The sequence below is a fragment of the Stenotrophomonas sp. STEN038 genome, assembly GCF_056759895.1.
The window spans coordinates 57,672-114,534 of sequence record NZ_JBRRDW010000006.1 but is presented as its reverse complement, the minus strand read 5'-3'; the positions used below and the strand labels follow the sequence as shown (position 1 = coordinate 114,534).

Below are 56,863 nucleotides of genomic sequence, written 5' to 3'. Positions count from 1 at the left end.
CGGGAAACGGACAGATCCAAAGCGCGGCACGCTCCAGCACCTCCCTTGCCGACCGCACAGGGAGGCAACAAAGGCGCGATGATCGCGCCTCTGCGAGCAGCCCGCTATCGGCTCCGCAGCTGATGCCAGCCGCAAACGAAAAACACCTGCCGTGCCAGCGAACAATAAAAAAACCCGGGGAAACCCGGGTTTTTTTCAAACGACCATCGCCTTGATTACTTGATCAGGCGCAGCGTCATTGGATAGCGATACGCTTCGCCCTTGTTGGCAGCAATCGCCGCCAGGATGGTGAGCACCAGCCATGCAATGCCAACCACAGCCAGCAGCAGCAGGCCGATCAGAACCAGGGTCAGGATGCCCGACACCACCAACGCGATGAACACAGTGATGTTGAAATTCAGTGCTTCCTTGCCCTGATCAGACACGAACGGCATCGTGTCTTTCTTCACGAGCCAGACGATCAGCGGCCCCAGCAGGGTGCCAAACGGAATGATGATGCCGCTCAGCGAAGCCAGATGGGCAAACATGCCCCATTGACGTTCTTCGGCATTCGGCGAACCGGTCGGTGCCGGCGGCGGAGTGTTCTGGTAATCGCTCATTGTTTCCCCAAGATCCTTGTAAAGGGCTTATCCATGAAGGTAGGCAGCTATAGGAAGTACTTCAACTTCCACGTGGGAATAGTCCGCTGTTTGGCAAGACTGCGTCAATCATTACCTGCCACGGTCATCTTCCCCACCAGGATGGAGCCGGTCGAAACATGCGAGCGCAGGTCCACGTCGGTGCCTACCGCCTCGATGCCGGCAAACATCTGCTTGAGGTTGCCGGCGATGGTGATGCCGTCCACGGGGTAAGCGATCTGTCCGTTCTCCACCCAGAAGCCACCCGCACCGCGTGAGTAATCACCGGTGATGCCATTCACGCCCTGCCCCATCAATTCGGTCACCAGCAGACCGGTGCCCATACCCGACAGCATGGATGCCCGGTCGCCTGCACTGGCCTTCACTTTCAGGTTGTGCACACCACCGGCATTGGCCGTGGTCTGCAGGCCCAGCTTGCGCGCCGAGTAACTGCCCAGGATGTAGCGCTGCAGAACGCCATCGGTAATCAACGCCGAGTTGCGGGTTGCAACACCTTCCCCGTCGTAGGAGCTGGAGCGCAGGCCGCGACGCAGCAGCGGCAGCTCATCGATGGCAAACCAGTCCGGGAACAGCTGGGTGTCCACACTGTCGAGCAGGAAGCTGGCACGGCGATACAGAGCGCCGCCGGAAACCGCACTGAGCAAATGACCGATCAAGGAACGCGCCATTTCGGCCGCGAACAGCACCTGCACCTCGCCGGTCGGCAGTGAGCGCGGTTGCAACCGGGCCACGGTTCGCTCGGCTGCGCGCAGGCCGACCGCCGCCGGATCCTGCAGGTCTTCGCGGGCAATCGCGCTGGTGTACCAGCCATCGCGCTGCATGCCGTCGCCCTGCCCGGCGATCAGCGCGCAGCCAATAGAATGGTGGCTGCTGCGGTCGCGGCCAATGAAGCCATGCGAATTGGCATACACCGAGACACTTTGCGCGGTGGAGGCCGAGGCGCCGTCGGAGTTGCTGATGCGGCTGTCGCTGTCGCGGCCGGCCGATTCACAGGCCAGCGCAAGGTCCAGCGCCTGCTCGGCGCTCAGCTCCCAGGGGTGCCAGCCGTCCAGATCCGGGAACTCGGTGGCCATCAGCGCCGGGTCGGCCAGGCCGGAGGCCGCGTCGTCCTCGGTATGGCGGGCGATCGCGCAGGCCTGCGCCACGGTGGCCTCCAGGCTGGCTTCCTGCAGGTCGGCGGTGCTGGCACTGCCCTTGCGCTGGCCGAAGTACACGGTCACCGCGATGCCGCGGTCATGGGTGGCTTCCACCGTCTCCACCTCTCCCAGGCGAACATTCACATCCAACCCACGGTCCTCGCTGCAGCTGACCTCGGCCTGGCTGGCGCCCATCGCGCGGGCTCGTTCCAGCAGCCGCTGGGAGATACCGGTCAGGCGTTCCAGGCGCTGCAGGCTGTCGTCGGCGGCAGGCTTATCGGTGCTAATGGCGTTCAATGCTTTATCCTTGGTGGCCAAATCCCTTCACATCTGCCCGGTCTTGCATGACTGGCGGCGGCGTGACGTGGATTTTTCGTGGAGCCCGGCGAGCGCCAGGCTTTCCTGTCATGAAGTTTAGTAGGTAGCAGTGCGATGCGCGGACGCGATCAAGAAACCGGTGAATTTTTGGGCGAAAGCCGTAGCCAGAACCGGCGCGAAGCGCTGGAAGTGCTGGCGCTGGGCGAAACCCTGGTGGAGCTGACCCCCGCCCAGCTGGCGCGCCTGCCGATCCCGGAAGGCTTGCTGGAACACATCGAATACACCAAGCGCATCACCTCGCACGGTGCACGCAAGCGTCAGCTGGCGTTCCTGGCCAAGCAGATGCGCCGCGAGGAAGACGAGACGCTGGACGCGATCCGCAACGCACTGGACGCCAACAGCGAGACCTCGCGCCGTGAAGTGGCGATCATGCACCGCATGGAGCGCTGGCGTGAGCGCCTGCTCGCCGAGGGCGATGTGGCGCTGGGTGAACTGCTGGACGAGCATCCGGAAGCCGACCGTCAGGGCCTGCGCACGCTGGTGCGTAATGCGCTGGCCGAGAAAGCCAAGAACAAGCCGCCGCGCGCCTACCGCGAGATCTACCAGGTACTGCGCGAGCTGATGCTGGTGCCGGTATTGAGCGCAGCTGCGGAAGTTGGCGGCGGTGATGACGATGCTGATGATGTGGATGGCGACGACGAGCAGGATTGATCTGGGTTGAGGGGATTTGCTGTGGATTTGGTTCTGTAGCGAAAAGCTCCCCTCATCCGCCCCCTTGCGGGGCATCATCTCCCGCATGCGGGAGATGGGATTGCAGAGCTGCAGTTCGAGCTGACTCCGCCAAACTCCAAATGCCAGCCATCCCTTCTCCCGTTTACGGGAGAAGGTGCCCGGAGGGCGGATGAGGGGGGCTCTTCAGCTTCAGCCTTAGCCTCAACCTCAAGCCTGCGTACCACCCACCGTCAGCCCATCAATCAGCAACGACGGCTGGCCGACACCCACCGGCACGCTCTGCCCGTCCTTGCCGCAGATACCCACGCCTTCATCCAGTGCCAGATCGTTGCCGATCATGCGCACCTTCTGCATGGTCTCCGGGCCGTTGCCAATCAAGGTCGCACCCTTCACCGGCGCAGTGATCTTGCCGTCTTCGATCAGGTAGGCCTCGGTCGCCGAGAACACGTACTTGCCGCTGGTGATATCGACCTGGCCGCCACCGAAGTTGACCGCGTACAAGCCTTTCTTCACCGAGCGGATCATCTCCTCCGGATCATGGTTGCCTGCACGCATGTACGTATTGGTCATGCGCGGCATGGTCATGTGCGCGAAGGATTCGCGACGGCCATTACCGGTCGGCGCAACGCCCATCAGGCGCGCATTGAGCGTGTCCTGCATGTAGCCGACCAGGATGCCGTCTTCGATCAGCGTGGTGCATTGGGTCGGGGTGCCTTCATCGTCGATGTTCAAGGAGCCGCGGCGGCCATCGAGGGTGCCGTCATCGACGATGGTCACGCCCGGCGAAGCCACACGCTCGCCGATGCGGCCGGCATAGACGCTGGTGCCCTTGCGGTTGAAGTCGCCTTCCAGACCGTGGCCCACCGCCTCGTGCAACAGCACGCCGGGCCAGCCCGGGCCGAGCACCACCGGCATCACACCAGCAGGCGCCGGAATGGCTTCCAGGTTGACCAATGCCTGCCGCAGCGCTTCGCGGGCGAAGGCTTCCGGTCGCTCACCGGCAAACAATTCTTCATAGCTGTAACGGCCACCACCGCCGGCATAGCCGGATTCGCGGCGGCCGTTGTGCTCGACAATGACCTGTACGTTCAAGCGCACCAGCGGGCGCACGTCAGCGGCCAGTACACCGTCGCTACGGGCGATCAACACCGTATCGACGCCACCGGACAGACTCACCATCACCTGCTGCACGCGGGTATCGGCGGCACGCAGGTAGCGGTCCAGCCGCTTGAGCACTTCCACCTTGGTTTCGTTGCCGATGCTGTCCACCGGGTCCAGCGCCGGGTACAGCGCGCGACCACTGCCGCGCACCAGCGAGCGCACGTTCTGCTCGCCGCCTTCGCGGGAGATGGCGCGTGCCGACTGCGCGGCGGCCAGCAGGGCTGCCGGCTGGATATCGTCCGAGTACGCAAAGCCGGTCTTTTCGCCGGCAATCGCACGCACGCCCACGCCCTGCTCGATGGAGTGCGCGCCGTCCTTGACGATGCCGTCCTCCACGCTCCAGCTCTCGCGGCGCGAATGCTGGAAGTACAGATCGCCAAAATCGACCCCCGGCCCCAGCAAGGTGCCAAAGGTGCGTTCCAGGCGATTGGCATCCAGTCCTGCGGGCAGCAGCAGGCGGGTTTCAGCGAGCATGAGAGCGTTTTCGGTCATGATTATCCAGATGGGGGGCAGGCCTGCCTCTTGCAAGCCTGCACTGATTCAGGGGTTGCTGGCCGCGCCGGGCGTAACCAGCGGGGGCGGCAGACGGGCGGCGTCACGGTCCAGCACTTCAACCTTGGGATCTTTCCATGGCCCGGTCACCTTATAGTTCTTGGAGCCGATCTCGCCCAGTGGCTTGCCCAGCACCGCGTTGGCCGCAGCGCCCACTGCCGCACCCACCGGACCACCGGCCACCGCGCCCACCACGGTAAGCAGGTTGCCCGAGCGCGGGTTCACATCAATGGTCTGGTTGAATTGCTGCGCGACCAGGTCAGCCTGGCCGCGGATGGTGATTTCCGCCGCTGGCGCCTCGATGGCGATCTTGTCGGTACTGGCCTGGCCGTTGCCGAAGCGCATCGCACCCTCGACATGATTGAACGCCAAACCCTTGGAAAACAGGTCACGGAAATCAAACAGCAGGCGCCGTGGCAGCTGCGCCACGCTGAGCAGACCGAGCACGCGGCCGGCGCCTGGGTCCACTTCCAACAGCTGGCCATTGCGCAGATTCATGTCCATGCCGCCTTCGAGCGTGGCCAGGTTGAAGGCCATCGGACCGCCTTGCCAGCCAGCCTGCAGATTCACCTTGCCCTGGCCGCCACGCAGCTGCCCGGCATAGCCAAGACGCTGCAAGAGGTCGCCCAGATCCTCGCTCTGTACCTGCGCCGTTGCCTGGGTTCGTGCCTGCGCGCCCATGCCGCGCCATTCGCCGTGCACATCGATGGCCTGCTTGGGCGCGCGGATTGCCAGCTCCTGGACCTGCAGGCCGTCACCGGTCGGGCGCGTGCGCAGACGGGTCTGGCCGAGCTTGATCGTGGCGAACTGCAGGTCGTCGATATCCAGTGCCAGCGGCGGGATATTGGCCGGGTTGATCGGATCAGCCGGGGTATCGCTGGACTCGGCCGTCGCCGCCTTTGCCGCCTGCCAATAGACCCGCGAAAGCTGCCCACTCACCGTGCCGCCATCGGCGGTAGGTACGCGCAGGTTGCCCGCCAGTGCAGGCCCATCAAGCTGCACGGCAACCGCATCGGCACCGGGTCGCAGCTGCAGCCGGGTCTGCGCGAAGCGCCCGCCCACCATCAACAGCTGATCAGCCAATACATCAACCTGCTTGAGTGCCACGCCACCTTCGCCACCGTCGCTATCGCCGCCGCGTGCCAAGGTGATCCATTCCAACGCGTCCAGCGAGGGGGTGCGGCCGTTGACCACCAGACCATCGGCCGGCGGCTCGTGATCGACGGTGTCGCTGCCCATCGTGACCTGCACGCCCGTCTTGCCGTTCTGGCTGCGCGCAGCCAAGGCCATCAGCTTGCCGAAGGAGACATCAATGCGCCCGGCTCCCATCGGCAAGGCCGCCTGTACCGTGGTTGCCAAGGCATCGGCGGCCGGCTTGTTCAACGGTGCCGGCAATTGCAGGCGGGTGCCCTGCAGGTCCGAACGCAGGGTCAGCAGGGTTGGCGGGCCCGTGCGTGCACCGACCTGCTCCTTGGGCAGGCTGACCCCGACCGTCCATGCCGAAGTGCCATGCACGTAGGGCTTGAGCCACGCCAGCTCCGGCGCGCGGTCCAACAGCTTACCGGCGTCCAGATCCGCACTCAGCTCGGCCTCGAAGGCATGCGCGGGGTCCTTGACCGGCTTGCCGGCGCGCAGCGCCAGCACGCCATCGCGTTCCTGATGGCGTACCTGCAAAGCCGGCGCGTCGAAGCCTTCGCTGCTGTACTGGGCCTTGCCGCGCACCCCCTCGAACTGCAGGTCCCAGCGCTTGTCGGCCATGCGCACGTCGCGCAGATCGACGTCGCCCAGCAGATGCCCACCACCATCGTGGTGCAGCGGCAACAAAAGATCGAAATTGACCGCCGCCGGCCCAGCCACCGTCAGGTTGTCCAGGGTGTCGCCATAACTGGCCTGCAATGGGCTCTGCCGCAGCATCGCCAGCAGGCGCGCGCTTTCGTCGACGGTACTGGCCTGCACCACCAGTTTGGAGTCGGCAAAGCTGGCGATACCCGCACGCAGGCGATCCACCTTGACCCCCGCCAGATCCCCGCGGCCAGCCAAATCGAAACCACCACCGATGAAGTTGATATCGGCATTGACGTGCTGCATCAACGGCCACTCCTGCTGGAAGCGGATCGAGCCGTCATCGATATGCCCACCCGCCTCGAAGCGACCGTTGTTGCCGGTGAACGGCCAGTCGTCCAGGTCACCAACCGCCAGACCGGTGCCGCCACGCAGGGTGCCATCCACCAGTGCCGCATCCAGCCACTCGATCGCCGCATCGCTCATGCTTGAGCGCACCCAGAACTGCTTGGCAGCCGTCATCGGCACATCATCGATCTTGGCAGCCAGGCTGATCCATGGCCGGGTGCCGTCGCCCTGGAACCACAGGCCGCCACGCACATCGGCGGCGTAGTTCTGACCCTGCACCCGCAAAGCCGGCGTCCCTATCTGCCAACCGGCGCCTTCACGCCAGCCGACCAGATCACCGGAAAGCTGCAGCTCATGCAGCACCCCGAAGCCTGTCGGCCAATCAAAACGCACAACGTGGTCCGGCTTCAGACCCAACGAAAACGCCTGTGCATCGCCTTCGAAATGCCCGCGTAGACCAGTGACGCCGGGACTGCCGCCAACCGGCGCAAAGCTGGCGTCCAGAAGTTCGCCACTGGCGCGCACGGGGCCGTCGGCAGTACCTAGCAGACTGATATCGGCAAACTTCAACGACGGCTTGGACCGATGCAACCAGTTCCGCAAGCTGGGCTCCAGGCGGTCGCTGAGCGCAAGCACCTGCAGCATTGGACCGGCATCGAGCTGCTTGCCCTGCACCACAGAGTGTTTGCCGCCGGCCAGCAGCAAGCCATCCAATGACTGGGTGTTGCTGTCAACGGCGATCCGCAACCTTGGCGCGTCCAGCCGCCAGCCGCCGTCAATCGCTTTCCAGCGCGCGCGCAGCTGCAGCTTGTTGAAGGCAACGCTCGGTGCGGCAGCACCCTGCAACGGCGCACCGGCAAGCTGCACATCGTCCAGTTCGCCCTCGGCACTGACCGCTACCACACGGTTGTCCTGCAGCTGCACCCAGCTCTGCAGTTCACCCTTGCCTTGGCGCAGCTGCACTCCGGCAAATTTCAACAACGAGGACCATGCACCCAGTTCGGCCGGATCGGCGGAGAACCAGGCCTGACCATCACCGCGTTGGCGCTGGAAATCCAATACCACGGTAACCGGCGCGGCCTTGGTATCGATCCAGCCCTTTGCACCTACCCGCAGGCGCTCACCATCCACACGCAGGCGCAGGTCGATGCGCGGAATGCGGGTCTGCAGGCCGATCGACGGTGCCTGCACCTGAAGTTGACCGCCAATCACCTGCAGTTCGCCGAGCCTGCGCAGGGCGTCCAGCGGATCGCCGCCTGTCCTGGACTCGGGCAGACCACGCACCGACCAGCGGCCGTCATCAGCCCGCTGCAGGGTCAACGCCAGCCCGCGCAGGCGCAGCTCGGTCAGGGGCGCGCCGGGCAGCAGGCCCGAATACACCGCTACCAGTACTTCGGCCTGGCCAATGCGTACACCCCCGCCCTGCCCAACCCGCAAACCATCAAGCTGCAGCAGCGGGCCACGTCGGGTCCAGCGCGTGTCCAGACGATCAAAGGCGACAGGTTGCCCCGCACGCTCACTCAACCAGGCAGCAACCTTGTCCGGATGCGCCTCCACCATCGGCAGAAGCTGGCTGACAGTACCGACCAGCAAGGCCACGCACACCAACGCAATCGCCAATGCCATCAAGGCATAGCGACGGAAGCGGCGCAGGCGGTGGCGCAACAACGTGGTCATCAGCTCACTTCGCGCTTCCGTGCAGCGAAGTGAGCGTGCTCAGAGCAGCACCACATCGAACTGCTCCTGCAGGTACTGGTCGTCGGCCTGGAAGCGGATGCTCTTGCCGAGGAATTCCTCCAGCTCGGCCACCGCCGCCGACTCTTCATCGGTGATGCGCGCAACAACCTTGCTGGATGCAATCACCAGCAGGCGTGCCGCCTCGAACTGGCGCACGGCGCGGGTGATCTCACGGAAGATTTCGTAGGTGACGGTTTCGGCGGTCTTGATGCTGCCACGGCCGCTGCATTGCGGGCAGGTTTCCGACAGTTGCCGTTCCAGGCTTTCGACAGTGCGCTTGCGGGTCATTTCCACCAGACCCAGCGGCGAGAAGTCGTACACCGTGGTCTTGGCATGGTCACGCGCAAGCGCCTTTTCCAGCGTGCGCAATACCTGACGGCGATGCTCGGCGTCATCCATGTCGATGAAGTCGATGATGATGATCCCGCCCAGGTTGCGCAGCCGCAGCTGCCGCGCCACCGTCTGCGCCGCCTCCAGGTTGGTGCGGAATACGGTTTCTTCCAGATTGCGTTGGCCGACGAAGGAACCGGTGTTGACGTCGATGGTGGTCATCGCCTCGGTCTGGTCGATGACCAGGTAGCCACCGGACTTGAGCGGCACCTGCTTGTTCAAGGCGCGGACGATCTCGTCCTCGACCCCGAACATGTCGAAGATGGGCCGGTCGCCGGTATACAGCTCCAGCTTCTCGCCCAGCACCGGCATGTACTTGGCGACGAAGGCCTGCAACTGGGTGAAGGTCTCCTTGGAGTCGACCTTGACCTTGTCCACGTCCTTGCGGATCAGATCGCGCACCGAGCGCAACGGCAGGCTCAGGTCTTCATAGATGATGCTGCACGGCGGCGCTTCGCGGCCGCGCCGCTCCACCACCGCCCAGACCCGCGACAGGTAGGAGATGTCTTCGGCCAAGGCCTCGGCCGGCTGGCCTTCGGCATTGGTGCGCACGATGTAGCCGTAGCCGCCGTGCTGGGCCGAGATCTCGGTGACCAGCGACTTCAAACGGGCGCGCTCGCCCTCGTCCTCGATGCGGGCCGAAACCCCGACCATCTTGGACTGCGGCAGCAGCACCAGGTAACGCGAGGGAATGCTGATCTGTGTGGTCAGGCGTGCCCCCTTGGTGCTGATCGGGTCCTTGACCACCTGCACCACCACGTCCTGGCCATCGCGCAGCAGCTCCACGATCGGCACCGAGGAGGGCAGTGGCAGGCTCGGCGCGGTTTCGTCGGTATCGGCCGCCACCGGCGCCGGGCGCACCACGTCGTTGGCGTGCAGGAACGCAGCACGGTCCAGGCCGACCTCGACGAAGGCCGCCTGCATGCCCGGCATCACCCGCTGCACCTTGCCTTTGTAGATGTTGCCGACCACACCGCGGCGCCAACCGCGCTCGATGTGCAGCTCCTGCAACATGCCGTTTTCAATCACCGCCACGCGGGTTTCGCGCGGGGTGACGTTGACCAGAATTTCTTCAGACACGTCCTTCATTCCCCCTTGTCCATGGAATTGTCGTCCGCGCCCGCGGCAAATGCCGCCAGCAGCGCGGCGGTCTGTTGCAACGGCAGCCCCATCACCCCGGAGTAGCTGCCGGCCAAATGACTGATGAAACGCTCCGCCCCACCCTGGATGGCATAGCCGCCAGCCTTGCCCATCGGCTCGCCGGTGGCGACGTAGGCCTGGATCTGCGCCGCGCTCATCGACGCAAAAGTCACTTCCGAAACTACCGCCTCCAATGCATGCCGCCCTGCCGCAGCCAAGGCCACCACGGTGACCACCCGGTGCGTCCGCCCGGCCAGTGACGCCAGCATGGCCGCTGCATCTTCGGCATCAGCCGGCTTGCCATAGACCCGGTCATCCAGCACAACCTCGGTATCGGAGCCCAGCACCACGGCCTGCGGGTCATCGGCGACCAGCACCAGCCCCGCACGGGCCTTGTCCAGCGCAACCCTGCGCACATAGGCATCGGCCGCTTCACCCGGCGCACGCTGCTCCGGCACCTCCAGATCGAGGACGCGGAAGGGCACATCAAGGCGGGACAGCAGGTCGTTACGACGCGGGGAGCGGGAGGCGAGATAAAGCATCGTGAAAGCATAACCCGGGCCAGCAACCTGAATGATGAGCATTGCTGGCAAAGTGACGGCGACCCCATCATGGCTCACCACCCGTTCATCGCCCTGTGTTCATTTTCACGATCCAGCCAAGGAGGATCACCATGCGCCGTACCGCCCTCGCCCCACTGCTGCTGTCCCTGTCTCTCGCTCTTGGAGTCTCGATGACCGCCAATGCCCAAACCGTCCCGGCCGTGGTTGCCAGCGACGCGACCTTGTTGAATGTCTCCACCCAGGCCGAAGCCCACCGGGTGCCCGACGTGGCCACGCTGTCTGCCGGGGTGGTCACCCAGGCGGCCGATGGCAACGCCGCCATGCGCGACAACGCCGTGCAGATGGACAAGGTGATGGCCGCGATCAAGGCCGCAGGCATTGCCGAGCGCGACATCCAGACCAGCGGCATCAACCTCAGCCCGCAGTACCGCTACGCCGAGAACGAAGCGCCGAAGATCACTGGCTACCAGGCCAGCAACACCGTCAGCCTGAAGGTGCGCGACATCAGCAAGCTGGGCAAGGTGCTGGACAGCCTGGCCGCACAGGGCGCAAACCAGATCAACGGCCCCAGCTTCGAGATCGACCAGCCGGAACCGGTCTATGACGAAGCCCGCCTGGCCGCGCTGAAGAAGGCCCAGGCCCGCGCCGAAACCTATGCCAAGTCACTGGGTCTGCGCGTGCGCCGCATCGTCAGCATTTCCGAAGGCAGCCAGGGCGGCTTCCGGCCGATGCCGATGATGGCCATGGCCGCCGGCCGCGCCAACAAGATGGAGATGGATACCGCGGTGTCGCCGGGCGAAACCACCGTCTCGGTCAACCTGGACGTGGTGTTCGAACTGGGCCGCTGAGCAACGCGGCAGCTGCAATCGGAACGGCGCCTGCGGGCGCCGTTTTTGTTTCGCGCAATCGCGCCGCCTGTAGGAGCGGCGTGAGCCGCGAAGCTGACGTTGCTGAAATCATTGGCGACTATGCCCACCGATCGTGCGCTTGCTTCGCGGCTCACGCCGCTCCTACAAAGGCCAGCCGACGTGCCTTCAAACTGTCCGCCAGCTGACCAGAAACAACCTCCCCGCTTGCCGAACGCCTGAATAACAGGCGCACTGCAGCCACGGGACGCAAATCAGCAACCCCGTCCCGTGTCATCGCGCGTTGTTCTCTGTCACACGCCCACGCATGGAGGTGGTAAATGGTCCGCACGCAGCAACGCAGTCCGTCCCTGCACGTAGAACCCTCGCGCATTCTCGCCTACAGCACGGCCCTGGCCCTGCACGCGTTTGCCTTGGGCCTATTGTTGATTCCGCTGTCACAGGTACCGATCCACAACGAAGCGGTGCGGGAGCGTTGGCAGGTCCGCGACGTCAAACCCATCATCCCGAACCCGCCCACACCGCCAGTCGATGTACCGGTGACCCGCACGCCGTCAACGCCGCGGCAACCGGCGCTGGCAGCGCCGGTGGACAACGCACCGATGCCGATCTTCGCTACCGAGGCGGTCGTCACCGCACCGGTGGATGTTGCACCGACGATCGACAACAGCCCATCCATCGATCCAACCAGTGCATCCACACCGCTGCAGGGCGTGCAGCTGCGCTACCGCAACGCTCCAGCGCCCGGCTATCCGCGTGATGCACTGATCGCCGGTGCACAGGGCACGGTGACGCTGCGGGTCCTGGTGGATGTGGATGGCTCGCCGCTGGAAGTCAGCATCGAACGCAGCAGCGGCAACCGCAGTCTGGACAACGCCGCCCGCAGCCAAGTGCTGCGTCGCTGGAAGTTCCAGCCCGCTACCGACGGCGGCCGTCCGGTACAGGCTTATGGCCTGATCCCGGTTGACTTCAAACTTGGCTGAACAGGGCAATTGTTCGCTTATGGCAGCGTTTTCTAAACGCTGCCATAAGCAGCGCCAAACTGTCTGTGGCCATTAATGATTATTTCACTACCTCGTCACCCATGGGAAACCTAGATTCGCGGCCGTCGATGTTCTTGGCCGCGTGTTGGCGGCCTTCTTGCCGCTGTTCCCTGGAGAGAGACTGTGAAACATCTGACCTACCCACGCAGCAACCGTCTTAGCGACGCCATCACCGGCAACCTTGGCCGCCTGCTCCTGGTTCCATTGACGTTGGCAGCGGGCGCACCGCTGGCCATGGCACAGGAACAACAAGCCACCAACCTGGACCGGGTAACGGTCACCGGTTCCAACATTCCACGCGCCACAACTGAAACCGCGTCACCGGTGCAGGTCATCACCCGGCAGGAGATCGACCGTACCGGCAAGGCCACCATCGCCGAATACCTGCAGACCCTGACCAGCGACGGCGCCGGCTCGATCCCCAAGAGCTTTGGTACCGGCTTCGCCGGCGGCGGCTCCGGCATTTCGCTACGCGGCCTCGGTGCAGCTTCAACCCTGGTCCTGCTCAACGGCCGGCGCATGGCACCTTACGGCCTGGCCGATGACGGCCAGAAGGTGTTCACCGACCTCAGCGTCATCCCGATGGATGCGGTCGAGCGCGTCGAGGTACTGAAGGATGGTGCTTCAGCCATCTATGGCTCCGACGCCATCGCCGGCGTGGTCAACATCATCCTGCGCAGGGACTTCACCGGTGCCATGCTCAAGGCCTCCTACGGCACTTCCGGCGACAGTGATGGCAACGCGCGCAAGGCCTCACTCACCGCCGGCGTGGGCGATCTGGATACCGATGGCTACAACGCTTTCATCAGCATCGACCTCAGCAAGACCGACGACATCCGTATCTCCGACCGCCGCAACCGCAAGTGGATCGGCAATGGCGACCTGAGCCCCTATGGCTTCGATCGCGTATCCGGCGGACAGTTCTTCCCGCTCAACGGCGCCATCACCTCCAACGGCACCGTCGCCGGCAGTTCGCCAGCAGGCAGCATCCGTGACCCTGCGACCGGCATCTACCAGTCCCTGCCCGGCTGCTCGCAGTTCTCCAATATCAGTCCAGTCGATGCTGGTGGCGGCTGCCTGTGGCAGACCCAGGACTTCCGCAGCCTGAGCCCGAGCGAAGAGTTCGGCAACCTGTTCGCGCGCGGCACCTTCGTGCTGTCGGACAACTTCGAGATGTACGGCGAGTTCGGCTACTCAAAGAAAAAGAACGTGTTCTACAACACCCCCAGTGGCGTTTCCGGCTCCTGGGGCTATCCGGGCGGCCCGGTCAATGCCAGCAGCGGCGCCGGCGCCACGGTGCTGGGCGCTGCGCACCCGGACAACCCCTTGGACGTGGACGCCCGCCTGCGCTACGCCGCCTTTGATGTAGGCCCGCGCGTCACCACCAACACCAACGAGTTCACCCGCTTCCTGGTTGGCGTGAAGGGCACCGCAGGCGATTGGGATATCGATACCGCCTACCTGCACTCGGCAACCCAATTGGTCAACGAACGCACCGGTTTCCTGCGTTACAGCCACGTACGTACCGCACTGACCGACCCGAACAGCCCTGTGGGCTGGTGGCGTATCGGCGCCAATGCAGGACAGAACTCGCAGGCGCTTTACGACTACATCTCGCCGACCATCCACGCCAACGCGTCCACCACGTTGGACATGATCGACTTCAAGGCCTCGCGCAGCCTCGCCGATCTGGCCGGCGGTCCGCTGGGCTTTGCAATCGGTGCCGAGTACCGTCGCCAGAAAGCCAACCTCGACCCACAGACCTACACCGATCTGGGCGACATCATCGGCCTGGGATATTCGGCCTACAAGGGCACCCAGGAAGTTGGCGTGCTGTATACGGAAATGGTCGCGCCGGTACTGGACTCGCTGGAGCTGTCCGGTGCCCTGCGCGTGGACAAATACAAGGGCGGCGACACTGCCACCACACCAAAAGTTGGCCTGAAATGGACGCCTGCGGAATGGATCGCCTTGCGTGCCACCTATGCCGAAGGCTTCCGCGCGCCAGGTCCGGCTGAAGCCGGTGACGGCGGCCTGGCCGCCTTCAGCACCGCTCGTGATCCGGTGCGCTGTCCGGGTGGCACCCCGGCCCCCGGTGCCACCGCAGTGGACTGTGCCGTCAGCCTGGCCATCATCACCTCGGCCAATCCCGACCTGAAGCCGGAGAAGTCCAAGAGCTATACCGTCGGCCTGGTGCTGGACCCGACCTCCAGCACGACGATGACCTTCGACGCCTGGCAGATCAAACGCACCAATGAGATCAACCAGGGCGATACCGACCTGGCCCTGGCCGCTGGCCGCGGCATCCGCTCGGACAATGATCTTGCCGGAATTCCAAACAGCGGCAGCCTGCTGGCGGTGAGCGTTGACTACATCAACTCCGCCTCCACCACCATCCGCGGTTTCGACTTCGACATCCGCCAGCGGGTGGCGCTGGGCAACTACGGCAAGCTGCTGATGGATCTGCAGTGGACCCGGATCAACTCGTTCGAGCGCGATGACGGTACTGGCACCGTGTACCAGTACGCCGGCACGCACGGCAATTGCGATGTCACCAACTGCATCGGCACGCCGAAGGACCGTCTCAACTTCGGCCTGACCTGGGACATGGATCGTTTCAGTATCAGCAGCATCGCCAACTACATCGGCAGCATGGACAACGTCGCTTTTGAAGGTGACAGCTGTGCCAATCACTATGTCGATGGTTCCGATGCACCGCGTGGCTGCAAGCTGCGCGCGTTCTACACCATCGACCTGTCCGGTCGCTGGCGCGCCACCGATGCGTTCGAGATCTTCGGTTCGGTACAGAACCTCACCGACCGCATCGCACCGCTGGATCCGCTGACCTACGGCGCGGTCAACTACAACCCGCTGCACTACAGCGGTGCGGTTGGCCGCTACTACACGATTGGCGCCAAGTACACGTTCAAGTGATGTCGCCCGCCCCGGCGCCAACCGCGCCGGGGCAGCTTGCACCGCACCGGAGAAAAGCCGCGATCACTCGCGGCTTTTCTTTGCCCGCTACGCAAGGAAGCCCCCGTAGCCGTTCCTGTTTCAGCGATCAACACGCCCTGCCATGCCTTGATTGCTGTAGCGCCGCAACGCTGCTGCGGATGATGGCAAACTGCCGCATCTACACCGTGCAGTAGCGACCAATGTCTTCGCCACCCCCATCCAATGCGGCGTTCCTGCAGGCGGCGAGGCATTTTCTTGCTGCATCGAACGCGACAGCAAGCGAACAAGCCTTCACCCCCGTAGCACAGGCATCGACTGCAATGCCCCTGAGCAACCTGGATGCGCTGGAGAAACAGGTCCGTCATGAGCTTTGGGCGCGTGCACAGCAAACACGCAATTGGTGGCAGCCATGGACGCGTGCACATCGGCACCTGTCCTGGTTGGATCTATGCAACGCCGATGGCTATGTGCGCGAACGGACCCTACGTTGCCTGCAAGCAGCGCCCAGCGCGCTCTTTCTGGCGTTGGCATTGCGCCGACTGAACGACTGGGTCCCCGAAGTACGCGCCGCCGCACGCGAGCACCTCCTTCGAATCGCTGCCGCCTCGACACCGCAGGACGTAGCGCAGGCGCTATGGAGCGTCCTGCCCACCCTCCACTCGTGGGGCAGGTTCAACGCCGCCGAGCGGCAGACCCTCGAAGAATTGACCGCATTGGCGTTGGTTTCCCGCGGCCTGCTCGAACGAATCCTTGGTGCACCCGCCGGGCCCGTCACGTCGGTCCTGGTACAGCTCGCACGCACACCCCTGATCGACACATGGCTGAAAACGATCGCCCACAACGCGATTCAACCCGCAGTGCGCGCCAGATCGTTCCGCTTTCTGCTGGAGGGACGCGCAACCTGGATTGCGGGCCGCACTTGGACCTGGACTGACCTGAAGTGGTGCAAAGGCAAGTTCGAACCGGTAACAGGCGAACGCCGGTTGCAAGTGACCTATCCCTTGCCGGAACTGCTGGAGGCGGCGCTGCGCGATGCCTCACCCAGCGTCCGCTGCATTGCCGCGGAGATGTTGATCAAACAGCCTGCAGCCGTTGGCACGCAGGCAGCTGCGCTCGCCGCAACACTGGCATCCGACCCATCACCCCAGGTTGCTGCGCGCGGGCGTTTTGCCATGGCAAGGCTGGCAGAAGCAGGCACCAGCACTTAGGTGGCAGTGGGCAGTCATGGCACCCAAAGGCTGCGATCTCCACCTTGGACTACGCAATCGCCGACAAAAAAGTGCCGGTGTCAATTCTTTCGCGCAAATCAAGAAGGACTTGAAACCGTATATGGGACAGTAGGTTAGCTCCTTTCGGGGCCGCTTAGAAGAAGAGCGGCGTTGTCGGCTAGGAGCGACATAGGAGCGTTGGGAGAGAAAGCCGCATCGCACTGTGTAGTGCTGGATTGCCGAGGAACGGCGGGCCTGTCGCATCATCATAGCCCAACAGGCTCGGCGGCATCCAGAATGAAGAACGCGCAGCCTGGGCTGCGCGTTCGATGGATGCCGTTGAATAGCATGCGGTGCAATCATGGCGGCTTCGGTGGTGTGCTGCGGGTCGCCGTGCCCTTCCTGAATCCTCGATCCCCCGCCATGAACGCTTCCAGCATATGCGGGATCAGCGTCGCCGCATCAACGGCCTCGCCATACGCCTGCGCGTGTAGCGCGGCGTAGCGGTCGAGGTCGACTTTCAAGCTGGTCGGGCAAACGAAAGTCAGCTTGGTGCTCTCGGTCTTCGGCAGCGGGCCGAGCCGCAGCTTCTTGGTCGTGCTCATCGTGAAGTCCCCCGGTTGAAGAACAGCGGCTGGTACGGCCGCAGCACCAGATCCCGGTTGACGATGATGCGAACCGGCAGGCCCGGCCGTTGCGTTAAGGTCGGCTGGATGTTGAGGTTGCGCCGGGTCATCTCCTGGCCGACCTGATTGATGCTGTCCTGCGCGCTGTCGCGCCCAGCGATGATGACGCGATCACCATCCTGCCGGTTCTCCGGCGCGGCCAGCTCGGCACCGACGCCCAGCAGCGTGGTGAGTGCCGCACCGGCAAAGATGCGGCCCCAGTGGTAGTCCACATCGTCCTCCAGCCCGGCATAGCCGGCTGGGTCGGTGCCGGCCAGGTTGTCGAGCGTGAGCGAAGACGTGTCCGGCAGGATGATCCGGTTCCAGACGACTTGAACGCGGCTCTGCCCGTAGCTGACCTGGCTGTTGTATTTGCCCAGGATGCGCGAACCCTGCGGAATCAGCAGGAAGCGCCCGGTGGCTGTGTCATAGACCGGCTCCGTCACCGTGGCGATCACGTCGCCGGGCAAGTCCGACTTGATGCCCGTCACCAAGGCACCTGCGACCACTGTTCCGGCCATAACCTGATACGGCGAAATTGGCAGAGTCAGATTGCCGGAATTACGGGTTTCAGTGGGGCCAGCTTTCATGAAAGCCTCTTTCTGGTCTTGCCGGTTTTGCACCGCTGTCGGGTCAGCAGGTTGGGCCGCCGTGGAGGCCGGCCCGGCCGCCAGCGGGTCAAACGCCGCATTGGCGGCGAAGCCCGGCGCAGCGGCCACCTGTGTCTGCGCTACCGGCGCCGCATTCTGCCCACCCGAGCGGAAGAACACGGACGAGGCCGCGGCCGCCTCGGCTTCTTTTCGCAGGGCATCGTTCGGGTCGTGACCGGGGGCCGCGTAGGCAGCCGTCGCCGGTTGCTGCGACTTCACGATAGCCGGGCCAAGATCGCCCGGCAGCGGTGGCCCTAGTTCGGGAACGGCAGGCAGCAACGCCGGCGGCAGCTTGGAATAGTCCGTCGGCAGCGCATCCAGTCCTTCCGACTTTGACACGCGATCGACGTTGTAAAGCTCGGTCTGCTCGCCTGTGCTGCGTCGATGAGGTTGCAGCGACCACATCAGCGCGCCGAGCACGGCGACCGCTAGGACGCCGGCAAGGATGGCCAGCGAGCGCCGGTTCAGGCGTGTGACTGGACGCGGCTGGGCGCGCAGCGCCACTGCCTCCGGCGCCACCTTGTCCGCCTGCGGCGCGGCAAGGTCGGGAGTGTCATCCTGGCTCATGGTCAGTTCCTCCGTGCAACACCATCGGTGCGCTCGATCCGCACCACGTCGCCGCCATCGCCGCCCAGCCGCAGTTCGGCCGCGCCGAACAGGCGATCCACGACGTAGTACGGCGAGCGAAAACGGTAGTTCACCAGTTGCCCGTCGCCCTGCGCGCCGATGACAAACAGCGGCGGCAGCTCGCCCTGGGCGATGCCCGGCGGGAACTGGATATAGACCTTCTCTCCATCATCGAAGGCGCGCAGAGGCTTCCACGGCGGGTTGCTGCCCGATACCGCGTAGCGGAAGCGGATCTTGTCCAGCGACAGGCCCGTATCGACAGGCGTTGTTGCCTGCGCTGCCTGCGCCTGGCGCTGCAACGCGAGCATTCGGTCTTTCGGATAGTCCCAGGACACCGACGCCATCCATGCCCTCTCGGTCGAGGTCAGCTCCAGCAGGTAGGTGCGCCGACTGGTGGTGATGACGAGATTGGTTTTCAGACCGGAGCGGATAGGCTTGACCAGCACATTGACGCGCAGATCGGCCCCGCCGCCGCTGGACGTGTCGCCCACGATCCAGCGCACGGTATCGCCGGCGGCGACCGTTACCAGTTCCTCGCCCGGTTGAAGCGAAACCACCGTCACGCGCCCCGGCGACGCATAGACCTGATAAAGCGCGCCATCGGTGAACGGCCACACCTGAATCGCGTTGACGTAGCCCTCACGGGTAGGCGCGATACGCGCTTCTGCATTGGCACGGGAAACGCGCACCTTTTCGTCGGCCGGCTCCGGCGCAACGGGGGCCTCATCGAGTTCCGGCAGGGGCTTCAACTGCGCCGGCAGCGCCAGCGGTTCAGGGACGGCGACGACTTCGACGGGCTTGGGCGGTTCGGGCAACGGCTGGGCCAGCACCGTCTCGTCGAGCGAGATGGATGGCGGCGGCTTCCCCTGCGAGGCGCAGCCCGCGAGGGCCAGCAGCGTCAAAGGAACAACGTAAAGGCGGAAACGAAGTTTCATGGTTTGGCTCCTTCGGAAGAATCCAGTTCGCGGCTCCATGACAGGCCGTTGACGTAGATACCCAATGGGTTCTTGAGCAGGCGCTGTTCAGTACGCGGGGTTTGCAGGACGGTCGAAAGCACGGCGTTCCAGCGTTCGGTGCCGGCGGGCGCACCGTTGACATAGCGCTGCTCTGTCCAGCGCACGTTGAAAGACGTGTCGCTCGCGCGAACCACGCTGGTGATTTGCACCGTTACCGATTCCTTGCCGATGCGGGCGAATGGGTCATTGGTGCGGGCGTAGTCGTTGAGCACCGCCGCGCCCTTGTCGGTGGTGTAGTCGTAGGCATCGAGCCAGTTCTGCCGCACCACGATGGGGTCGATGGACAGCGAGCGAACCAGCGTCACGAAGCGCGCCAGGTGGTGCGCGATCTGCGCGTCGCCGGGCCGGTACGGCGTGGCGGCCTCTCCCACGGCGCGCACCTGCCCGGCTTGATCGACCTCGATGACATAGGGCGTCACGATGGACTGCGCCGAGCGCCACACCAGGCCGCCGGCCATCAACAGCGCGAGCACTAGGCAGCCGAAGGCCATCAGGCGCCAATTCTTCGCCTGCACGCGGGCGGAGCCGATACGGTCGTCCCACACCTGGGCGGCGGCTTGATACGGGGTGGCAGGCTGCGGCGTATCGGCGTAGCGCACCTGCGGTCGTTTGAATCGCATGGGTGTTCTCCTTGAAGGTTAGGTATCGGAATCCCGCAGGCTCGGGCCTTGCCCGGAGCCGCCGCCGTCGCCGCCGCGCAGCGTGTGGGCGGCAGTGGTCGCGGCATGGGTAGCCTGCTGGCGGCGGTGCATCCGCTTGGCCCAGGCCGGTTGCTGTTGCTTCTGCGAGCCTGCGGTGCCGTCTGCGGTCTGGCCGGGGCCAGCACCGTCGCTGCCGGCTTCTGTGCCGTTCCAGCCAGCGCGGAAGGAGTCGGCCACCTTCTGCCCAACAGCGGAAGCACCAGAGGTGACGCTGCGGCCTGCGGCTTGTGCGCCAGTCTTGGCGACATTGCCGAGGCCAGCCGCCGCGCCCTTGGCACCGCCGCCGGCCGCAGCGGAACCGGCCTGGAACGCCGATCGGGCACTGCCGGCCGCCGAAGTCGCGGCACGCGCACCGGCACCGGCCAGCTTTGCGGCCGCCGGGGCCATTCGTGCCCCGGCCATGACGGCGCCGCCCACGCCCGTTACGGCGGCGCCGATGGCAACGCCGGTGCCGACAGCCCCGACCGCAGCACCAGCCATCGCGCCCGCACCAAGCTGTGGCGCACCGGACACCAGGCCGGTGGCGATACCGGGGCCGAAAATGCCCAGCGCCAGCAGCGCGAGCGAGGCCAGCATCACGACCAGCGCGTGGTCGATGGATGGTTCGTCGGGATGCACCTGGAACTCGGCGAACAGGCCTGAACCGATGCCGACGATGACGGCCAGCACCAAGACCTTGATGCCTGACGACACCACGTTGCCTAGCACCTTTTCCGCGAGGAACGAGGTCTTGTTCCAGAGTGCAAACGGGATCAAGACGAAGCCGGCGAGCGTAGTCAGTTTGAACTCGATCAGCGTGATGAAAAGCTGTACGGCCAGCACGAAGAAGCAGAGGATCACCACCAGCCAGGCGATGAACAGAACCACGATAGGGTCGATGTTCACGAACACCTCGGGGAACCCAGCCATGTCCCCGATCTGTTCCAGAATCGGCGCGGCTGCGTCGATGCCGGTCTTCGCCAGCCGGCCCGGCTGAAGGAAGTTCTCCATCGTGATGGCCGAGCCGGTAGCGGTAATTCCCAAGCCGGCGAACGAGCGGAACACGATGCTCGCCAGCCAGTTGAAGTTGCCGATGATGTAGGCGAACGCGCCGACACAGAGCACCTTGCGCAGCAGCTTGGCGATCACGTCGTCGCCCTGGCCGGTGGCGTGGCTCATGGCCCAATACAGGCCAGCGATCGTCATGTCGATGACGATGAGCGTGGCGGTGAGAAATGCCACTTCGCCCTGCAATAAGCCGAAGCCCGAGTCGATGTAGCGCGAGAACGTATCGAGGAAACGGTCGATGATGGTCACGTCGTTCATGGCGAATCCTCGGGCGGAGTGAGCGGAACGGCGCCCTCTGGCAATTCATCTGCGGGCGTATCGAAGCTCGGCGGAATCGGCGGGAGTTCAGCCAGCGAGTTGTATTCATCCGGCCCGGTATGGCCGGCGAAGAAGCGCCGCCGGAAGGCTTCAGCGGCGGCGCGGCAGGCATCCTCGCCCACGGCCTGCCGGTCGGCCGCGCATTGCCCGCGCAACGCCTTGAGCCGCACCGGATCTGCGGCCAGGGCGTCGGCCAGGTTCTCGGCCGGCTGCTGGCCGCACGCGGTCAGCAGCACGGCCATCAGGACGGAAGCGCATCGCATGGCCGCCTCCGGTCAGTTGTTATAGAAGTTGACGGACTGCGGCGTGTACGGCGTGCCGGTGCCCAGAAAGCGCCGCCGCACTTCGCGGGCGCGCTCCATAGCCGCCGCTTGCCGCGCCAGTTCCAGTGAAGCGGCCCGGTCTTGCGTGATCTGGAGCTGCTGCGCCTGGATCGACTGCTTGGCCTGCAAAGCCAGGAGCTGGTTCGTCGCCTGCATCGCTTGCAGCGCGCCGGTGGCCGACTGGCTCTGGCTCACGAGATCGGCCAGCGCGCTTTCGTCTTGGGCGAGGTTCTGCGACACCTGCGCCTGCATCCGCATCGCGGTGTGCAAGCCGTTCAAGGTGTTCTGCCAGCGTTCGCGGGCGTCCTGTGCCATGCGGTCGCCGCTGATGGTGGCGGCGTACTGTTCCGGGTACAGGCGGGCGAACGTGGCATCCATGCTCTGCACGTCGTAGGCCAAGCCGCGCGCCTCGGCGATCAGGCGCTCGGTGGTGGCGAGCGTCGAGCGCAGGCGGTTGACGATGTTGAAGTCGAGATTTGCCAGGTTCCTGGCCTGGTTCATCAACATCTGCGCCTCGTTCTGAAGCTGGTTGATCTGGTTGTTGATCTGTTCCAGCGTGCGCACGGCGGTCAGCGTGTTCTGCACGAAGTTGGACGGGTCGAACACCGTCAGCGCGGATGCGGGCTGCACGGCCAGCAGCGATACCGACAGCACGGCAGCGAGTGAGACAGAGAGCAAACGGGGCTTGGTCTTCATGGTGAAACCTCCAGCGGTTGAGAAGCGAGAAAGGAAGCTGCCGCCGGAGCGGACGGCAGCAGGTCGGCGGCCCAGCCGAGGCCGCGATGGCGCAGCCACGCGCCGGCGAAGCCGGGAGCGCCGGCCTGCGTCAGCACGCGGTCAATATCGCGTTGGTCTTGAGGGGTGGATGCGCCCGCGAATGCGAGCGCGACAGGCCCCAGGTCGAGGTCGAACAGGCGATTGCCGAGGCGCGACTGGTAGTAGTAATCGCGCTTGGGCTGTGCGGTCGCCACGATCTCAATCTGGCGGCTGTTCAAGCCGAAGCCTTCGTAGATCGTGCGAATCTGCGGCTCGGTGGCCTGCGGGTTAGGTAAGAAGATCCTGCTCGCGCAGCTTTCGATGATGGCTGGCGCGATGGTCGAGTCCTTGATGTCGGCCAGCGACTGCGTGGCAAAGATGACGCTGACGTTCTTTTTTCTGAGCGTCTTGAGCCATTGCCGGATGCGGGCCGCGAAGGACGGCTCATCGAGGAACAGCCACGCTTCATCGAGGATCAGCAGCGTGGGCGCGCCGTCAAAACGTTCGTCGAAGCGGGCGAACAGGTAGCGCAGCACTGCTTGCACGGCGGCGGGGCTGTGCATCAGTTCTTCCATCTCAAAGCCCTGCACGTCGGCCATGCCCAGCCGGTCGTGGTCAGCGTCCAGCAGCTTGCCGTGGGCGCCGCCCAACACATAGGGCGCGAGCGCTTGGCGCAGCGCGTTGGACTGCAATAACACCGACAAGCCGGTCATGGTGCGCTGCTCCACTGGCGCACCGGCAAGGCTTCGCAGCGCCGACCAAATGGCAGCCTTCTCGTCCGGGCCGACCGTCACGCCTTCGTGCAGCAGCCGGCCCTCCACCCATTCGGCGGCCCAGGTGCGGTAGCCCTCGTGGGCTATTCGCGCGAGTGGCTGGAAGGCGATGCCGCCATCGGCACCGAGGTCGTAGTGCTCACCGCCAAGGCCGAGGATGGTGGCGCGCATCGAGCGCCCCATGTCGAAGGCGAAGATCCGCGAGCCGAAGTAGCGCCGGAACTGCATGGCCAATATGGCGAGCAGCACCGACTTGCCCATGCCGGTCGGCCCGGCGACAAGGGTGTGCCCCACGTCGCCGATGTGCGTCACCAGCCGGAACGGCGTCGCGCCATCGGTGCGGGTGACGATCAGCGGCGGGCCATCGAGGTGTTCGTTCTTCTCCGGCCCAGCCCATACCGCTGACATCGGCATCATGTGCGCCAGGTTCAGCGTCGAAACGATGGGCTGACGCACGTTCGCGTATGCGTTGCCGGGGACGGACGACAGCCAGGCATCGACTGCGTTGAGGGTTTCGGGGATGGTCACGAAACCCCGGCCCTGGATGACGCGCTCCACCATGCGCAGCTTCTCGTCGGCCACGGCCGGGTCGGCGTCGAGCACCGTCACCGTGGCGGTGAGGTAGCCGAAGGCGACTTGATCGCTGCCCAGCTCCTGCAAGGCGGCATCGGCGTCGGCGGCCTTGTTGCTGGCATCGGTATCGACCAGCGGGCTTTCCTGCTGAAAGATCGTTTCGCGCAGCAGCGCGATGACGTTCTTGCGCTTGGCGAACCATTGGCGCCGCAAGCGCCCCAATTCCCGTTCCGCCTCGGCTTTGTCCAGGCACAGGAAGCGCGTACTCCAGCGATACGCAAAGCCCAGGCGGTTGAGGTCGTCCAAGATCCCCGGCCAGGTCGAGGTCGGGAAGCCTCGTACCGACACCACGCGCAGGTGCTGATCGCCCAGCATGGGCGCCAGGCCGCCGACCAGCGCGGCATCGGCCAGCAGTGCGTCGATATGGAACGGCACGTCGGGCACGCCGACGCGATAGCGCCGCGTGGAGACTGTGGCATGCAGGTAGGTCAGCGTCTGGCTATCGTCCAGCCAGGCAATCTCCGGCATCACACCATCGAGCAGGTCGAACACGCGATCGGTCTCTGCCACGAAGGAATCAAGCCGACCACGCCAGTCCACACCCTCAGTGGGCCGGTTCTCGTACAGCATCCCAGCCGCACGGGCGCGAGACTCTTGCGGCGGTAGGTGTTGCAACGTGAAGTGATAGACGCTCTCGAAATGGCCATCCGACTCCTCGAACGCCGCGCGTCGCTCCTCATCCACCAGCCAGGACAGTGGTTCGGGAAAGGAGGATTGCGGATAGCTCGATGCCCGCATCCGCTCGGCCTCGATATAGAAGGCCCAGCCAGACCCGGTACGGCGAAGCGCGTTGTTCTGCCGCGCCGACGTGGCAATCAGCTCGCCCTGTGTCGCACTGTCCAAGTCGGGGCCGCGAAACTGGAACGTGCGTTGAAACGAACCATCTTTGTTCAGCACAACGCCCGGCGCGACCAGCCCGGCCCAGGGCAGCCAGTCGGCAAGCAAGGCCGGGCGCTGACGATATTCGGCAAGGTTCAGCATGGCGTCCTCCCCTCACACGTCCAGAAGCGGGCGGTGTTTGATATGCCGCGCGAAGACCTGCATGAACTGCGGATCGACGCGCGCACCCCATACGGCCAGCGAGTGGCCGACGATCCAGAGCACCACGCCGGGAATCCACAGTTGCAGGCCCAGCCCGACGGCGGCGGCTAGCGTGCCGTTGGCAATCGCCACGGTGCGCGGCGCACCGCCCAGCAGGATCGGCTCGGTCAGCGAGCGATGCAGCGGCACTTCAAAGCCCGGAAGATCGGTGGCCTTACTCATACGACGGCCCCTCCGGAGAAGCTGAAGAACGACAGGAAGAACGAGGACGCGGCGAACGCGATGGACAGGCCGAACACGATCTGGATCAGCTTGCGAAAGCCGCCGCTGGTATCACCGAACGCCAGCGCAAGCCCCGTCGAGATGATGATGATCACCGCCACGATCCGGGCGACTGGCCCTTGGATGGATTCGAGGATGGAGGTCAGCGGCCCTTCCCACGGCATCGAGGAACCGGCGGCCTGCGCCGTGCCCGCCAGCAACAGCATCAGCGCGGCCAGCAGCAGCCCTTGCCCTGCGGGACGGGCCAGGTGGCGCAGCCGCGCCATGCTGGACAGGCGAGAAATAGGATTTACGGAAAGACGGAAAGCATCAACGTGCGTCATGGCAGTTCTCCAGGTTGGTCAGGGGTCGAGGAAGGCGCAGCGGCAGCGGCTGCAAGAGGAACCGGCGGCAGCTCGGGAAACGGCGTTTCCAGCGCATCTGTCAGGCGATAGCCCGCACCGTCGAAGCCGACGACACGGGAGATGGTTTCGACGTGACGTTTGCGGCCACGGCCTGCGATGTGAATCACCACGTTGACCGCCTCGGCGATCAGGGCGCGGGGCGGATTCACTGCCACTTCGAGGATCAGTTGCTCCAGACGCAGCAGTGCGCCCAAGGCGGAGCCGGCATGGATGGTGGCAATGCCGCCGGGGTGGCCGGTGCCCCAGACCTTCACCAAGTCCAGGGCTTCGCCGCCACGCACTTCGCCGACGATCACGCGGTCAGGCCGCAGGCGCATCGTGGCCCGCACCAGCTCGGTCATTGTGACGACGCCGGCGCGGGTGCGCAGCGGCACATGGTCGCGGGCCGCGCATTGCAGCTCGATGGTGTCTTCGAGCACCAGCACGCGGTCGCCTGTGGCGGCGATCTCGGCCAGCAGCGCGTTCGCCAGCGTGGTCTTGCCGGTGCTGGTGCCGCCGGCGATCAGGATGTTCTGCCGCTCGCGCACGGCGCGGCGCAGGAACTCGGCCTGCCCGGCGGTCAGGATGCCGTCGGCCACGTAGCGATCCAGGCCGATGATGCTCACGGCCCGCTTGCGTAGCGCGAAGGCTGGCCCCGGGGCGGCCGGAGGCAGGATGCCCTCGAAACGCTCGCCGGTTTCCGGCAACTCGGCGGTCAAGAGCGGCTGGCCGCGATGCACCTCCGCGCCGACATGCGCGGCGACCAGGCGGATGATGCGTTCACCATCGGCCTCGGGCATCTCCACGCCCAGCGGCGAGCGACCCGACGACAGCCGATCCACCCACAGGGTGCGATCGGGGTTGAGCATGATTTCCACAACATCCGGATCTTCGAGCGCAGCGGCGATCAGCGGCCCCATCGCCGTGCGCAGCATCTGGATGCGGCGATCCTGGGACGCCGCGGCGGATGAGCGAGATTCAGGCGGAATCTGCGGAACGGCACTCATGACGCACGCTCTGCAGCTCGCTCATCGGCGGACGCCATCGCTGCTGCGTCATCCATCCGCATCGGATCGGGGTGCAGTTCCTCCACCACGTCGCGCACCAGACTGCGGCCACGCAGCAGGTGGCGACCCAACTGCTCGACGAACTGCTCGAAGCGCGCTTTGCCCTGGGCGCGGGCCGCGTCCTTGTGGGCTTCTGGCACCGGCGTGCTGATGGTCAAGAAATAGCGGATGAACAGCGCCAGCGTTTCGATCTGGATGTTCTGGTCGCGCTCCATGCGTTCGGTCTGCCGCGACAGTCGATCCAGCCGCTTGGCAATGGCGGCCTCACGCTGGTCGCCCGCATCGGGTGACAGCCAGGACGCCAAGGCCGCTGCGACGATGGAGGACTTGGACACGCCTTTCTTGGCGGCAAGTTCATCCAGGCGCTTGGCGTGCTCGGGCTGGATGAAAAGATTGAGGCGGTATTGGCTCATAGGTCGATTCCGTCGTTGGGGTCGAGAGAAGCCAGCCGGGCCGTGCGCTGCATGGCCGGGTCGAGCTGGCCGGGAAGCGGGAGCGCCAGGTCGTCGTCATCGAGCAGCTCCAGGTCGTTCGCACACGCGTCCAACTCGGGCTCGTAGGCGACGGTTTCGGAGAGTTCGAGCTGGCGGCGCGGGCCGCCGTCATCGGTGCCGCCCGGACCATCGGCGGATACCGAGGTCGGCGCCGTAGGTACGGCCGGGATCGCCAAGCCGCTCCAGTCGTCGGGGCGGGCTGGCGGCGCGTCGGCGTACCTCCCGACTGCGAGCACGGGCGGTGGCAGGACGCGATCCTTGAAATTGGCGTCGACGTAGTAACGCAGCTTCTTCGCGCGGATCGGGGCAACGCTGGACACCATGACTACGGCGTCCTCAGGTGGAAGCTGCATCACCTCGCCGGGCGTCAGCAGCGGACGTGCAGTTTCCTGACGCGACACCATCAGGTGCCCCAGCCACGGAGCGAGGCGGTGGCCCGCGTAGTTGCGCTGCGCGCGAAGCTCGGTGGCGGTGCCGAGGGTTTCGGAAATCCTTTTCGCCGTCCTTTCGTCGTTGGTGGCGAAAGTCACCCGGACATGGCAGTTGTCGAGGATGGAATGGTTCTGCCCATACGCCTTGTCGATCTGGTTCAGGCTTTGAGCGATGAGAAAGCTGCGGATGCCGTAGCCGGCCATGAAGGCAAGCGCGGACTCGAAAAAATCGAGGCGACCCAGCGCCGGAAACTCGTCCAGCATCAGCAGCAGCTTGTGCCGGCGCGCGATGCCATCGCTGCCGTCGAGCGATTCGGTCAGCCGCCGCCCGATCTGGTTCAAGATGAGCCGGATCAGCGGCTTGGTGCGGCTTATGTCGGAGGGCGGCACCACCAGATAGAGCGATACCGGGTGCTCGGCGGAAATCAGGTCGGCGATGCGCCAATCGCAGCGCGATGTGACTTCGGCCACGGTCGGGTCGCGGTACAGGCCGAGAAACGACATGGCGGTGGAGAGCACGCCCGATCGCTCGTTGTCCGACTTGTTGAGCACTTCGCGGGCAGCGGATGCGACAACCGGGTGAGGCGCATCGCCCAGGTGCTTCGTCGTCATCATCCGGTGCAGCGTCAGCTCGAACGGACACGCCGGGTCGCTGAGGAAGTTGGCGACGCCGCGCAGCGTCTTGTCCTCGCCTGCGTACAGAACATGCAAGATTGCACCGACCAGTAGCGCGTGGCTGGTCTTCTCCCAATGATTGCGCTTCTCTAACGCACCTTCAGGGTCAACCAGAATGTCGGCGATGTTCTGCACGTCGCGCACTTCATGTGCGCCGCGCCGGACTTCAAGCAGCGGGTTGTAGGCGGCCGACTGCCTATCGGTGGGGTTGAAAAGCAGGCAGTGCGAAAAGCGCGAACGCCAGCCCGCCGTGATCTTCCAGTTCTCTCCCTTAATGTCGTGAATGACGGCGGACGCCGGCCACGAAAGCAACGTAGGCACCACCAAGCCCACGCCCTTGCCCGAGCGCGTGGGTGCGAAGCTCAGGACATGTTCCGGCCCCTCATGTCGGAGGTATTGGTCGTCGTGTTGGCCGAGGAAGACGCCCGCCGGGAGGGTCAGTCCAGCTTTGCGGATGTCGACGGCATCGGCCCAGCGTGCCGAACCATAAGTCGTAACCAGCCGCGACTGCCGAGAACGCCATACCGACATGGCGATGGCGACGAGTAAAGCGAACAAACCGCTACCACCCGCAATCGCACCGCCTGTGTCGAAGACGTGCGGCGCGTAGGCATCAAAGAAGAACCACCATTCGAACAAGCGCCACGGGTGATAAACCGGTACACCTAGAAGATCGAACCAGGGCGATCCGAGGCGTACTTGATAGCCAAGGGTCGCTGCTGTCCATTGTGTGGCGCCCCAGACGCCGGCGATCACGATGCCGATTACCACAGCGATCTGGCCGAACAGAACGTTCGTCCCTTGCATGACCTGTCCTCCGATTTCTCCTGCGCTGGTGTCTCATTGAAAGCGTTGCACAGGGGGTGTCGCAGGCGTCAGGATCGGTTCTGGGCTAGTGCCGGTCAAAGACCGTTCGCAGCACAATGGTCGAGGGAAAAGAAAGAATGAGCGCGGTGGCGAGTCAAAGAAAAGCGCCGCAAGCGAAAGCGCACTGCGGCGCATACAGAGTTCCAAGCAAGTTACCCAAAAAAAGCCGTCAATGGGCCTTGCTTCCACTCATAGGCAATATTTAGATATCATGAAAAACGATGATATTTAAGATTGGAATAAAAATGAAAAATATCAAGAGTATGGATCTCAACTTGCTCAAGGCGCTGGACGCATTGTTAGACGAACGCAATGTGACACGGGCGGCGGCCCGTCTGGGACTAACCCAGCCGGCCTTGAGTGGCATGCTGACGCGGTTGCGCGAGAGCTTCGGTGACCCGCTTTTCGCGCGCTCGCAGCGGGGTATCGTTCCAACGCAGCGGGCGCTGGATCTAGGGATGCCTGTCAAGCAGGTGCTCGCCGAAATCGACGCGCTGCTCCAGCCACCTTCCTTCAATCCGGCCACCGCACAACTGACCTTCTCCATCGCCGCGACGGACTATGCGCTGCGTGCCGTTGCTGTCCCATTTCTATCGGCACTTAAACGGCACGCACCGCGTGTACGAGTCTCATTAGTGCCAGTCGAGAGCGGGCAGCTACAGAACCAGCTTGAGCGCGGTCAGATCGATTTAGCCCTCCTGACGCCAGAGATCACTCCGCCAAATCTGCATGCCCGAGAGCTGTTCAAGGAACACTATGTGTGTGTCCTGCGGGAAGACCATCCTGCGGCTATGGGGCGCAAGCTGACCGTTAAACAGTTCTGTGCTCTCGACCATGCGCTTGTTTCCTACGATGGTGGAGGTTTCCGCGGCGTCACCGACGATGCGCTAGAACAGTTGGGCAAACGACGCAGCGTCACACTGTCGGTCAAGAGCTTTCTGATCTTGCCAGACATCCTGCGTGCCAGTGACATGGTTGCGATCTTGCCGAGCCGCTTGGTCGCCGGTATGGACAAGCTGGCTATCTCCCTGCCGCCGGTGAAGATACCGGGGTTCACCAAGACGGCTGCTTGGCACGAACGCACCCATCACGATCCAGCACATCGCTGGATACGAGCACTGCTGTTCACTTCCTGTGCTAACAACAAGTAGGCAAGATCGCTCCTATCGTCATGCTCAGCACAACTCTACCTCGCACTACAAATAAGCAATCAGTCGGCTCAATTGGAGACGCGCCCTTTCGTAGCGCCGCTGCGAGATAGCCTAGTCGGTGGATGGCAGAACCTAGGCCTTGATATCATATTTTATGATATCAAAAATAGAAACTTAGGATTTCACTTATTGCAGATGGAGGCTCATGATTTGCTCCATGACCACTTGAATGACGCAGCCACCCCTGTTGCGTCATCGACATTTTGTGAAGGAGCTTCGATATGAGCAAGCAACAGAACGCCATCCTCTGGCCCGAAGGCTACACGCCGGGCTTTACTGAGAATTTCGCCTCCAATGAGATCATCGCCGCCGGCTTGAGCGCGGCCGACGTATGGCCTCTACTCGTCACACCATCGCTGTGGCCAAGCTACTACGCCAACTCGGCTAACGTGTGCTTTCATGACGGCAAAGGCCCGGTACTGGCCGACGGCGATCGGTTTTACTTCGAGACCTTCGGCTTCCCGGTAGAGGGGCAGTGCAACGAATACGTGCCACCTGCGGATGGGCAACCCGGCCGCGTGGCCTGGCACGGCTGGTCCGGCGAGGAAGGCACAGATACGCGCCTGGATGTGCATCACGCCTGGCTGGTTGAGAACCTGGACGGCAGGCGCGTGCGCATCCTCACGCAGGAAACTCAGAAGGGCAAACCGGCCGAGGAGCTGCACAACGCCAAACCCAACCCGATGATCAACGGCCATCAGGACTGGCTCGACAGCTTGGTCGAGGCAGCGCGCAAAGCCAAGCAGGCGTAGTGGTCTCCGGCCGCTTGATCCCAAGCGTCTGAACGGAGAAAACCATGATGAGAACTCCCCTCAGGATTCTGCTGGTCCTGACTTCGCAGGCAACGATGGGCGACGAACTGCTCAACCGCGAATGGTTCCGCAGTCGGACCGAAGCGAAGGTGCTGATCGAACGTTGGCGACAGTTCTACAACGAGCAGCGGCCGCATAGCGCGCATGCTTACAAACCGCCGGCGACGATCCGGCGCAACTGGATCCAATCCGATAGCATCCCCTCCGAACTCACTGCCTGACTGGCTACAAAGTTCGTACTCAGGTCACCTTGGCGCAGGCACTGAAGGTGGAGCCACCCGGAATGGGTGCTCCCACCGCCTTACGCGCACTGGCTCGAACTCTCCCGAGGCGCCGGCAAGCTCGTCACATAGCGACTAGAGAGAGGAGGTGACCGTACGAGTTCCCAGCGCCCGATCCACTCTGGGAGCTGGGTCGCCTAGCGACTACGCTACCAATGGAGCTAGCGATCAACTCGATAACTTGAGCGTGATAACGCCCAGGATGATCAACGCCACGCCAAGGTATCGCATCAGGGAGGTTGGGTCGCCATAGAAATGAATTCCGACTAAGAAAGTTCCCGCCGCTCCGATACCCGTCCACACCGCATAAGCAGTCCCAATCGGTATCTGACGCTGAGCAAGCCATAGGAAGGCGCCGCTAATTGTCATGAAAGAGACGGCTACTGCGACCCCACTCCAACGCGATGTTGGCTCTTGCGCCATTTTCAGCCCGACCGGCCATCCGATTTCAAACAATCCAGCCAAAACAAGATAGATCCAACCCATTGCGATTCTCCTTCAAATTTTTCATATCCGGCATACATACTCCGGCATGACCACCAGCTTAGAACTTCGGCGGCTCTTTAGGCGTGGTGTGGGGCACATCGCCATCTTCGTAAAAGCGCTTTCGCGTAGCCTCGGCAACCCGGTTACATAGTTGGTCGCCCAGCATTGGTCGATCCAACTTGCATTGCTTGCGCAACTCTTTCAGACGCTCAGGATTGAGCGCTAATTCATCGACTGTCGGAAGGTTGGCTTTATCTGGTTTCCCAGATGGGCTGCAGGCTGCCAATGTCGAGGAAAGCAATATGAGAGCAATCTTCTTCATGGTTAATTTTCTTTGGGAGATTGTGTGATGGTTTACCGCCGACCTTTGGCATCTGGAGATTTGATCGAATGAACGCGTTCCATGAAGCGAGTCAGCATTTCTGACGGCTCGCTGGCCGGCCGTAGTAGATAGGTCGTGAGCATTGGCGAACGTCCAGTCAGCGGCCGTGCGACCCCCCCCTGTTCCCTGCTGGCTGTGATATGCGCGCCTCCTGTGAGGCCTAGTGCAAGTCCCGCCGAAACCAGGACCATCATTAGATCGCTGGAAGTCACGCGTTCGGCAATCAGTGGCTCTATGTCCACGCGACGTAGCACCCGTTCAACTTGCCGAGCATGGCCCTCACACGCCACCGCGTCGCAGAGCACCAGCGGATACCGCAACAGCTCTTCTAGGGGAATCTGTTTGTGGGATAGCAAGGGGTGCCGTGCGGGCACAGCTACCATCAGAGGGTCACTCCACACCGGCACGGCGATGATGCCTTCGCCGACTTCATCCGATTGAGCGAAGCCGAGATCGTACAGTTCGCCACACAATCCCTTGATTTGCTGTGCCAAAGGCACCTCGAAGAAGCGAACTTCCACTTCCGGCTCTTCCTGCCGGCAGAGCGCCAACAACGCAGGCAGGCGCGATGGCGTGATTCCATCAGACAATGCAATACGGAGCTGGCAATGAAAGCCATTGGCTGCGGCGTTCACACTGTCGCGCGCCTGCTGCAAAGCTGCGAAGACACGCGGCACGCTCTCAAAGAAGAGCCTGCCCGCACGAGTCAAGCGGGTGCTCCGAGTGGTTCTCGCAAATAGCGCTACGCCCAACTCTTCCTCAAGTTCCTTGATGGCGCGCGACAGCGGCGATGTCTCTATGTGGAGGCGCTCTGCGGCTCGGGCAAAGTGCAGCTCCTCTGCCACCGCCAGAAAGTAGCGCAGGTGTCGAATTTCCATGTTCGCATTCCTCATCACTCAGGCCTCACCACCTTCGCCTTGCGTCACGCTATTTAGCTAGCCTTCGCAAGCTGCTCCAGCATGTTTCTGCGATCAAACAGGAGAGCCGGATAATGCTTTTGCCAGGACGCCCCATTGCATGGCTGTCTCGGCCCGCGTGCGGATCAGCGAAGCCTGCGCTGACAGCACCCCGGCCTCAGCCTCGGCCACCACCGTGGCGTCCACTTGTCCCGCCTCGAACAGACGTCGGCTGCGATCGAGCTGACGCTCCGCGACTGCGACACCCTCGGCCTGATGCTCCAGTGCTGCGTGCTGCGTATGCCAACCGAGATATGCGTTCTCTACGTCCTGCAAAGCACTCAACAAAGTGCGCTCGAACTCCGCACGGGCAGCTCGGCTGCGCGCCTCTCCGGTCTCGATGCCGGCACGGATCGCGCCACCATCGAAGATCGGCAACGACACCCCGGCCCCAAGTGAAAAAATGTTTCCAGTGATGCGGGTTCCCACACTCTCTACGCGCTGCCGTCCGCCGCTCAGGTCCAACACCAGCCTGGGGAAGCGTTCGCCTTCGGCTGCGTTCCAGCGCGCGGTTTCGGCGGCGAACTTCGCTTCGGCGGCGCGCACGTCGGGCCGCTCACTCAGCAGGTCCGCAGGTATGCGTGTCGGTGTCCAGTCCGGGACGGCGAGCGACGCAAGAGTTGGGGAAGCTGCAGGCGCTCCGGGCGTTTGTCCCACTAGTACATCGAGTGCATGCGTCGCCTCGCCGCGCGCACGCCGCAGTTGCTCTTGCTCCACGCGCAGTGCGACGACGCCGGCGCGGGTACGCTCGATGTCGAAGCCGGTAGCTTGTCCGGCCTCGAACTTCCGTTGCATCAGCAAGACGAGTCGTTCTGCGGATGCCAGCCGCGCCGCGGCTAGCGCTTCGAGCTCACTGGCTTGGCGCTGCTGCACAGCCGCCGACACTGTTTCAAACGCGACCTGCCACCGCGTGGCAACCCACGCTTGTTCGGCTGCCACCGCATCCAGGCGCGCACCTTCTGCTGCCTGCGAAAGCCGTCCCGACAGGTCTGCCTCCCACGATGCGGACAACGTGGCGCGGCCATCATTGCCGATTGCAACGTTCTCTGAATAGTCGCGTCCTCGAGTTGCCTGCGTGCCCGCGGACAACGAGGGGAGCAGGGAGGCCCGTGCTCGCCGCGTGGCGGCCGATGCCTCGTCCACGCGCGCTCGCGCAATCGTCAGTTCGGTATTGCGCTCCAGCGCCGCCCGGACCAAGGCATTGAGGTGCGGATCGCCGTAGGCCGTCCACCAATCGACGGGAAGAGTACGGCGGGACGATTTGTCCAAGATGCCTTCACCTCCCTCTTCATTTGAGAAATGGGCCGGTACATCCAGGCGAGGTGGATCGGCAGAGTGCGGGGCATGGCTGCAGGCCGCAAGAAGCAGTAGCGGAGAAATCATGGCAATGAGGCGATAGCGTTCAAGAATTTGAGACATGGCAGCTCCTTGCGCTCCGAAAAAGTCTTGACGGACTGTTGTATGGCTTCTACTATACCGTCTGGACTGTATATGACTCAAGCTTTTTTGGAGCACGACCATGCCGCCCCGCGCGAAAACAAAGTTGCCCCCCCCCGTCCACTGCCCATAGCAGCGCCGATGCGCAGCCCGGCCTCCAGCAAGGAGCCCAGCGAACTCGCGACCGCATCCTGCAGGCCGCCCGCGAACTGGTGCTGGAGGAAGGTGCCAGTCGCTTGACACTGGACGCCGTCGTTGTGCGGGCCGGGTTGAGCAAAGGGGCGTTTCTCTATCACTTCAAGACCAAACGCGATTTGTTCGTGACACTGATCGACGAGATGATCCGGGCGTTCGACGCGGTACAAGCCAATCACGAGCGCAGGTTTGCCGGAGATCCGGACCCCTGGCTGTCGAGCCAGGTGGAAGCGATGCCCGACGACGAGATGCAGAAGATGGGCGCAGCGCTGCTCGCGGCAGCTGCGGAAGATCCAACACTTCTCGACCCACTGCGCGAGTGTTACCGCGTGCAGTACGAACGCGTGCGTCGATCCCCGCGTGGCACCGAGACCGCGGCACTCATCATGCTGGCATTGGATGGCGCCCTGTTCGCCGATCTTCTGGGTTTGCCAATACTCGCACCCGCAGAGCGGCGGCATTTCTTTCGGGCGCTCCAGGATCTCGCCTCGGGCCATCTCGAACTTGTCCCGGCAAAAGGACGCACATGAGTCGCGTCCGTAGCGGTGTCATGACCGCGTGCGCACCGCGCTCCTTGGCGGTTGCTTGCACACTATCCATTTCGACTCTGCTCTCAGGGTGCGGAAACTCGCAATCCACCGTATCCGAGCCTCCGCGCGCAGTGAAGCTGCGCCGCCGCGCAGTCGGATCTCCCGCATAGCTCTCGCATCGAATTGACTGGCTCGGCGCGAGCAACCGAGCGCAGCATCCTAGGATTTGAAACAGGAGGACGGATCGCCAAGTTGAACGTCGACGTGGGTGAACGGTTCTCCCGCGGCCAAGTCCTGGCAGAACTTGATGCGCAACCTGACCGGCTTCGCGTGACACAAGCGCAAGCATCCCTGGCGGCCGCCGAAGCCGGCCTGATGGATCGACGTGTACAGACAGATCAACAGCGCCGGTTGCTCGAAAGCGAAGTCATCTCCCCTGCTGCGTTCGAGAGCGCGAAGGCGCAGCTAGCGGTCGCAGAGGGTCAAGCGCGCACTGCCAAGGCGGCGCTTGGCCTGGCCGAACGAGCACAACGTGGCACGATGATCGTCGCTCCTTTCGATGGTGTCGTGGCGGAAAAGCTGGCTTTGGCGTTCACCGACATTGCTGCTGGTGCGCCGGTATTTCAGGTCGACGGCGTGCGCAGTGGCACTGAGATCATCGCGAACGCGTCTACTACACAGGCACCTCACATAGATGTCGGCCAACGCGCAGAACTGAGCTGGAGCGGAGCCGAACAACCAATCCGAGCGGTGGTACGTCGTGTCGGTCTGCGCGCCGAAAATGGCTCGCTCCTACCCGTGGTGCTAGTGCCTGAAGATAACGCGCAAGCGCGCGCACTTCGGCCAGGTATTCCCGTACAGGTCGTGCTCGACGCACCTGCGGCAACCTCCAAGACCTCTCGGCCCGAGACTGTATCCATACCTTATGCCTCGCTGGTGCTCGGCACGAAGCCGGGCGAGGCTTCCGTCTTCGTCTACACCCCTGAAGATAAGAAGGTGCACCGTCGCGCGGTGCGCTTCACGCCGGTACAGGAAGGAGACAGCGCGCGCGTCCTCGCTGGACTCAAGCCCGGCGAGACGGTGGTTGCCGCCGGAGGAGGATGGCTCACCGATGGACAGCCAGTGACACCACTGGAAGCCACCACTCAATTGACCAAGCGCTAACGCGATCCACCAGGTTACTTCATCATGAAGATCACCGAGATGGCGCTGCGCGCCAGTCGACTTACCTACTTTGTAGCGCTCATCATTTTCGTCGCCGGCATCGCGACCTTCCTGAATTTTCCTTCTCAGGAGGAGCCGACTGTCACGGTCCGCGATGCGATGGTCACGGCGTTGAACCCGGGGCTGCCCGCCGAACGCGTTGAGCAACTCATTGCCCGGCCGATCGAGGAGCGCTTGCGCGAACTGGCAGAGGTCAAGCGCGTGACGAGCACCGTGCGCGCAGGCAGCGCCATGATCCAGGTCACGATCTGGGACCGCTACACCGACTTGGCACCGATCTGGCAGCGCGTCCGGGCCAAGGTCGCCGATTCGAAGGATGCCTTACCACAGAGCACGATGGGGCCTTTCGTCGACGAAGACTTCGGCCGCGTCGCGGTTGCCTCGATTGCGGTCACTGCACCAGGTTACTCCATGAGCGAGATGCGCGTCGCGCTCAAGCAGATGCGCGACCGCCTGTACACCGTGCCTGGTATTGAGCGCATCACTTTCTACGGCCTGCAGGAAGAGCGCGTCTATCTCGAATTCGATCGGCCTAGGCTCGCGCGATTGGAGCTGACACCACAGGGGGTGATCGACCAACTCGTCAAACAGAACGTCGTCGCTTCGGGTGGACAAATTGTTGTCGGCGGCATCAATGCAACCTTGGCGGTCAGTGGCGAAGTGCGTGACGCTCCCTCCCTGCGAGCAATGCCGATCGCGCTGCCACGACCGCAAAGTAGTACGGCGCCCGTGCCGACGATCGCATTGGGTGAACTGGCGCAGGTGAGTGTGCGGCCAGCCGATCCGCCGGAATCTGCTGCCATCTACAAAGGCCAGCCCGCTGTCGTCATGGCGGTTTCGATGGCCTCCGGTCAGAACGTGGAGCAGTTCGGAAAAGCGCTCAAAGCACGGGTTGCAGACCAGGAGAAGCTGCTGCCGGCGGGTTTCGATCTGTCATACGTCACTTTCCAGGCCGATGTCGTCAAGCACGAGATGGGCAAAATGAACCACGTCATGATGGAGACGATCATCGTCGTCCTCGGTGTCGTCGTGCTATTTCTCGGTTGGCGCACCGGGATCATCGTGGGCATGATCGTGCCGTTGACGATCCTCAGTGCACTCATCGTCATGCGCGCGATGAACATCGAGCTTCAGAACGTCTCGATGGGCGCCATCATCATTGCGCTCGGCTTGTTGGTGGACAACGGCATTGTGATTGCCGAAGACATCGAACGCCGCCTGGCCGGTGGCGAAGATCGTAAGCATGCCTGCCTCGAGGCGGGCCGCACGCTCGCCATTCCGCTGCTCACGTCCTCGCTCGTGATCGTGATCGTGTTCTCGCCGTTCTTTTTTGGCCAGAACGCCACGAGCGAGTATCTGCACAATCTCGTGGTCGTGCTGGCACTGACGTTGTTCGCTTCGTGGCTGCTGTGCCTGACTGTCACGCCCCTATTGTGCTACCACTTCGCCAAACCCCATCACAAGCAGGAGCAGGGCGACGCCTATGACACCCGCTTCTACCGTGGCTACCGGCGCGTACTGGAGTGGGTGCTCCACCATAAGGCGGTCTATGTAGCGTCGATGATCGCGGCGCTTGCCATTGCGCTGTATGGCTTCACCACCCTGCCGTACGATTTCATGCCCAAGTCCGACCGGCTTCAGTTCCAGATTCCGGTGCAGCTCGCCCCCGGTACCGACTCGCGCGAAACGCTCGCCCGCGTGAAGCAGATCAGTGGTTGGCTGGGCGACACGAACATCAATCCAGAAGTCTCCGATCACATCGGCTACGTCGCCGATGGTGGCCCGCGCTTCATCCTTAGCCTGAATCCACCACTGCCGGCATCGAACATCGCGTACTTCGTTGTCACATTGAAGCCGAAGAGCGACATCGACGCCGTCCTCGCCCGCACCCGCAGCTACTTTGCGCAAGCACATGGCGACGTGCGCGCCGAGCCCAAGCGTTTCTCGCTCGGTGCGACCGAGTCAGGGACTGCCATTTATCGCGTCAGCGGTCCGGATGAGGAGGTATTGTTGGGGGCCGCGTCCAAAATCGAAGCAGCGCTGCGCAAGCTGCCCGGCACCATCAACGTCAAGAACGATTGGGATACGCGCGTTGGCCGCATCGACGTACGGGTCGACCAGGACCGCGCGCGTCGGGCGGGCGTGACGACTGAAGACATCGCTGGCGGGCTGGATGTCCGCTACAGCGGCAGATCGATCTCGGTTATTCGCGACGGTGACACCTCCGTCCCGATCGTCCTGCGCAGTATCGTAAGCGAGCGTCGCAGCACGGCAGACGTAGGCGCGACGCTCATCTATCCCACCAACGGCGGTCCAGCGGTGACGCTGGCTCAGGTCGCAGACGTATCGCTCGCGAGCGAGCCCTCGGTCATCCAACGGCGCAATCTCATCCGCACGATCACCGTGCAAGGACAGAACACCTCTTACACCGCCCAGGAGATCATCAACCGCCTGGCGCCTAGCGTCGCTGCCCTGGACCTGCCCGCGGGCTACTCGGTTGAACTTGGCGGCGAGATCGAGGAAGCCGCCGAATCGAACGCCGCGCTGTCGACCTACATGCCCCTCGCATTTCTGGCGATGCTGATGCTGTTCGTATGGCAGTTCAATTCTTTCCGCAAGCTCGGTGTGATCCTCGCGACGATCCCTTTCACGCTTATCGGCGTGGTATTGGCTCTGAAGCTGACCGGCACACCTTTCAGCTTCATGGCGACCTTCGGCGTACTGGCCCTGTTCGGGATCATTGTCAACAACGCCGTGCTCTTGCTGGAACGCATCGACCAGGGGCTAGCGGAAGGCCTGCCACGCCATGAAGCCTTGGTTGGGGCCGCGATACAACGGCTTCGTCCAATCGTGATGACCAAGGTCACCTGCATTTCGGGACTGGTGCCACTCATGCTCTTCTCCGGACCATTATGGAAAGGGATGGCGATCGCGATGATCGGTGGGCTGGCACTCGGAACGCTGGTGACGTTGGGCTTGATTCCGCTGCTTTACGAAGTCCTGTTTGGAATCAAGCGAATTGGGCCGTGGAACCTGAGTGTCGCCACCGCGCATGGAGATCGCTCATGAGTCTCTTGCGAGCCGCCGCGTGCTGCGCATTCTCAGAATTCGTATGCACCCACGCTTCATGCGTATGTCTCGCTAGGCTTATGCGATTCAGCACCCATCCGCTGATCTGGAAATCCTGGTCGATTGTCATTGCCGCAGGGGTTCTAGGAGCGGGCTATCCACTGGGCCTGCGGGCCATCACGGCGGGCGGTCCGATGCGCTGGGTCGGCCTCTGTGTGGCAGTGACGTGCATGGCGGCCAGCGGCGCACTTTTGTGGTTCGCGCTCAAGCGGATTCCGATCAGCGCGGCCTCTGCAGCCTGGGCAGGAATCGGGCTACTTGGAAACTTGGGCGTCGGCGCCCTCCTACTAGGCGATGTCGCATCGGTAACGCGCTGGTCTGGCACCGCCCTCATCGCAGCAGGCATTGCCTGTCTTAGTTTCGTTTGATCAAGGAGACCCATTATGAAGAGCAAAACTGCATTGATCCGCGGCGGCATCTTTTTTTGCGTAGCAGGCGCGCTCTCTGGATGCGCGACCAACAGCATGACGCGCTCCGGATTTCTCGGCGACTACGAGAAGTTATCGCCGACACGATACGAGAACGTACTGATGTACCGCGCAGCGGGATTCGAGCCCAAGCGTTATGCCGCTGTCGTGGTGGAAGAAGCGCAGATCAAGACCGCCTCGGGTCGCATCGATGGGCTCGATGACGCGCAGCAGCGCGAAGTGCTAGACCATGTGACGAGCGAACTGAAACGCCAGGAAGGCAAAAGTCCCGCCCCCCCAGGTGGCGCGGGACAGGTTCGGGTGCGTGTAGCGGTCACCGAACTGCAGACACCGAATCGGGCAGTCAATGCAATGACGACCCTGCTGGTTGGACCCGTGACGACGGGTGGTGCCAGCCTAGAGTTCGAAGCAGTCGATTTAAGGACGGGACGCCGGGTTGCTGCCGCCAGTTGCTTCGAGCGCGGCAACGTCATTAAAGAGTTCGCCGGTTCGTACACATTGCTGGGTCATGCCAAAGCGGCGATCACGAACTGCATCGAGCGCATCGACAGCGCTTGGCGGGACACGCAGCCATGAGCAACGCTTCACAGGCTTGGCTCCGGCAGGATGCCATGGTCGGCGGTGATCACAAATGGCTGGCGGGTGGCGACTGGACGATAGAGCACTACGCCAGTCTGGCAAAATCCGTGTCCGCCGCCCGCATCAGTCATGCCGAGGGGTACGCCACTCCCTTACTCGACTGGACGCAAGTCCAGAGACTGGACACCGCCGGCGCGGCTCTGCTGGTGGAAATTCTCGGGCCAGACTCGATACTCGACCGGCCGGAGGCAGCTCCAAATCTGTCCTCGGATCGCCTCGCCCTAATGAGAGCGCTGGCCGCCGCTGCTACCGATCAGCAGAAGACGGAGAAAGCAGCGGTGAGCGGGAATCCTCTGCTCCGCGGTCTGGGACGCATAGGCCTGACCTTGGAACAGGGCTGTCGTGCGTGTCTTGGTCTGGCCGGGTTCGTGGGCCAGATCATCGAAACATGGAGCCGTACCGTTCGTCACCCGCGTCGCTGGCGCGCGACCTCGGTGATCGCTCAAATCCAGCGATCAGCGGTGGACGCCATTCCCATCGTGGCGCTACTGAGCTTCATGGTAGGAATGGTGGTGGCGTTCCTGGGAGCAACGGTGCTGGCCAACTTCGGTGCGAGCATCTTCTCGGTGCATCTGGTCGCCTTCTCGTTCATGCGCGAGTTCGGAGTGCTGCTCCCGGCCATATTGATTGCAGGCCGTACCGCAAGCGCGTACACCGCCCAAATCGGTTCGATGAAGGCAAATGAAGAGATCGATGCGCTTCGCTCCAACGCGCTCGACCCCATCGAGTTACTGGTGCTGCCACGCGTGCTGGCGCTTCTTGTGTCCTTGCCACTGCTCACCTTAGTAGGCATCTTGGCTGGCATTGCGGGCGGCGCCACCGTATGCGCACTGAGCTTGGAAATTCCTCCCGCACAGTTCCTTGCCATCGTGCAGGAAAAAATCGAGGTGCGCCATTTTCTTGTCGGAATGAGCAAGTCCCCGCTCTTCGCGGTGATGATCGCCGCTATCGGCTGCCATGAAGGGTTCAAGGTCGCCGGTAGCGCTGAGTCGGTAGGCGACCACACGACGTCTAGTGTCGTGCAATCAATCTTCATGGTGATCCTGATAGACGCCATCGCTGCACTGTTCTTCATGGAGATGGGCTGGTGAGCGCGGTGAAGCAAGACACCGACAACGGTGTGCGACACGCTATTGAAGTGCGCGGCCTGGACAACAGGTTTGGAACCCAGCAGGTCCATCAGGACCTAGACCTGGACGTGCGGCGCGGGGAAATCCTTGGCGTGGTGGGAGGGTCAGGCACCGGGAAATCCGTGCTCTTGCGTAGCGTCGTCGGGCTGCAGAAGCCGCATTCGGGCGTGGTCCGTATCGGGGGGCGCGACCTACTGCGAGCCCAATGGCTTGCGCGCGCGCGTATGGAGCGAAGGTTCGGCATTCTGTTCCAGAAGGGCGCGTTGTATTCATCGCTGACCGTCTTGGAGAACGTCGCTCTTCCTTTGATCGAGCATGTCGGTCTGGCGCGGCCTCTTGCCGAGCGTTTGGCAAGAAGCAAGCTGGGCTTGGTGGGGTTGCCTGCCGGAGCGGGAGACAAGTATCCGGCCTCGTTGTCCGGAGGCATGGTGAAACGAGCAGCACTGGCGAGAGCCTTGGCGCTTGATGCGAACATCCTGTTTCTTGACGAACCCACCGCAGGACTGGATCCAATCGGGGCTGCATCTTTCGACCAATTGATTCTGACCCTGCGCAATGCACTGGGCCTCACGGTGTTTCTGGTAACCCACGACCTCGATACGCTGTACACCATATGCGACCGTGTCGCGGTCCTGGCGAACCAGAAGGTACTCATCAACGACGGCATCGAGGCAGTCGAGCGCTTCAAGCACCCGTGGATACAGGAATACTTTCACGGCCCCCGTGGCCGTGCGGCCGCACAGGCCACTGGTGCTTCCAGCCAAGAGACGCAGCCATGAAACCCCTCCGCATCTGCATCATTCTTCCGTCGCGCACGCATTGGGCTGGGCGCACGCAATATTTAAACTCTGAGAACGAGGTGGTCTGATCATGGAACCACGTGCCCATCATGTATTCATTGGTCTGTTCGTCGTGCTGCTCGGTGCGATTGGTATTGGCTTCGCGCTTTGGCTCAGCGACACACGTTCCGACCACGATTACCAGTATTACCGGATTATGTTCGATGAGCCAGTGACCGGGCTTACGCCCGGCAGCCAGGTTCAGTACAGCGGAATCACGATTGGCGAAGTCGTTGCACTTTCTCTTTCACCGCGAGACCCAAGGCGGGCGATAGCGCGCGTACGCATCAATGCCACCATCCCGGTCCGGCAGGATACCCGCGCTGAATTGGTCATCACGGGAATTACCGGCAACGCGGTGATCGAGTTGAGCGACGGTGGGCCAAACGTGCCATTGCTGGATCGGAGAGAGGACGAGGAACCGTTGATCCTCGCACCACGTTCGGCGATGGCATCCCTGGTCTCCGGTGAGGGGAACAGCATGACGACACTCAACGGCATCTTGCTGCGCACGCAGGAGTTACTGTCGAAGGAGAATTTGGCTCTTGTGCACCGCAGTCTGGTGAATCTTGAACAGACCACGGGCGCGGTCGCTGACCAGAGGGCCGAGATCGCGACGTTAATCAGCAATCTGACCGAAGCAAGCAGAGAATCGACAGCTGCCGTGCGCCAAGCAAATAGCACTCTTCGCGATGCCAACCTGCTACTAAATAACGATGGTAAGCAAATCATGGTGAACACGCGTGATGCAACGGCATCCCTCGAACGCGCCGCTTTCAGGGTTGAGACGCTACTGCAAAACAATCAGGAATCGCTGAACCAGGGCTTGGCCGCCACAGGTCCTGCCATGCACGAACTCCAGCAGGCGCTGGCCAATCTAAACACCGTGCTGCGCCGACTGGATCGCAATCCGGCGCAATACCTGCTCGGTGGAGAGAACATTGAGGAAACCAAGCCGTGAACACTTCCGCCAGGATGATTCCCGTCGCTGCCGTGACTATGACGCTAGTACTCGGCTTGTCCGCGTGCAGTGTGCTTCCCAAAGCAGCTCCAATGGTCACCTACAAATTGCCCGACTATCACATCGCCCAGGCGGAGAGTACGCCGCGCGCCGTTCCGGGACCCGGGGCGCTGCGCGTCTACGCCCCTGAGAGTAGTCGCGTCCTGGATTCGGAGCGGCTGTTCATTGCGCAGCCCGATGGTCGCTTGTCGGCTTGGCAAGGAGTGCGTTGGGCCGACCCCGCACCGGTGCTGCTGCGTGACCGAATCGTCGAAGCCTTCATGCGCGATGGGCGGTCGACTTCCGTGATTACCGATAGCACCCCAATGAGCGCCGATATGGAGTTGCGCAGTACGCTGCGGGCGTTCCAGCTCGAATACCGCGGCACTGAAGCGATCGCCGCGGTTCGGCTCGATGTGCAACTGGTCGATCCGGCCAAACGGACTGCTATTGCCAGTAGACGCTTCGAAGCAATCCAAGCCACAGGCAGCAAGCGAGAGGCCGATGTGGTGAGCGCGTTCGGTGTCGCCACGGATATATTGGCCGGGCAGATCGTTGAATGGGCAGTTCAGGTCGGGGCAGCGCGTTTGCGAGTTGCACCGGAATTGGCAAGCAACCATGCACCCACAGCGTCGTCGATAAGCACAGACTAGTCGTCTTAACGGAGCACAGAAGCTAGGGCCAAAACGCTGCTCGACACCTTAACTCGGTACGACAGCCTACGGCCCCGATCCAATCCCAGGACCTCTTTGCCGTCCAACCTCCCATGACACACCGCCGCCGCGTACAGTCGCGGCGATCTGCTGCCCCAGTCGTGGCTCGATTATCGGCCGCCAAGGCACCAGACTGAATCCCATGCCGTCATCGAGCAGCGCATAGCGACCGCTGGCGAGCATGACCGAGCGCCGGTAGATGCCGGCTACGCGCTGCCCGTCTGTGACGTGCCGATGCTCCAATCCGCTATCGGCGGCAATGTGCTGGGCGGCCTGCGCCAGCTCCCGATTGCGCAGCGTTTCCAGCAGATTCCGGGAGAGAATCAGCCGCTGCCCGCGCCGCTGGGCCAGCCCCTGTTCTTCGAGGAAGTCGGCGCGCTGCTGCAAGGCTTGCCTAGCATCGCCGCCAAAGCCCAGGTCGCCCAGTCCCTTGCCGCCGCCGATCAACTGCTGATCCAGCCAGGTCGCGCCGATGACGCGGGCCTGCCGTTCAATCGGCAGATGCGATTTCAGTTCGACCGCCACGCCGCCCAGCCGCTGCGCGTCGTACTGGCGGCCACGCTCGGCCAAGTCGTCCGGCACCTTCCATAACCCCTCGGCCACGCGCTCCACGATGCCGGCCCGCCGTAGGGCTTCCAGCCGGCGGATATGGGCCGCCACAGCCTCTTGCGGGTCGCGGCCGGGCTTGGCTCGGCCTTGCTCGATCGCCAGGTGGTGATCGGTGCGGTACAGGCCATTGCTCGCCAGCGTGGCGATGTTCTTGTCGGCCGCCCGCACCTCGGCGGAACCGCGTACCTCCACCACCGCGCCGATGGGATAGTTCGCCAGCTCGTCGCGGGCGTCCAACGCGACGTAGTGGGCTTTGCCGTCCAACCCGTCGATGACCAGATAGCCGCGGTCGTGCAGCTCGTCGGCCAGACCCTTAGCAGCCACGCGACCGACGATAGTGCGGCCGTCGTCGCCCGGCTCGAACACCGCCAGCTCGCGAGGCTTGCCGCTCATGGCCCGCTGCATCGTTCGGATGATGTCGCCACGCTCGCCCAGGGCACGCAAGGTCTTCTCCGCGTCCGCATGGACGGCCCAGGTGCCGGGCTGCACCTCGTCGGCCAGGCCCAGGCGCTGCAAGTGTTGCAGGCGGCCGATCAGCAGCAGGCGCTGGCGTTGCAGCCGGGGTTCGTTGAAGCGTTCGATCTGCACCCGGCCATCCTCGCCGGCCTCGCGCTGCAACGTGCGGTCGAGGCTCGTCCACCGCTCTTGCTCCACCTCGCGCTGCAAGGTCTGCTGGATCTCCAGTTCGGTGCGCGGCCCCAGCCATTCCGTCGCCAGCTCGGCGGCGCGATGGCGGAAGCCGTGGGCGATGTAGTCGCCCGCGATGATGAGGTCTTTGCCGGTATCGTCGCGTCCGCGCACGATCAGGTGCGTGTGCGGGTTGTCGGTGTTCCAGTGATCGACCGCCACCCAATCCAGCCGCGTCCCCAGGTCGGCCTCCATCCGGTTCATCAGGTGCCGGGTGTAGGTGCGCAGGTCGTCCAGCTCCGCACTGTCTTCAGGTGAGACGATGAAGCGGAAATGATGTCGGTCGTCCTGGCAGCGTTCCTTGAAGGCATCGAGGTCGGCTTCGTCGGTCTGCGGCCCGTAGGCACGGCCCGGCTCGCCGTTCCGGCCGGCACCGTCGCGCTCGATGTAGCGCAGGTGCTTGGCGAGCGACTGCGGACTGGCGTTGCGCTGGTTGACCAGCAGCGTCTTGATGGTCACGCGCCGTGACATAGGGGTCAGCTTTGCGCCTGCGAAGCGCGCCGCCGTATGGCCGCGTCCAAGCCGTGAGCCGGGCCGCTGGCCGGCGTGCTGGCCGCTCCCGCCAGCGGTAGGACGGCGCACCGCCGACTTGCCGCCGCTGGCCTTGCCAGCCTGCTTGAGCACCTTGGAAACGAAGCTCTGGCCCTGGCCTTTGCCTCGGTTCTTCGGCGCGCCAGGGCGCACCCAGAAATCATGGTCGCCGCGGTCGGTCATGGCTGTGCTCCCTGCAAGCTCCGGCGTGTCCGAGCGTGCGAAGCACGCGGACATGCCTGCATCGGCGCGTGCCTCGCGCCCCACGCGGCACGGCGGCGAAGCCGCGCCGTGCCGCGCCACCCCCACGTGCAGACTGGCTTTGCGGGCGGCAGAGTGCCGAACCCTTTTGTCTTGCCTTCCGCCTTTGCCCCTCGCTCCCGCTCCGGGCATCGGCGGCCCGGCGGCGCTGCTGCACGAGCAGCCAGCCCGCCGGCGAACACGCCAATGGCCGCAGGCCAGGCGCGTTCGAGGCAAGACGCCTGCACGTTGGGCGGCTGCGCCGAAGGCAGCGCGAAGTGCGGTGCGAATGCACCCGCACTGCACGCGCGACGACACGGCGACGAACAGTAGAACGACATGCCCGATGGCACGATGAGAGGCGCGGCAAAGTGCAGCGAATCGGCGGCCATCATGGACGTGTCTCCAGCCAGATCGGATGCGCAACGCCGATCACGGCGAACGCGCTGACCGGCCCGAAATAGCGGCTGTCGAACGACGCCGGGTTGGTCGCGCTCAACAGGAACAGTTCGCCCGGTTGGAGACGGCGGCAAAGCTGCAAGGATGGCAGCGGCCGGCCCAGCCGGTCGGCAGGCAGGGCGGCGGCCACCGGCACGCCGTCGATGCGAACCTGGCCGGCGACGATGCAAACGTGTTGTGGCGCGACTGCGCCCACACGTTTGAGCAGCGGAACGCGGGTCGGCAGGTAGCCGCGCTGCGCAGCCAGCATGGCGGCCCTGTCGGGCAGCGGCATCAGCACGATGCTGTCCACGGACAGCGGACGTGGCCGCGAGGCGGTGCGCGGGTCGAACGGTTCGATGCGATACCAACCGACCGCCACGCTGTCGGACGGGTTGTAGGCCATTCGCGGCAGGGGCTGCACGAACGCCGCCCAGGCCAGCGCAGCGAGGCCGACGGTGGCGAAGCCTGCCAGCACGAGGCGAGCGCGCAGGCGCGAGCGAGGATGCGGCACGGGGCCGGTCGTGGAAATCGTGGTCATGGCAATGCCCTCCCGGCCAGCCAGGCGGCGTGCCGTTCTGCGGTGTATGTGGGTAGCGCCGAGCGCGCTGCGAGCCGGTTCGCGAGCGTGCGCCAGTACGCGGGCGATGTGTCTGCGGCTGCGATGCCCAGCGCCTCGATGCCGTCGATGCGTTCCAGCACGGCGCGCACGTTGGCATCGCCTTCGGCGTGCAGCAGCAGACGCGCGCCCGGCTGCACGCCGGGGATGCGCTGCACGGCGTCCAGCGGCGTGGCGGTCTGCATCACCATGAGCTGCCAGCGGATCGTGCCGTAGTCGTTGGCCTGCCAACGGATGCGGCACAGAACCGCGTTCGGCAGGAACACGGCGCAGCGCCGCCAGCGGTCGAGCTGGAGCGTGCGCGCCGGTTCGCCGAAGCGCAGGTAGAGCTTGAAGCGCGGTTCGATGTAGGCCAGCGCCACGCGCGTCAGCGGCACGTTGCCGGCCTGGCCGGCGAGTGTCGAAGGCGCCGGCGGCGGCGCAGCCGTGGGCGCACTTGCTTTGGGGGTGTGGGCGGTCGAAGCGGATGCGTTCACGGCGTGCCCTCCGGGGGAAACTCCCGCTCCAGCAGGTCGCGCAGCAGTTCGGCTACGGTCACGCCTCGCGTGAAGGCCGACACCTTGATGCGCGCCCGCATGGCGGGCGTGATGTCGAGCGTCAGTCGAGCGGTGTAGAGGTCGCCTTTCTGCACGGCATCTGCGTCGCCCTGGCGAATCCACGCTTCGGCGTGCGGATTCGCTGGGGGACGCGCACCGATGCCGACGCGCTTGCTGCGTGGTGGTGGCTTCCCAGTCATGTCGGCCACCGCAGCAGTTCGTCGGTGAGCGCGGCGATCTCGCGGGCAGCGGCGCTGTCGGGCGCGGTTTCGCGGGCGAGCCGGCCAGCGGCTACGCTGTCGGCAAAGACGATGCGCTGGTGGATCTCCGAGCGCAGCGCGGGCAGCGGCTGTTCGGCCAGCGATTGCCGTGCCTCCCTGCCGATGATGGTGGTGCTGACGCGCCGGTTGATGACGAAGGCCGCGCGCAGCGCTGGCCGGAACACCTGTGCTTCGCGGATCAGTGCGACCATCTCGGCAGAAGCCCATACGTCGTAGGGGCTGGGCTGCACGGGGATCAGCACGCGCTCGGCCGCCAGCAGCGCGGAACGCGCGAGGGCGGCGATGCGCGGCGGGCCGTCGATGATGATGTGATCGGCCCGCCTGGCGAGTTCTGGCGCTTCCTGATGCAGCGTTTCGCGGGCAAGGCCCACGGCGCTGAACAGACGGGGCAGGCCCTGCTGGCTACGCCGCTGCGTCCAGTCGAGCGATGACCCCTGCGGGTCGGCATCCAGCAGGATGACATGCAGGCCGCGCATCGCCAGTTCGCCGGCGATGTGCGTGGCGAGCGTGGTCTTGCCGACGCCGCCTTTCTGGTTGAGAAACGCGAAGATCATGGCGCGGCCCTCCGAGCTGGAAAGCCGGCCTGGCCGTGCCGTTTCGTGGTTGTCCACCGAAACGGCGCGCTTCTACTAAAAGTTATGTATTTCTTGTTAGGTAAGTTAGAGGGAACGCAAACCCGCGCCGTTGTTGGCTTTCCGGCGTTTTCGTACTCCTGATAGCACGAGGGTCGTACTCCTGATAGCACGATACCCGGTACTCCTGATAGCACGAGGCCGTCCACAGGTTCTCCCGCAGTTATCCCCGTGCCGCGTGCGGCACGGGCCGGAAGGTCAGCAGCTCGGTGTTGTCGTCCGGCATCCGCTCGATGCCGAGGACGTAGCCGGGCAACGACTGCCGCGCCACCAGGGCGCGCACGTCGTAGGCGAAGTCCGAGAAGCGGGCCGCGCTGCCGGATTTGCGGTACAGGTGTCGGAAGTCGAATTGCCAGCCGTGCTCCTGCCGCCCGCCATGCTTGCGCACCAGGCGGTACAGCCAGCGTTCGATACCGCCCTTCAAGCGGAAATAGGCCGGGTCGATGGTCAGCACCAGGGCGGCGTCGAGCACGCCGGCATAGAACCAGTCCGGCAAGATCAGCTCGATGCCCAGCGGGGTGCCGCTGGCGTCGGCGAGTTCCTTCCACTCGTTGATCCACGAGAAGCGATGCAAGCGCCTTCCCGTGGTTTCGCGGATGGACGTGGCCACCGTGGTCGATTGCAGCCGGTCGAGGGCGGCCTTCAGGCGCTGGTAGTCGTTGAGGGACGTGCCGCGCCCGATGAAGCGCAAAATCTCGTAAGGCGTGGCGCGTATCCAGCGCGACGGGCGCAGGCCCGCGTCGCGCGCCTCCACGATCTGCGAGGCGGCCCATATCAGCACGTCGGCATCCCATATCGTTGCGATGCCGTGCTCCTGCGTGCCTTCCACGCGAATGGTGACGTTCCCGCTGCGGAAGTCGATCGGCGCCGTGCGCCGCGACTTGGCAAGCGAGAAGAACGGAAAGGCCATCAAGTCCTGGGAATCGCGTGGCGCCATGTCGCCCGGCAGCGCGCGGAACAGATCGAGCTGTTCGCGCTGCGGCAAGGCTTGCCCTGGCGGGCTGGACATGGCGAAGGCCACCCACGCGCCGACGATCAGCGGCCATCACGGTAGTCGCCCGCGTGGCGCTCGGCGTATTCGGGATCGGACGTGGCCTCGTAGCTGCGCTGGTCGGCCCAGGCATCGAGGTCGGACACCGCGTACATGACGCGGCGGCCGAACTTGCGGAACTTGGGGCCGCCGCCGATCACCCGCTGCTTCTCCAGCGTGCGCGGCGACAGCCGCAGGTAGTCGGCGGCTTCGTCGTTTGTCAGGTAGCGTTGAGGCTGCGAGGTCGCAGTGACGGCAGCGGCGGCAGGCCGCGAGGGAGCAGGTCGCATGGGATGTACCTCCATCAAGCCCGGCCACACCACGCGGCCGGATAGAGGCACTCTCAAGAAAGCAAGGCTTCTTGCTAAGGGACGATTCGCACGGGTCGAGAAACGTCCCCCCTAATGCGACGGGAACATTGGAAGCTGCGCTAGTCGGCGGTAGCCGCCGTGCATCAGCTCATCGCCGCGGCGTACCAGCCGCCGTACGCGGGCACGCAATGCACTGTCTTTGTGCCAGTCGGCCGCGACGGCATCCGCGCCGAACAGACCTTCGCCCACCTCGCGCAAGGAGGCTCCCGCGAGGGTCGCGTCGAGCGCTTGCAAGGTATGCAGTTCCAGCAGCGCGGCGGGCGTGGGGCGGGAGCGGGCTGTTGCCACAGGCGTGGCCACGGTTGCGGCAGATAGCGCATCCAGCTTCGCAGCGAGCGTGCGGTAGCGCGCACAGGGCGTGGCGCAGGCGCGTGTGGCGTAGAGATAGGCCGAACCATCTTCCAGGTCGGGTGCGAGTGCCAGCCGAACGCAGCAGCCTGGCCAATGCGATACGAGCACCAGGCGCTTGCCGTCGTGGGTCAGTTGCTTGCGCCCAGGAATGCGCCAGAACTCGAAGGTATGCGCATCGGGTGGTGGGTCGGCGTCGGGGTATAGCTGCACCACGGCATCGTGATCGGGGAACCAAGCAGGATGTGCGTCGCGCGCATCCAGGCCGGGATCTTCCAGCAGGCGCAGGCCCCAGGCCTGCGCCGCATCAGGCTTGCGACGCCGGCGTAGCCAGTCGCGCCGGTAGCTTGGATTCCTGCGCAAATACTCCCAAGCCAGCGCTGGGCCATCGAGGTGCAGCGTGTAGAGATACGCGGCCGTGGGATACCAGTGTTGGCTGCTGCGGTCAGTCATGGCGAAACCTCCCTGTTTCTGGGAACGTCGCCACAATTCCGCTGTGCGGGAGCTATCGAATCGCCATCAAGTGGTCATCAAACTCGGGTTACGCTTTAACTGCTGGTGTCAAGACAGATTCGCTCCAGTGCATTGCCGAAATCGTCTAAATGCGACGACTGCACCGCCCGGAAATGGGGTGCAGCATTGAACACCGTGCCGAATCTCGCGCCTGGCATCATGACTGTTTTGGTCAGGAGCGCACCACCCTGGTGCAAGCATGCGGATCAAGACTTGCCAGGTCTTGGCTAAGACCGAAATAGTCACAATGCGATACTTTTTGCCTGGTCGCGCTGGAATGCGTCAATCGGTGATCGAACCGTTTTCCTGAGCCAGTCGAACGTATTCCGACAGCGGCCGCGTCGGCTGGAAATACCGATCTCGTATCACGGGCTGCTTGAGCGGCCCGACGATGGACGCCAGATCGGACAGCTTCACCGTCGCCAGGGCAGGCATCCCGATCCCGAGGTCGATCAGGCCGTAGGCCGTATCGCCATCGGTCGGATCGAGCGCGGCCAATAGCCAGGTCGCATGTGCGTCCGGTGTGAACAGGCGCACCACGGGCAGCGGGTCACATTCCTGGCCTGCGGCGCGGGTGAGGCCGTGGGCCAGTAGGTGCACCCGGTCTTCCTCGGTGACAAGCGTGGTCAAGGCCGCGCCCCTTCCACGAACACACGCAATCGCCGAGGCGCATCTGTGCCTGCGGACGGATGCACGTATGCGCAAGCGCACGAAGCCGCAAAAGCGGAGAGGCACGAAGGCGTATTGGTGGAAGTCAGGAAAGACACGGATGCGGTTCCCTGGGTCTGAGGAAATCCGCAGATGCGGATCTCCGTAAAAGCACGGAAAAGGAAAACATCACCACCAAATGAACACTATAGATTGTAGTCCTATAGGGCGCAATGGGCTGTCATCTTGGTTTTTTGGGGAAACCATAGGTGGCAGCGAAGAACTCATTGGCAGCGGCGATTCGGACGGTAAGGAAGGCGCGTGGTTTGAGCCAGGAAGCGTTCTCCAACGTGTCCAGTCGCACCTACATGAGCACGCTGGAGCGCGACCTGAAAAGCCCAACCATCCAGAAGCTGGCCGATCTGTGCGAGGTCATGGAAGTGCATCCGCTCACGCTGCTCACATTGGCTTATGCCGGTGACAGCACCCGCGAAGCTGATGAATTGCTGGCACAGGTGCGCCAGGAACTCAGGGCGATATTGGAAGAGCCCGACACGCCTTAGCGCGTTGGCGTGTGGTACTGAATTGCAGCAAGCGGAGCGCGCAGCGCCGCAGGCGCGAAGGCGTGAGGGATTGAAGCCGGATGGCCGTGACGGCTTGCCGGCACGGGGCGAAGCCCGAAAGCCCGGCGGCGCTTACAGCGCCGACACGCCACACACCGCTCGTTGACACGGATTGCGAGCCACAAGGCACGCATGCAGGCCCGCCGTGACGGGCGTATCCAGCACGCGGCAGCAGCAGAAATCCTGCGCGTGCGGTGCTGCGATCAGCAGCATCGCGCCCCGCCGCAGTGGGCGGGACGCGGTAAGCGGCTGTCAGGCCGCCTTCGGCTTGTTGCGCGACCAGATCAGGTCGTGCGTGCCGTCCTCGTTCTCGATCAGGCGGGCATAGACCGTCGCCGGGAACGAAGGGTCGTCGATGGATACGGACAGGTATTCCCGCCCGGCCTCGCTGGTCTTCTTCCACGCTGCGCCGACTTCGTGGCCAGCCGCTTGCAGGTGGAAGTCGGGGGCGTTCTCGGTGTCGCCCTTGTCGTTGGGAACCAGCTTGACCTTGACGTTGAGCGTCAGGGTGCGAAGCGTGCCGGTGAAGCCGTCTTTCTCTGCGGTGAAGGTGCCGATGTTAGCCATGATGTTTCTCCTTTCGGGTTGAACAAGGTCGCGCCAGTGCGTCCTTGTTGTGATCCGGCCGGCGGGGGATGGGCTGGTCGCACCGCACAGCGGTCGCAACAACGTGGAGAACCTGGAAGCGAAAAGAATTTGTCCCGCGAGGAATGCGCGCAGCGCAGGGGAAATTGTTTTCGCTGCAAGGTTGCGGCCATCAAGCACAAGGCGCAGCCGCGCCACCGCCAGGATTCACAACAAGACAAGGACGCACAGGCCGCCCGCTCCCGAATGGAGACGTGGCCAACTCGGCATCCCCGCGTGACGGCTGCACCGGCTTGCGCCCTGACGCGGGCCAGGTCAATGCCCCGACGACAAGGCCAGAGCGCCCCTGCCGCAGCTCACGGCCACATACTGAGGCGTGGTGTGGAAGCTCCATAGAAGCGAGGCTGGGCGGCGTGTCGGTGAACCGTCTTTCGTGACGTACAGACAACGAACCGCCAGCGTCGGGGACGGCACGCTTTCGTGCAACCTGCCGCAGCAAGCCGGGGCGTAGCCACACCAGCCCCGCCCATTGCGGCGGGGCTCGGTCGAATCGTTGGCGGCGCGATGCGCCGCCACACTTGCTGGCTTCGTGGATTTCGCGCACGAGCGCCCTTGTGCGTGGCCCCATCGCCGCCTGTCCGAAGGCGGCGATGGGGCGTTTTGGCTTTGAGCAGTGAAACCCGGCGCCGCCACCGCCGCGCCCGGCGTTTTCGACCACCGGCCCCAAGGCGGCACGGCTTGGGGCCGGTGCGGCTCGTTATTCCTTGGTTTCGATGATCCACCACACGGCGCGCGGCAAGGCGCGGCCCGTGAGGGGATGCAGATCGGTCAGGTCGGCGCGGGCCGTCCAGCCACGCGGCGGACGGTAGCCGCGCACGTCGCCGTCGCCGTGCCAGCGGCGGGCGCGCACCGTGCCGGAGGCATAGGTCGCAGCTATGCGGGGGCGGTTTGCGGGTTGGTGGGTCATGGCAGGCATCCTCAACATGAAGCGCCCCGGCCGGAACCGGGGCGCTATCTACGGTGCGAAGTCACGCGGCCAAAGCCTCGGCCTGCGGCTGGTCATCCGCCACGGCGGCCACTTCTTCCTGTGCTTCGGCTTCGCCATCCGCCGGCGCGTCCTGCCCGGTCTGCTGCGGGCCTTCGGAGCGGAAGATGGCGGGCATCCAGCCGGTGCCAGCGGCCAGCCGTTCGGCTTCGCTGGCAATGTCGCCCTTCTTCAACTTCGCCAGTCGGGTGACGTGCGAGGGCGCGAACCCGCCAACGGCTTCCAGAATCGCGGCCTTCGGCACATGCCGGAAGTAACCCTCATTGGTGGGCTGCCACCACGCGGCCATATCCAGCCCCACGGCCTGCGCCAGTTCCGCGCCGGGCTGGTGCGGCGTGGCGCGAGGCGTCACCACGTCCACCGTGGAAGCTAAGCACACGGCCAACAGCCGCACCAGTTCATCCTGTGATTTCGCCAGCAGCGCGGCGAACAGTTCGGCGCTGTCCTCCGGCAAGGTTTCGCCTGCCACCTGTTGCAGTTCGCGCAGCGCCACGGCGGCGGGTGATTCCGGCCAGTCCGGGGCCATGCCTTCCAGCCGGTCTTGCACCGTGAGGCGCACACCCAGCGGCAGGTCGTGCCCGTAGTGCCTTTCCTGCAAGACGGTCTGCACCATGCCATGCACCACGGCGGCCAGCGCTGCTTGCGGATGCCGTGCAACTTCGATTTGCAGCGCAGCGGTACGGTGCGCGCTCAACCGCTGCGCCAGTCGGTCAGACATGGCGGCGGTCTTGGGCTGCTCGTCGTCCTCGCCTGCGTCCTCGTTCGCGGCTTCGCCTTCGCTGCCGAAACCCTGCCGCAGCCGCTCCAGCGTGCGCAGTGCCTTGGCCTCCGCTTCGCGCAGCAGCCCGCGATGAATCGCGGCCTGCCCGTCGCGGTCGATGGTGACAATGGCACCGGCTGCGGCCTTCACGTTGGCCGCATAGTCCAGCAAGCCATCTTCCAGCGCCTGCAACTGCTCGCCCAGGCGTTCGCCTTCTTCCTGCAAGGCATCGGCCTTTTCCTCGTCCTCGTCGTCCAGCGCGGCATCCACCGCCTCGGCCAGTTCGTGCAGCTTGGTTTGCAGCTTCTCGATGCGCTGCGCGTCGCGCTTGTTCGGACTGCGGCGTTCCCTTGGCGCACGCTGGAAGGCTTGCAGATCGGCATGGGTCATGCCCGGCGTGGCATCCACCCACGCCCAGCCCTCGGCCTGCACCTTGGCGGCGATACCTGCCAGCTTGTCCTGCGCCAGCCGTTCCAGCAGTGCGGCATCGGTCAGATACACGCCTTTGTCGCCCTCCGCGAACAGGTCGCGGCGGATGCCACCGCCTTCCTGCTCGTAGCCGTCCAGCCCGACAAAGCGCACCAGCGGATGCCGGTAGGCGTCGATTTCGCGTTCGGTCAGGCGGTCGCGCAGGTTGTGCGGGCCGCGCTGCCATGTGGGCGCATCGTAGAACGCGGCTTCCTGCGCAGCATGGTCGTCGGTGATGGCGAGGGCCATCAACTGGTCAAGGCTCACGGCCTCGGCCCGGTAGTCGGCCAGCAGGCGCGGCGACACGTTGGCGAGTTTCAGACGGCGCTGCACCACCAGCGGCGTGACGCTGAAATCCGCTGCAATGTCCTCGATGCTGCGGCCTTCGGCCACGAGCGCGGCGAACGCCTCGAACTGGTCGGCGGGGTGCATGGCTTCGCGCTGCACGTTCTCGGTGAGGCTGGCCGTGCGGGCGGTGCCATCGGCCACCAGCAGGCAAGGCACCTCCCATTCCTTGCTAATGCGGTGCTTTTTCGCCAGCAGCTTCAACGCTGCGAGGCGACGGTCACCGGCCACGACCTCGTAATGCTCGCCATCGGCGGCGGCAATCACGATGAGGTTTTGCAGCAGGCCGACACGCTGGATGCTGGCGGCGAGTTCGGGAATGGACATGCGCGGGGTCTTGCGCACGTTGCGGCCAGTGGGACGCGACACCAGCCGCGACAGCGGAACCAGAATCAGGTTCTTGGTCGGATCAGCGGCTTCCAGCGGGATAGCGGCGGCGGTGTTGATGGCGCGGGCTTCGGTTTGGGTAACGGCGTTCATGGTGATAACTCCTATCGGTTCAGGGATGCAGCAGCGAAGAAAGCGACAAGGGCTGCTGCCTGCCCCTGCCGCGTGGGGATTCAGGCTTTCAACTGGCGCATGCCATCGGCCAGCAGCCAGAGGGCGCGATTTAGTCGGATGTTTTGGTCGATGCCCTGCACCGGGCGGGTTTGCTGTCGGCGCCCGTTGGCGCTGCGGCCACGCAGCCCGCCTTGGGTCAGGTTTTCTTGGGTGCGGTTGAACACGCTCCACAGGTCGGGGCGGCGGTCGTCGAAGCGGCGCGGCATCAGGATTTGCGATTCCGTGATGGGCGCGGGCTTGTCGGGGTCGTCGTACTTGAGGGCGAGCGCGGCGCGGGCGAACA

At 64.0% G+C, this 56,863-nt stretch carries 53 protein-coding genes and 1 pseudogene (1 of these 54 running past the window's edge); 18 read left to right on the top strand and 36 right to left on the bottom strand.

The genetic code is table 11. The features are described from left to right. Nucleotides 1–215 precede the first annotated feature (215 nt). On the bottom strand, nt 216–599 hold the full coding sequence (locus tag ACVOLS_RS04135) for a DUF4870 domain-containing protein (protein ID WP_481544576.1): 384 nt from the start codon (nt 597–599) through the stop codon (nt 216–218). A 104-nt stretch (nt 600–703) separates the two neighbouring features. After that, complete coding sequence (pmbA, locus tag ACVOLS_RS04130) at nt 704–2,071, bottom strand: metalloprotease PmbA (protein WP_481544575.1); 1,368 nt, start codon at nt 2,069–2,071, stop codon at nt 704–706. A gap of 135 nt (nt 2,072–2,206) precedes the next feature. Here pmbA and yjgA point away from each other — a divergent pair, with 135 nt between their 5' ends. Then, entirely contained in the window at nt 2,207–2,803 is a 597-nt protein-coding gene (gene yjgA / locus ACVOLS_RS04125) for a ribosome biogenesis factor YjgA (protein ID WP_481544574.1), read from the top strand. A 228-nt stretch (nt 2,804–3,031) separates the two neighbouring features. On the opposite strand, the gene tldD is transcribed toward yjgA, so the two are convergent. The 4 genes from tldD to ACVOLS_RS04105 are packed head-to-tail and all read right to left on the bottom strand — an operon-like array spanning nt 3,032 to nt 10,476. After that, nucleotides 3,032–4,477 (bottom strand): metalloprotease TldD, encoded by a 1,446-nt coding sequence (tldD, locus tag ACVOLS_RS04120; RefSeq protein WP_481544573.1) that lies wholly within the window; start codon nt 4,475–4,477, stop codon nt 3,032–3,034. A gap of 48 nt (nt 4,478–4,525) precedes the next feature. Then, complete coding sequence (locus tag ACVOLS_RS04115; RefSeq protein ID WP_481544572.1) at nt 4,526–8,344, bottom strand: YhdP family protein; 3,819 nt, start codon at nt 8,342–8,344, stop codon at nt 4,526–4,528. A 39-nt stretch (nt 8,345–8,383) separates the two neighbouring features. After that, nucleotides 8,384–9,874, bottom strand: a complete 1,491-nt coding sequence (gene rng / locus ACVOLS_RS04110) for a ribonuclease G (protein WP_303749560.1) — start codon at nt 9,872–9,874, stop codon at nt 8,384–8,386. Between the two features lie 5 nt (nt 9,875–9,879). Then, the gene (locus ACVOLS_RS04105) at nt 9,880–10,476 is read right to left on the bottom strand and encodes a Maf family nucleotide pyrophosphatase (protein WP_481544571.1); all 597 of its coding nucleotides are present in this window, start codon (nt 10,474–10,476) and stop codon (nt 9,880–9,882) included. A 131-nt stretch (nt 10,477–10,607) separates the two neighbouring features. Here ACVOLS_RS04105 and ACVOLS_RS04100 point away from each other — a divergent pair, with 131 nt between their 5' ends. The 4 genes from ACVOLS_RS04100 to ACVOLS_RS04085 all read left to right on the top strand — a co-directional run bounded on the left by ACVOLS_RS04100 (nt 10,608) and on the right by ACVOLS_RS04085 (nt 16,569). Beyond that, nucleotides 10,608–11,345, top strand: coding sequence for an SIMPL domain-containing protein (locus ACVOLS_RS04100; protein WP_481544570.1), 738 nt, complete (start codon nt 10,608–10,610; stop codon nt 11,343–11,345). Between the two features lie 338 nt (nt 11,346–11,683). Next, complete coding sequence (locus ACVOLS_RS04095; protein ID WP_481544569.1) at nt 11,684–12,346, top strand: energy transducer TonB; 663 nt, start codon at nt 11,684–11,686, stop codon at nt 12,344–12,346. Nucleotides 12,347–12,529: 183 nt separating this feature from the next. Next, entirely contained in the window at nt 12,530–15,340 is a 2,811-nt protein-coding gene (locus ACVOLS_RS04090) for a TonB-dependent receptor (protein WP_481544568.1), read from the top strand. A 221-nt stretch (nt 15,341–15,561) separates the two neighbouring features. Next, nucleotides 15,562–16,569: a hypothetical protein gene (locus ACVOLS_RS04085; RefSeq protein ID WP_481544567.1), complete on the top strand. Its 1,008-nt coding sequence runs from the start codon at nt 15,562–15,564 to the stop codon at nt 16,567–16,569. 359 nt (nt 16,570–16,928) lie between these two features. Here the strand turns inward: ACVOLS_RS04085 and ACVOLS_RS04080 are convergent, their stop codons facing one another. The 13 genes from ACVOLS_RS04080 to ACVOLS_RS04020 are packed head-to-tail and all read right to left on the bottom strand — an operon-like array spanning nt 16,929 to nt 29,258. Further along, nucleotides 16,929–17,174 carry a DUF2274 domain-containing protein gene (locus ACVOLS_RS04080; protein ID WP_000108283.1) on the bottom strand — a complete coding sequence of 82 codons (246 nt, stop codon included), beginning with the start codon at nt 17,172–17,174 and terminating at the stop codon, nt 16,929–16,931. Next, the gene (locus tag ACVOLS_RS04075) at nt 17,171–18,451 is read right to left on the bottom strand and encodes a TraB/TrbI/VirB10 family type IV secretion system protein (RefSeq protein WP_003092274.1); all 1,281 of its coding nucleotides are present in this window, start codon (nt 18,449–18,451) and stop codon (nt 17,171–17,173) included. The genes ACVOLS_RS04080 and ACVOLS_RS04075 overlap by 4 nt, the downstream gene beginning before the upstream one ends. Nucleotides 18,452–18,453: 2 nt before the next feature. Beyond that, nucleotides 18,454–19,446, bottom strand: coding sequence for a P-type conjugative transfer protein TrbG (trbG, locus tag ACVOLS_RS04070; RefSeq protein ID WP_000776560.1), 993 nt, complete (start codon nt 19,444–19,446; stop codon nt 18,454–18,456). After that, nucleotides 19,443–20,147 (bottom strand): conjugal transfer protein TrbF, encoded by a 705-nt coding sequence (trbF, locus tag ACVOLS_RS04065; RefSeq protein WP_001211312.1) that lies wholly within the window; start codon nt 20,145–20,147, stop codon nt 19,443–19,445. Before trbF ends, trbG begins: the two co-directional genes overlap by 4 nt. A gap of 18 nt (nt 20,148–20,165) precedes the next feature. Continuing rightward, complete coding sequence (trbL, locus tag ACVOLS_RS04060; protein WP_023093366.1) at nt 20,166–21,533, bottom strand: P-type conjugative transfer protein TrbL; 1,368 nt, start codon at nt 21,531–21,533, stop codon at nt 20,166–20,168. Continuing rightward, a complete protein-coding gene (locus ACVOLS_RS04055; protein ID WP_014603538.1) occupies nt 21,530–21,856 on the bottom strand; it encodes a hypothetical protein in 327 nt (108 codons plus the stop codon). The genes trbL and ACVOLS_RS04055 overlap by 4 nt, the downstream gene beginning before the upstream one ends. A 12-nt stretch (nt 21,857–21,868) precedes the next feature. After that, complete coding sequence (trbJ, locus tag ACVOLS_RS04050; protein ID WP_003092277.1) at nt 21,869–22,612, bottom strand: P-type conjugative transfer protein TrbJ; 744 nt, start codon at nt 22,610–22,612, stop codon at nt 21,869–21,871. Then, complete coding sequence (gene trbE / locus ACVOLS_RS04045) at nt 22,609–25,059, bottom strand: conjugal transfer protein TrbE (RefSeq protein ID WP_000933135.1); 2,451 nt, start codon at nt 25,057–25,059, stop codon at nt 22,609–22,611. The genes trbJ and trbE overlap by 4 nt, the downstream gene beginning before the upstream one ends. A gap of 12 nt (nt 25,060–25,071) precedes the next feature. Beyond that, nucleotides 25,072–25,341 carry a VirB3 family type IV secretion system protein gene (locus ACVOLS_RS04040; RefSeq protein ID WP_003092280.1) on the bottom strand — a complete coding sequence of 90 codons (270 nt, stop codon included), beginning with the start codon at nt 25,339–25,341 and terminating at the stop codon, nt 25,072–25,074. Continuing rightward, on the bottom strand, nt 25,338–25,724 hold the full coding sequence (locus ACVOLS_RS04035; RefSeq protein ID WP_000150010.1) for a TrbC/VirB2 family type IV secretion system protein: 387 nt from the start codon (nt 25,722–25,724) through the stop codon (nt 25,338–25,340). The genes ACVOLS_RS04040 and ACVOLS_RS04035 overlap by 4 nt, the downstream gene beginning before the upstream one ends. After that, on the bottom strand, nt 25,721–26,791 hold the full coding sequence (gene trbB / locus ACVOLS_RS04030; RefSeq protein ID WP_023093367.1) for a P-type conjugative transfer ATPase TrbB: 1,071 nt from the start codon (nt 26,789–26,791) through the stop codon (nt 25,721–25,723). The genes ACVOLS_RS04035 and trbB overlap by 4 nt, the downstream gene beginning before the upstream one ends. Then, nucleotides 26,788–27,264: a ribbon-helix-helix protein, CopG family gene (locus ACVOLS_RS04025; protein ID WP_000085131.1), complete on the bottom strand. Its 477-nt coding sequence runs from the start codon at nt 27,262–27,264 to the stop codon at nt 26,788–26,790. Before ACVOLS_RS04025 ends, trbB begins: the two co-directional genes overlap by 4 nt. Continuing rightward, nucleotides 27,261–29,258, bottom strand: a complete 1,998-nt coding sequence (locus ACVOLS_RS04020; protein ID WP_001163195.1) for a conjugal transfer protein TraG — start codon at nt 29,256–29,258, stop codon at nt 27,261–27,263. The genes ACVOLS_RS04025 and ACVOLS_RS04020 overlap by 4 nt, the downstream gene beginning before the upstream one ends. A 305-nt stretch (nt 29,259–29,563) precedes the next feature. Between ACVOLS_RS04020 and ACVOLS_RS04015 the strand changes: the two genes are divergently transcribed. From ACVOLS_RS04015 to ACVOLS_RS04005, 3 genes and pseudogenes are all read left to right on the top strand, one after another. After that, nucleotides 29,564–30,469 (top strand): LysR family transcriptional regulator, encoded by a 906-nt coding sequence (locus tag ACVOLS_RS04015; RefSeq protein ID WP_023093368.1) that lies wholly within the window; start codon nt 29,564–29,566, stop codon nt 30,467–30,469. Between the two features lie 281 nt (nt 30,470–30,750). Then, nucleotides 30,751–31,281 carry an SRPBCC family protein gene (locus ACVOLS_RS04010; protein ID WP_000043569.1) on the top strand — a complete coding sequence of 177 codons (531 nt, stop codon included), beginning with the start codon at nt 30,751–30,753 and terminating at the stop codon, nt 31,279–31,281. Between the two features lie 101 nt (nt 31,282–31,382). Then, nucleotides 31,383–31,562: pseudogene (locus tag ACVOLS_RS04005) on the top strand (integrase core domain-containing protein); the annotation flags it as partial. 228 nt (nt 31,563–31,790) lie between these two features. Here ACVOLS_RS04005 and ACVOLS_RS04000 read toward each other — a convergent pair. The 4 genes from ACVOLS_RS04000 to ACVOLS_RS03985 form a co-directional block, all read right to left on the bottom strand. After that, entirely contained in the window at nt 31,791–32,108 is a 318-nt protein-coding gene (locus ACVOLS_RS04000) for a DMT family transporter (protein ID WP_000539741.1), read from the bottom strand. A 58-nt stretch (nt 32,109–32,166) separates the two neighbouring features. Then, on the bottom strand, nt 32,167–32,430 hold the full coding sequence (locus ACVOLS_RS03995) for an EexN family lipoprotein (RefSeq protein ID WP_000717310.1): 264 nt from the start codon (nt 32,428–32,430) through the stop codon (nt 32,167–32,169). Between the two features lie 32 nt (nt 32,431–32,462). Continuing rightward, nucleotides 32,463–33,368, bottom strand: a complete 906-nt coding sequence (locus ACVOLS_RS03990; protein WP_058151297.1) for a LysR family transcriptional regulator — start codon at nt 33,366–33,368, stop codon at nt 32,463–32,465. A gap of 93 nt (nt 33,369–33,461) precedes the next feature. After that, nucleotides 33,462–34,865, bottom strand: coding sequence for an efflux transporter outer membrane subunit (locus ACVOLS_RS03985; protein ID WP_000078291.1), 1,404 nt, complete (start codon nt 34,863–34,865; stop codon nt 33,462–33,464). A 38-nt stretch (nt 34,866–34,903) separates the two neighbouring features. Between ACVOLS_RS03985 and ACVOLS_RS03980 the strand changes: the two genes are divergently transcribed. The 9 genes from ACVOLS_RS03980 to ACVOLS_RS03940 all read left to right on the top strand — a co-directional run bounded on the left by ACVOLS_RS03980 (nt 34,904) and on the right by ACVOLS_RS03940 (nt 44,650). Further along, nucleotides 34,904–35,608 carry a TetR/AcrR family transcriptional regulator gene (locus ACVOLS_RS03980; protein WP_481544566.1) on the top strand — a complete coding sequence of 235 codons (705 nt, stop codon included), beginning with the start codon at nt 34,904–34,906 and terminating at the stop codon, nt 35,606–35,608. 177 nt (nt 35,609–35,785) lie between these two features. Next, on the top strand, nt 35,786–36,772 hold the full coding sequence (locus ACVOLS_RS03975; protein WP_481544593.1) for an efflux RND transporter periplasmic adaptor subunit: 987 nt from the start codon (nt 35,786–35,788) through the stop codon (nt 36,770–36,772). 24 nt (nt 36,773–36,796) lie between these two features. Continuing rightward, nucleotides 36,797–39,901, top strand: a complete 3,105-nt coding sequence (locus ACVOLS_RS03970; protein ID WP_003092293.1) for an efflux RND transporter permease subunit — start codon at nt 36,797–36,799, stop codon at nt 39,899–39,901. A gap of 80 nt (nt 39,902–39,981) precedes the next feature. Beyond that, the gene (locus ACVOLS_RS03965) at nt 39,982–40,329 is read left to right on the top strand and encodes a DMT family transporter (RefSeq protein ID WP_038421338.1); all 348 of its coding nucleotides are present in this window, start codon (nt 39,982–39,984) and stop codon (nt 40,327–40,329) included. A gap of 15 nt (nt 40,330–40,344) precedes the next feature. Next, nucleotides 40,345–40,965, top strand: a complete 621-nt coding sequence (locus tag ACVOLS_RS03960; protein ID WP_000837791.1) for a DUF3313 family protein — start codon at nt 40,345–40,347, stop codon at nt 40,963–40,965. Beyond that, nucleotides 40,962–42,119: an MlaE family ABC transporter permease gene (locus tag ACVOLS_RS03955; RefSeq protein ID WP_000063629.1), complete on the top strand. Its 1,158-nt coding sequence runs from the start codon at nt 40,962–40,964 to the stop codon at nt 42,117–42,119. Before ACVOLS_RS03960 ends, ACVOLS_RS03955 begins: the two co-directional genes overlap by 4 nt. Continuing rightward, entirely contained in the window at nt 42,113–42,937 is an 825-nt protein-coding gene (locus ACVOLS_RS03950) for an ABC transporter ATP-binding protein (RefSeq protein ID WP_155936418.1), read from the top strand. Before ACVOLS_RS03955 ends, ACVOLS_RS03950 begins: the two co-directional genes overlap by 7 nt. A gap of 91 nt (nt 42,938–43,028) precedes the next feature. Further along, complete coding sequence (locus ACVOLS_RS03945) at nt 43,029–43,958, top strand: MlaD family protein (protein WP_000433686.1); 930 nt, start codon at nt 43,029–43,031, stop codon at nt 43,956–43,958. 92 nt (nt 43,959–44,050) lie between these two features. Then, nucleotides 44,051–44,650 (top strand): ABC-type transport auxiliary lipoprotein family protein, encoded by a 600-nt coding sequence (locus tag ACVOLS_RS03940; RefSeq protein ID WP_003124411.1) that lies wholly within the window; start codon nt 44,051–44,053, stop codon nt 44,648–44,650. A 66-nt stretch (nt 44,651–44,716) separates the two neighbouring features. Here the strand turns inward: ACVOLS_RS03940 and ACVOLS_RS03935 are convergent, their stop codons facing one another. The 9 genes from ACVOLS_RS03935 to ACVOLS_RS03895 form a co-directional block, all read right to left on the bottom strand. After that, the gene (locus ACVOLS_RS03935) at nt 44,717–46,720 is read right to left on the bottom strand and encodes a relaxase/mobilization nuclease domain-containing protein (RefSeq protein WP_000132148.1); all 2,004 of its coding nucleotides are present in this window, start codon (nt 46,718–46,720) and stop codon (nt 44,717–44,719) included. Between the two features lie 448 nt (nt 46,721–47,168). Then, nucleotides 47,169–47,756, bottom strand: coding sequence for a S26 family signal peptidase (locus tag ACVOLS_RS03930; RefSeq protein WP_003092304.1), 588 nt, complete (start codon nt 47,754–47,756; stop codon nt 47,169–47,171). Continuing rightward, nucleotides 47,753–48,310 carry a DUF2840 domain-containing protein gene (locus ACVOLS_RS03925; RefSeq protein ID WP_023093372.1) on the bottom strand — a complete coding sequence of 186 codons (558 nt, stop codon included), beginning with the start codon at nt 48,308–48,310 and terminating at the stop codon, nt 47,753–47,755. Before ACVOLS_RS03925 ends, ACVOLS_RS03930 begins: the two co-directional genes overlap by 4 nt. Continuing rightward, nucleotides 48,307–48,570 (bottom strand): hypothetical protein, encoded by a 264-nt coding sequence (locus ACVOLS_RS03920; RefSeq protein ID WP_000147048.1) that lies wholly within the window; start codon nt 48,568–48,570, stop codon nt 48,307–48,309. The genes ACVOLS_RS03925 and ACVOLS_RS03920 overlap by 4 nt, the downstream gene beginning before the upstream one ends. Further along, nucleotides 48,567–49,205 carry a ParA family partition ATPase gene (gene parA / locus ACVOLS_RS03915; protein WP_003092312.1) on the bottom strand — a complete coding sequence of 213 codons (639 nt, stop codon included), beginning with the start codon at nt 49,203–49,205 and terminating at the stop codon, nt 48,567–48,569. The genes ACVOLS_RS03920 and parA overlap by 4 nt, the downstream gene beginning before the upstream one ends. A 241-nt stretch (nt 49,206–49,446) precedes the next feature. Further along, entirely contained in the window at nt 49,447–50,304 is an 858-nt protein-coding gene (locus ACVOLS_RS03910) for a replication initiator protein A (protein ID WP_003092315.1), read from the bottom strand. Nucleotides 50,305–50,318: 14 nt separating this feature from the next. Beyond that, on the bottom strand, nt 50,319–50,603 hold the full coding sequence (locus tag ACVOLS_RS03905) for a helix-turn-helix transcriptional regulator (RefSeq protein WP_001247107.1): 285 nt from the start codon (nt 50,601–50,603) through the stop codon (nt 50,319–50,321). Nucleotides 50,604–50,714: 111 nt separating this feature from the next. Continuing rightward, complete coding sequence (locus ACVOLS_RS03900) at nt 50,715–51,485, bottom strand: DUF2285 domain-containing protein (protein WP_003092318.1); 771 nt, start codon at nt 51,483–51,485, stop codon at nt 50,715–50,717. Between the two features lie 342 nt (nt 51,486–51,827). Continuing rightward, on the bottom strand, nt 51,828–52,175 hold the full coding sequence (locus ACVOLS_RS03895; RefSeq protein WP_016487838.1) for a DUF2958 domain-containing protein: 348 nt from the start codon (nt 52,173–52,175) through the stop codon (nt 51,828–51,830). 287 nt (nt 52,176–52,462) lie between these two features. On the opposite strand from ACVOLS_RS03895, the gene ACVOLS_RS03890 reads away from it, so the two are divergent. After that, a complete protein-coding gene (locus tag ACVOLS_RS03890; protein ID WP_006379425.1) occupies nt 52,463–52,756 on the top strand; it encodes a helix-turn-helix domain-containing protein in 294 nt (97 codons plus the stop codon). A gap of 312 nt (nt 52,757–53,068) precedes the next feature. Here ACVOLS_RS03890 and ACVOLS_RS03885 read toward each other — a convergent pair whose 3' ends face one another. The 4 genes from ACVOLS_RS03885 to ACVOLS_RS03870 all read right to left on the bottom strand — a co-directional run. Continuing rightward, complete coding sequence (locus tag ACVOLS_RS03885) at nt 53,069–53,383, bottom strand: DUF736 domain-containing protein (protein WP_001273857.1); 315 nt, start codon at nt 53,381–53,383, stop codon at nt 53,069–53,071. Nucleotides 53,384–54,158: 775 nt separating this feature from the next. Then, a complete protein-coding gene (locus ACVOLS_RS03880) occupies nt 54,159–54,386 on the bottom strand; it encodes a hypothetical protein (RefSeq protein ID WP_481544565.1) in 228 nt (75 codons plus the stop codon). A 43-nt stretch (nt 54,387–54,429) separates the two neighbouring features. Further along, the gene (locus tag ACVOLS_RS03875) at nt 54,430–56,499 is read right to left on the bottom strand and encodes a ParB/RepB/Spo0J family partition protein (RefSeq protein WP_000994919.1); all 2,070 of its coding nucleotides are present in this window, start codon (nt 56,497–56,499) and stop codon (nt 54,430–54,432) included. Between the two features lie 80 nt (nt 56,500–56,579). Next, nucleotides 56,580–56,863: the end of a DUF932 domain-containing protein gene (locus ACVOLS_RS03870; RefSeq protein WP_003092327.1), read on the bottom strand. Its footprint extends 544 nt past the window's final position; only the last 284 of its 828 coding nucleotides appear in the window; its start codon lies beyond the right edge, outside the window — the gene reads right to left on this strand; its stop codon occupies nt 56,580–56,582.

Bases quoted from the DNA above. Each gene is read 5' to 3' on its own strand.
- ACVOLS_RS04135 (WP_481544576.1), bottom strand. From the start codon at position 599: ATGAGCGATTACCAGAACACTCCGCCGCCGGCACCGACCGGTTCGCCG.
- yjgA (WP_481544574.1), top strand. From the start codon at position 2,207: ATGCGCGGACGCGATCAAGAAACCGGTGAATTTTTGGGCGAAAGCCGT.
- tldD (WP_481544573.1), bottom strand. From the start codon at position 4,477: ATGACCGAAAACGCTCTCATGCTCGCTGAAACCCGCCTGCTGCTGCCC.
- ACVOLS_RS04115 (WP_481544572.1), bottom strand. From the start codon at position 8,344: ATGACCACGTTGTTGCGCCACCGCCTGCGCCGCTTCCGTCGCTATGCC.
- ACVOLS_RS04105 (WP_481544571.1), bottom strand. From the start codon at position 10,476: ATGCTTTATCTCGCCTCCCGCTCCCCGCGTCGTAACGACCTGCTGTCC.
- ACVOLS_RS04100 (WP_481544570.1), top strand. From the start codon at position 10,608: ATGCGCCGTACCGCCCTCGCCCCACTGCTGCTGTCCCTGTCTCTCGCT.
- ACVOLS_RS04095 (WP_481544569.1), top strand. From the start codon at position 11,684: ATGGTCCGCACGCAGCAACGCAGTCCGTCCCTGCACGTAGAACCCTCG.
- ACVOLS_RS04085 (WP_481544567.1), top strand. From the start codon at position 15,562: ATGTCTTCGCCACCCCCATCCAATGCGGCGTTCCTGCAGGCGGCGAGG.
- ACVOLS_RS04080 (WP_000108283.1), bottom strand. From the start codon at position 17,174: ATGAGCACGACCAAGAAGCTGCGGCTCGGCCCGCTGCCGAAGACCGAG.
- ACVOLS_RS04075 (WP_003092274.1), bottom strand. From the start codon at position 18,451: ATGAGCCAGGATGACACTCCCGACCTTGCCGCGCCGCAGGCGGACAAG.
- trbG (WP_000776560.1), bottom strand. From the start codon at position 19,446: ATGAAACTTCGTTTCCGCCTTTACGTTGTTCCTTTGACGCTGCTGGCC.
- trbF (WP_001211312.1), bottom strand. From the start codon at position 20,147: ATGCGATTCAAACGACCGCAGGTGCGCTACGCCGATACGCCGCAGCCT.
- trbL (WP_023093366.1), bottom strand. From the start codon at position 21,533: ATGAACGACGTGACCATCATCGACCGTTTCCTCGATACGTTCTCGCGC.
- ACVOLS_RS04055 (WP_014603538.1), bottom strand. From the start codon at position 21,856: ATGCGATGCGCTTCCGTCCTGATGGCCGTGCTGCTGACCGCGTGCGGC.
- trbJ (WP_003092277.1), bottom strand. From the start codon at position 22,612: ATGAAGACCAAGCCCCGTTTGCTCTCTGTCTCACTCGCTGCCGTGCTG.
- trbE (WP_000933135.1), bottom strand. From the start codon at position 25,059: ATGCTGAACCTTGCCGAATATCGTCAGCGCCCGGCCTTGCTTGCCGAC.
- ACVOLS_RS04040 (WP_003092280.1), bottom strand. From the start codon at position 25,341: ATGAGTAAGGCCACCGATCTTCCGGGCTTTGAAGTGCCGCTGCATCGC.
- ACVOLS_RS04035 (WP_000150010.1), bottom strand. From the start codon at position 25,724: ATGACGCACGTTGATGCTTTCCGTCTTTCCGTAAATCCTATTTCTCGC.
- trbB (WP_023093367.1), bottom strand. From the start codon at position 26,791: ATGAGTGCCGTTCCGCAGATTCCGCCTGAATCTCGCTCATCCGCCGCG.
- ACVOLS_RS04025 (WP_000085131.1), bottom strand. From the start codon at position 27,264: ATGAGCCAATACCGCCTCAATCTTTTCATCCAGCCCGAGCACGCCAAG.
- ACVOLS_RS04020 (WP_001163195.1), bottom strand. From the start codon at position 29,258: ATGCAAGGGACGAACGTTCTGTTCGGCCAGATCGCTGTGGTAATCGGC.
- ACVOLS_RS04015 (WP_023093368.1), top strand. From the start codon at position 29,564: ATGAAAAATATCAAGAGTATGGATCTCAACTTGCTCAAGGCGCTGGAC.
- ACVOLS_RS04010 (WP_000043569.1), top strand. From the start codon at position 30,751: ATGAGCAAGCAACAGAACGCCATCCTCTGGCCCGAAGGCTACACGCCG.
- ACVOLS_RS04000 (WP_000539741.1), bottom strand. From the start codon at position 32,108: ATGGGTTGGATCTATCTTGTTTTGGCTGGATTGTTTGAAATCGGATGG.
- ACVOLS_RS03995 (WP_000717310.1), bottom strand. From the start codon at position 32,430: ATGAAGAAGATTGCTCTCATATTGCTTTCCTCGACATTGGCAGCCTGC.
- ACVOLS_RS03990 (WP_058151297.1), bottom strand. From the start codon at position 33,368: ATGGAAATTCGACACCTGCGCTACTTTCTGGCGGTGGCAGAGGAGCTG.
- ACVOLS_RS03985 (WP_000078291.1), bottom strand. From the start codon at position 34,865: ATGTCTCAAATTCTTGAACGCTATCGCCTCATTGCCATGATTTCTCCG.
- ACVOLS_RS03970 (WP_003092293.1), top strand. From the start codon at position 36,797: ATGAAGATCACCGAGATGGCGCTGCGCGCCAGTCGACTTACCTACTTT.
- ACVOLS_RS03965 (WP_038421338.1), top strand. From the start codon at position 39,982: ATGCGATTCAGCACCCATCCGCTGATCTGGAAATCCTGGTCGATTGTC.
- ACVOLS_RS03960 (WP_000837791.1), top strand. From the start codon at position 40,345: ATGAAGAGCAAAACTGCATTGATCCGCGGCGGCATCTTTTTTTGCGTA.
- ACVOLS_RS03955 (WP_000063629.1), top strand. From the start codon at position 40,962: ATGAGCAACGCTTCACAGGCTTGGCTCCGGCAGGATGCCATGGTCGGC.
- ACVOLS_RS03945 (WP_000433686.1), top strand. From the start codon at position 43,029: ATGGAACCACGTGCCCATCATGTATTCATTGGTCTGTTCGTCGTGCTG.
- ACVOLS_RS03940 (WP_003124411.1), top strand. From the start codon at position 44,051: ATGGTCACCTACAAATTGCCCGACTATCACATCGCCCAGGCGGAGAGT.
- ACVOLS_RS03935 (WP_000132148.1), bottom strand. From the start codon at position 46,720: ATGACCGACCGCGGCGACCATGATTTCTGGGTGCGCCCTGGCGCGCCG.
- ACVOLS_RS03930 (WP_003092304.1), bottom strand. From the start codon at position 47,756: ATGACCACGATTTCCACGACCGGCCCCGTGCCGCATCCTCGCTCGCGC.
- ACVOLS_RS03920 (WP_000147048.1), bottom strand. From the start codon at position 48,570: ATGACTGGGAAGCCACCACCACGCAGCAAGCGCGTCGGCATCGGTGCG.
- parA (WP_003092312.1), bottom strand. From the start codon at position 49,205: ATGATCTTCGCGTTTCTCAACCAGAAAGGCGGCGTCGGCAAGACCACG.
- ACVOLS_RS03905 (WP_001247107.1), bottom strand. From the start codon at position 50,603: ATGCGACCTGCTCCCTCGCGGCCTGCCGCCGCTGCCGTCACTGCGACC.
- ACVOLS_RS03900 (WP_003092318.1), bottom strand. From the start codon at position 51,485: ATGACTGACCGCAGCAGCCAACACTGGTATCCCACGGCCGCGTATCTC.
- ACVOLS_RS03885 (WP_001273857.1), bottom strand. From the start codon at position 53,383: ATGGCTAACATCGGCACCTTCACCGCAGAGAAAGACGGCTTCACCGGC.
- ACVOLS_RS03880 (WP_481544565.1), bottom strand. From the start codon at position 54,386: ATGTTGAGGATGCCTGCCATGACCCACCAACCCGCAAACCGCCCCCGC.
- ACVOLS_RS03875 (WP_000994919.1), bottom strand. From the start codon at position 56,499: ATGAACGCCGTTACCCAAACCGAAGCCCGCGCCATCAACACCGCCGCC.